Source organism: Caulobacter sp. GW822-FHT07D08, from assembly GCF_058798735.1.
In genome coordinates this window covers 1-55,012 of record NZ_JBXAKU010000015.1, presented here as the reverse complement: position 1 = coordinate 55,012, position 55,012 = coordinate 1, and the positions used below count along the sequence as shown (strand labels likewise).

The window sequence follows — 55,012 nt, the reverse complement described above, 5'->3', positions numbered from 1 at the left end:
CGCCCAAGGGCTTGGCCATGGGCGGCGGCGGTCTGGGCCTGCGTAGCCGCGACCTGCTGAAGCTGGGCCAGCTCTATGCCAATGGCGGCCAGTGGGACGGCAAGCCGGTGCTGCCGGCCGACTTCGTCAAGGCGGCCGTCGCGCCCCACGCCAATGCCCGGGAGAACACCGACTACGGCTATCTGATCTGGCTGCAGACCTTCCCAGGCTCTGATGGCGCCGGCCACAAGGCCTGGGTGATGAGCGGCACGGGCGGCCAGAAAGTCGCCGTCGTGCCCGATCTCGACCTGGTGGCGGTGATCACCACCACCAACTTCGGCGTCCGCCAGCCGCACGTCATCGCCGAGAAGCTGCTGACCGAGCACATCCTGGCGGCGGTCGAGAAGTAGCGACGCGAATCCCGGAAAAGAATCGGGGACGCGGCTATCTTCCCGGGATGAGCCGCGTCCTCGACATCGTCACCGCCGTGATCCGCGACGCGGACGGCCGCATGCTGTTGGTCCGCAAGCGCGGCACGGCCACTTTCATGAAGCCCGGCGGCAAGCGCGACGCCGGCGAGGACGATCTGACCACCCTGGCGCGCGAGTTCGACGAAGAGCTGGGTTGCCGGCTGGTCCATGCCGAACTCCTGGGCCATTTCTCGGCCCCGGCCGCCAACGAGGCCGGCTTCACCGTCCAGTCGGTGACCTATCTGGCAACGGTCGAGGGCGACATCGCTGCTCAAGCCGAGATCGAAGAACTGGCCTGGATCGATCCGGCCGCGCCGGGCGATCTGCGTCTCGCGCCTCTGCTGACCGAGCAAGTCCTGCCGGCGCTGCTTGGCCGCGCCTAGAGCCTGTCCCGTTTAGATGGAACCATCTAAACGGGATAAACAGGCTCTAGAATCAAACATTTAGAGCCCTTTTGAACGCTTTAGATGATTCCATCTAAAGCTAAAGGGCTCTAGGCCTTGCCGCCCATGGCGGTGATCCGCCCCGCGACCATCTCCAGCGCCAGTTCACGCGCGCGGTCCGACGGCCGGCCCAGCAGCTCGCTCAGCGTCGGCCCGAACAGTCCCACCCCGATCGCCAGGATGATGTTGACCAGGATGAAGTCGACGATCTTGTCGCGCTCGACGCCGACGTCGCGCGCCAGCCGCGTCTGAACCACCTCGTCGACGACCTCTCGCACCAGGGTCATGCGCCGCCCTTCTCCGGTCAGCTCCAGCCACGCCGCCAGCCGCGCCACGCCCTTGGCCTCGAAGGCGTCGAACAGGGCCTGGGCCCCGAAGCCCGGCGAAACGCCCTGCGCGTTGAACCCGACGATGATCTTGTCGGCCAGTTGCCGGATCATCCGCTCCATCAGCGCCGTCTCGACCCCGGCGATCGAACCGAAGTGGTGGATGACATTGGCGTGGACCACACCGGCGGCCTTGGCGACATCGGCCAGCTTGATGGCCTGGGGGCCGTGTTCGACCAGCAGGACTTCGGCGGCCGCGAGGATGTTCTCGCGCGCGGCCTCGGGCGTACGGCGCACGCGGGTCTTCGGGACTGAAGCCTCTATTGACATTTTTGTCAGTACAACTCACTCTGCGCCATCGAGCGGCTTAGACAGCCCTAAACCGGCGGAGCGCATAACGCCATGATCGACACCCAGACCCCTCAGACGAAGTCCACTCCGGCCGACCTGGACGTCACCCCGCGCGACATCCGCTTCGACCTCTCCGACGCCCAGAAGGGCCACTGGCTGGGCGGCGATCCCGTCGGCACGGCGGTGTTCAACGCCCTGTCCCTGACCTTCCCGGACGGCGAGCGCCTGTTCATGGACGCGGTGCGCAACTACCGCCACCTGCTGACCGGCAAGCTGCTGGACGACGCCAGGAACTTCATCGCCCAGGAAGCCATCCACTCGCGCGAGCATCATCAGCTGAACAGCCTGATCGACCGCACGCGCTATCCGGTCGCCGAGATCGAGGAGACGGTGAAGGGCCGCGTGAAGATGGCCCGCGAGCGCGGCGATATGGCCATGCTGCTGTCGACCATCGCGCTGGAACACTTCACGGCGATGATGGCCGAGATGCACGTGCGCCATCAGGACCTGTTCGACAAGGCCCATCCCGAGGTCGAGAAGCTGTGGCGCTGGCACGCCATGGAGGAGACCGAGCACAAGGCGGTCGCCTATGATGTCTTCATGGTCGCCACCAAGGACTGGTCGCCGCGTCGCCGCTACATGATGCGCTGCCGGGCGATGTTCTTCGTGACCCTCATGTTCACCCGCAACATCTGCCGCTACGCCGCCCGCCTGCTGGAGGCCGACGGCTATTCGCCCAAGGCGGCGCTGAAGGCGGTCAACGCGTTCGTGTGGGACAAGCCGGGCCTGTTCCGCCGGGGCTGGAAGACCTATTTCGCCTGGTACCGCCCCGGCTTCCACCCCTGGGACCAGGACGACCGCGCCGCCTTCGCCGGCTGGAAGGCCGAGTTCGACGCGGCGGCGGCTTAGGGTCTTTCGAACCAAAACACCCGATCTCCCCGGCGAATGCCGGGGCCCAGATCCATCCTGAACGTCAGCCGTGAATGCGAAAGAGCGCCGAGCGAAGCCGCCCGGCGCTCTTGGTTCGTCTGGGCTCCAGCATTCGCCGGGGAAATCGGAAGATCGGATTTACCCCGCGATCAGGCCGAAGTCCGCCACCTGGCCCATGGCGTCGCGGACGGCGGCCAGGGTTTTGAGGCGGTTGTCGCGGTGCTCGGGCTCGTTGACGAAGACGCCGTCCAGATAGGCGTCGACCGGGCCGCGCAGCTCAGCCAGCTGGGTCATGGCGCCGGTGAAGTCTTCCTTGGCCAGGGCGTCCTTCAGCGGTTTGTCCAGCAGGCGCAGGGCGTTGTAGAGCCCCACCTCGGCGGCGCTGTCGGCGGCCGGCTCCTCGGGCGCCCCGACCGGCAGAGCGCCCTTCTTCTCCTCGGCCTTGAGGATGTTGGAGGCGCGCTTGTAGCCGGCCATCAGGCTCTTGCCGTCGTCCGTCTTCAGGAAACCGTCCAGGGCCTCGACCTTCTTTCTGATGACGACGTAGTCGTCGCCACCATACGAAAGCACTGCGTCGGCGCCCGCGAGCAGACCGTCTTCTTTGAGCGAAACCTTCATCCTGTCAGCCAGGAACAGGGTGACGTCGCTGGCGACGTCCTGCGGATCCGCTGAGATATTCAGCCTCGCCGTCGCGTTCTCCAGCAACGGCATCATCGCGACCCGCGCTTGAGCCGTCAGCACAATCCTAAGCACCCCAAGCGCCGCGCGACGCAGCGCATAGGGATCCTTGCTGCCCGTCGGCTTCTCGTCGATCGCGAAGAAGCCCACCAGCGTATCCAGCTTATCCGCCAGCGCCACCGCTACGCTCACCGGCGCGGACGGGACGGAGTCGCCCGGCCCCTGCGGCTTATAGTGGTCGCGCACGGCGTCGGCGATCTCGCCGTCCAGGCCGAATTGGCGGGCGTAGTATCCGCCCATGATCCCCTGCAGCTCGGGGAACTCGCCGACCATCTGCGAGGCGAGATCCGCCTTGGCCAGACGCGCGGCTTCCTTGGTCTTCTCGACATCCGCGCCGACCAGCGGAGCGATCTCGCCGGCCAAGGCGACGATGCGCTCGACGCGCTGGGCCATGGTCCCGAGCTTGGCGTGGAACGTCACGCCGTTCAGCTTCTCCAGCCATGGCGTAAAGCCGACCTTGACGTCCTCGTCCCAGAAGAAGCGGGCGTCGGACAGGCGCGAGGACAGCACCTTGGCGTTGCCGGCCGCGATCACCGCGCCGCCGTCGGCCGCCTGGATGTTGGCGATGGTGATGAAGTGCGGGGCCAGACCCTCTTCCCCGGCCTTGCGGACGGCGAAGTACTTCTGGTGCGTGCGCATCGAGGTGCGGATCACCTCGGGCGGCAGGCTCAGGAACACCGGATCCATGTCGCCCAGCACCGGCGTCGGCCATTCAGCCAGGCCGGCGACTTCGTCCAGCAGGCCCTGGTCCTCGACCAGTTCCAGGTGACGGGCGAAGCACAGGGTCTTGCAGCCTTCGAGGATGCGCTGCTTGCGCTCCTCGACGTCGAGCACGACGTAGTGAGCTTCCAGGCCGGCGGCGTATTCGTCGAAGTCGCGCGCCACGAACGGCTGGGCGTCGCCCATGAAGCGGTGGCCTTCGGACACGTCGCCGCTCGGGATGCCCTCGATCCAGAACGGCACCACCTCGCGGTCCAGCACGCACAGGATCCGCTTCAGCGGACGCACCCAGCGCAGCTTCTTGGTCCCCCAGATCATCGACTTGGGCCAAGGGAAGCCGCGCACGATGGCCTCGACCATCTCGGCGACGATCTCCGGCGTCGGGCGGCCCTTCTTTTCGATGAAGGCCATGTAGACGCCGTCGCGCTCGACCAGCTGGTCCTGGGTCAGGCCGGCCTTGCGCAGGAAGCCTTCCATGGCCTGCGGCGGGGCGCCGACGCGGGGGCCCTTCAGCTCTTCCTTGCGGTCGGCCTGGGCCAGCGGCAGGCCTTCGGCCACCAGGGTCAGGCGACGCGGGCCGGCGAAGGTCTTCAGGGCCTCGGGCAGGAAGCCGGCGGCGGCCAGATGCTCGCGCGCCATGCGCTCCAGGTCCTTGGCGGCCTGGGCCTGCATGCGGGCGGGGATCTCTTCCGAGAACAGTTCGAGGAGAAGTTGGGGCATCAGACTTTACGCGGCTTCCTGCTGCTCGACCCAGGCGCTGGCGCACATCTTACAAAGGTCGCGGATGCGGCCGATGTAACTGGCGCGCTCGGCGACGGCGATCGCGCCGCGGGCGTTCATCAGGTTGAAGAGGTGGCTGGCCTTGAGGACCATGTCATAGGCGGGCAGCACCAGCGCCTTGTTGTGGTACGAGCGGGCCAGCATCAGCGGCACCTGCTCTTCCATCTGCTCGAACTGCTGCTTGAGCACCGCGACGTCATAGCCGTGGAAGTTGGCTTCCGACTGCTGGCGTTCGTTCTCCAGGAACACATCGCCATAGGTCGTCGCGCCCAGCGGCGAGTCCGGGTCGTTGAACGGCAGGTCGTAGACGTTGTCGACGCCGAACACGTACATCGCCAGGCGTTCCAGGCCATAGGTCAGCTCGCCGGCCACCGGCGAGACGTCCAGCCCGCCGACCTGCTGGAAGTAGGTGTATTGTGACACTTCCATGCCGTCGCACCAGACTTCCCAGCCCAGGCCCCAGGCCCCGACGGTCGGGTTTTCCCAGTCGTCCTCGACGAAGCGGATGTCGTGGGTGCGCAGGTCCAGGCCGATCGCTTCCAGCGAGCCGAGATACAGGTCCTGCATGTTCTCGGGGTTCGGTTTGAGGATCACCTGGTACTGGTAGTAGTGCTGCAGGCGGTTGGGGTTCTCGCCATAGCGACCGTCGCCCGGACGGCGCGAGGGCTGCACATAGGCCGCGTTCCAGGGCTTGGGGCCCAGGGCGCGCAGCACCGTGGCCGGGTGCAGAGTCCCCGCCCCCACTTCCACGTCATGCGGCTGCAGGATGATGCAACCCTGCCGGCTCCAATAGTCATGGAGCGTCAGGATCAGGCTTTGGAAGGACTTGGGTTTTTCGCGCGACATCAATCGAAGCAGGCCTAGAAAAAAGTCGGCGGACCATAGGGCCCGCCGACTGCTGCTTCAAGCGAAGTCCTGCCCCGAAAGGCGGGGTCGCGAATTAGTTGCCCTTCGGTACGGTGCGCTTACCGGCGTTCGAGTCCGGCTTGCCGTACTTGGCTCGGTTGGCGACGGTGTCGGCGACCGGCGGATTGGAGACGACATTGGCGTCGCCGGCCTTCAGCGAGGCCTGGGCCTCCGGCGATTGCGACGACACCGGCACGACCACCGAGGTGTTCACCCCGGCGTCCGGCGCGGCCGTGGCCGTGGCCGTGGCCGCCGGCATGGCGGGGCTGACGGCGGGGTCGGAGGCCATGTCGGTCGTGGCGGCCGGGGCCGGCGTCATGGCCTGGCCGGCCGGCGCTTGCTGCTCGTTGGCGGCGACCTGCATGGTCGCATTGGCGTCGGTCGCCGAGGCGGCGGCCTGCAGACCCGGGACGTCCTTCGGGATCAGAACCTTGTCGACCACGTGCAGCACACCGTTGGTGGCCATCACATCGGTCTGGGTGATGGTGGCGGTGTCGACCATGGGGACCGCGCCCGAGCCATCCAGCAGCAGCGGCGAGCCCTCGACGCTCTTCACTTCACCCTTGGCGCCCTTGATCTTGGTGGAGTCAACCTTGGCGTTGATCAGGTGATAGGTCAGCACCTTCTGCAGCAGCGGCCCGTTCTCGGGCAGCATCAGCTTGTCCAGCTCGCCGGCCGGCAGGGCGGCGAAGGCCGCGTCGGTCGGAGCGAACAGGGTCAGGTTCTGGTTGGTCTTCAGAACGCTGGTCAGGTTCACGGCCCCGACAGCCTTCAGGAAGGTGTTGAACTGACCCGAGGCCTCGGCGGTCTGGATCAGGTCGCCCTTGGCGACGACGGGCGAGGACGCGGCCGGCGCTGGCGCGGCGGGCGCCGTCGCGTCCTGGGCGTGGGCGAAGCCGGTCATCAGGGCGACCGCGGCGGCGGCGGTCAGGAGACGCTGGGTGATCATGATCGAGTTCCTCTCGGTTCGAGCGGAGTACGCCCGGACCGGGGAGTCGGTTCCGTGATCACGGGCACGTGATCACGGAAAGCGTCACCGGAAATAGAATATGACCGCCACGCCGGCGACGATCAGGCCAAATCCAGCGACGGTCGACCACTTTATCGCTTCACCGAGATAGAAATACGAGAACAGCATGAAGACCATCAGGGTGATGAACTCCTGACCGACCTTCAATTCAGCCGTCGAATACACGGCGTGCCCGATCCGGTTGGCAGGCACGGCAAGTAAGTATTCGGGCAGGGCGATCAGCCAGCTGGAGATGATCGCGACGGGCAAGGCCATCGGCTTGCCCTTCAGGTGACCGTACCAGGCGAAGGTCATGAAGACGTTCGACATGACCAGCATCAGCCAGGGAGCGATCTTCATGACCAGCGGCGACATGAGCGGGCTCCGAAGCGAGGCGTTGGGGATTCCGCCAACCTAGGACAAGCCGACCCGTCGGAGCCAGAACTTACCGTCAGGCCGAATCGCCGGTTTCTGACGCAGTCGCAGCGCTGCGTGCCGATATTTTGGGCGCCTTGCCCATTTCCTTTCCAAAACCTTGCCCGCGCCACCCGTCACGGAACCGTCGCCGATAGCGTAGCCAGGCCGGGGAACGATGCAGCGCGTGATGGCGGCGTCGGCGGTGATCGCACCGGGGGCGAGAACGCTTCCGAACAACCAAGCAAAGCAAGCCCGTAGCTCAACGGGTCGGAGCAAGGCGGATGAAACTGATCATAGCGGTCGTCAAACCCTTCAAGCTGGACGAGGTGCGCGAAGCGCTCGTCGCCGCCGGCGTCGAAGGTCTGACGGTGTCGGAAGTGAAGGGCTACGGCCGTCAGAAAGGCCAGACCGAGATCTACCGGGGCGCCGAGTACCAGGTGAATTTCGTGCCGAAAGTGAAGCTGGAAGCGGTTGTCGACGACGCGTCCGCGGCCAAGGCCGTCGAAGCGGTCAAGGCCGCCGCGGCCACCGGCAAGATCGGCGACGGCAAGATCTTCGTCCTGAACGTCGAAGAAGCCGTCCGCATCCGCACCGGCGAAACCGGCTCGGCCGCTCTGTAACGCATCGGGAAAAGGGGATACCGACGATGAAACTCACCTTCAAACCGCTGGCCGGGCTGTTGCTCGCCGCGACCCTGGCGGGGGCCCCGCTGGGCGCCACCGCCTTCGCCCAGGAGGCCGCGCCCGCGCCGGCCGCCGCCATGACCGCCGCCGCGCCCGCCGAGGCCGCGCCGGCCGCCACGCCGGCTCCCGCCCCGGCCGCCGCGCCCACCATCGTCGACAAGAACGACAAGGGTGACAACGCGTGGATGCTGACCTCCTCGCTGCTGGTCCTGCTGATGATCATCCCGGGCCTGGCCCTGTTCTACGGCGGCCTGGTGCGCGCCAAGAACATGCTGTCGGTGATGATGCAGGTCTCGACCGTCGCCATCATCGGCTTCGTCGCCTGGGTGCTGTGGGGCTACAGCTTCGCCTTCACCGACGGCGGCAGCTGGGACAGCTTCGTGGGCGGCCTCGGTCGTCTCTTCCTGAAGGACGTGACCCCGGCCAGCAACGTCGCGACGTTCTCGACCGGCGTGGTGATCCCCGAGTTCACCTTCATCTCGTTCCAGTCGACCTTCGCGGCCATCACCGCCGCTCTCGTGGTCGGTTCGCTGGTCGAGCGCATGAAGTTCGCCGCCATCGTCGCCTTCGCCGTCCTGTGGCCGCTGCTGTCGTACTATCCGATGGCGCACATGGTCTGGTGGTGGCCGGGTCCTGACGCGATCGCCCTGGCCCCGACCGCTCCGGTCAAGTCGGGCCTGATCTGGGGCTTCGGCGCCCTGGACTTCGCCGGCGGCACCGTCGTCCACATCAACGCTGGTATCGCTGCTCTCGTCGGCGCCCTGATCCTCGGCAAGCGCCAAGGCTACGGCAAGGAGCCGATGCCCCCGCACTCGCTGACCCTGACCCTGGTGGGCGCTGGCCTGCTGTGGGTGGGCTGGTTCGGCTTCAACGCCGGCTCGAACCTGGAATCGAACGGCTACGCCTCGCTGGCCATGATCAACACCTTCGTCGCCACCGCCGCCGCCGGTCTGTCGTGGATCGTCGTCGAGTGGGTCACCCGCAAGAAGCCGTCGGCCCTGGGCCTGGCCTCGGGCATCGTCGCCGGCCTCGTGGCCGTCACCCCGGCCGCCGGCTTCGCCGGTCCGATGGGTTCGGTGATCCTGGGTCTGGTCGTCTCGCCGATCTGCATCTTCTTCTGCTCGGTCGTGAAGAACGCCCTGAAGTACGACGACAGCCTGGACGCCTTCGGCATCCACGGCATCGGCGGCATCGTCGGCGCCATCGGCACCGGCCTGCTGGTCAACCCCGCCTGGGGCGGCGCCGGCATCGTCGACTACACGAGCTGCGGCAAGGACGGCGACCTGTCGACCTGCGACAACGCCGTCTATGACCTGGGCGCGCAAGTGATCGCCCAGCTGAAGGCGGTCGGCGTCACGGTCGTCTGGTCGCTGGTGGCCTCGCTGATCGTCTTCTTCGTGATCAAGCTGATCATCGGCCTGAAGGCTTCGCCGGAAGCCGAAGAAGAAGGCCTGGACATCTCGGAACACGGCGAACGCGCCTACCACAGCTAAGGCTGACGTAGGTTCATCCGAAAAAGCGAAGGGCCCGGAGGTTTCCCTCCGGGCCCTTTCTCTTTGGCCTAAGCCTAGAGCCGCCGCGCGGCGACGATCGGCACGACGGGCTCGAGCATCTGCCCCTTCATCACTGGATTGATCGCCACGCCGGGCGTCGGCAGGTTCAGGATCTCGCGGACGATCTCCATGCCCTTGACCACCTGACCGAAGGCGGCGAAGCCCAGATTGTCCCCCTCGGCGGCGGGGTTGGCGTCCAGATACGGAGCGTCACCCGCGCAGATGAAGAAGTCGCTGTCGCCGCTGCCCGGCTCGCGGCGGGCGAGGGACAGCGTGCCGTCGACATGGCGCAGACCCGTCTGGGTGGTCGGCTCGTGGGCGACGGGTTTCAGCACCTTCTTCGGATCGCCGGCCAGGCCGCCTTCGATCAGGCCGTAGGTGGTCGAGCCTGGCGCCTTGGCCGCCCGCCAGAAGCTGGCCCCGTCATAGAGCTTGCCGTCGACATACCGCAGGAAGTTGGCCGTGGTCAGCGGCGCCTGCCTGGCCTTCAGAGCGATGATGATGCCGCCCAGGCTGGTGTCCAGGCTGACCACGACGTCGCCGGGGCCAGGCACGATCGGCGTCGGGGCCAGGTTCAGGATCTGGGCGTTGGCCCGCCCAGGCGCGGCGGCCAGGCCCCAAATGGGACTTAGACCGAGGGCGGCGAGAACGTCACGGCGCTTCATGTCCATTTCCTCAGCTCAGGCGGCAACGCCGCACCCACCAGTCCGGTCGCATCGCCTCAAGACGGTCGACCAGCCCCTCGGCCTCGATATCGCCGGCGCAGAGGGCGAAACAGGTCGCCCCGGAGCCGGACATCCGGACCAGCAGACTTTCGGGCTCGTCGCGCAGGACGTCCAGCACCTCGCCGATGCGCGGCTCCAGCGCCACGGCCGGCGCCTCCAGGTCGTTGCGGGTGGCCACCGACAGCCAGGCGGCGACTTCCTCGACGCTTTCCAGGTCGGACGGCATGAACGGGCGCTCGGCGCCGTCCGGATGCACGGCGGCGTCATAGGCGCGATAGACCGCCCCGGTCGGCGATGGAACGCCTGGATTGACCAGCACCGCAGGCAGCTCCGGCAAGGCCGGGGCCGGCGACAGGATCTCCCCTCGCCCCTCGGCCATCAGGGCCGTAGCCCGCAGGCAGGCCGCGCCGTCCGCGCCCAGGCTGGCGGCCAGCGGCTCCAGGTCGTCGTCGGACAGGCTCGGGGCCAGGGCGTCGCGCAACAACTTCAGGGCCGCGCCCGCGTCGCTGGAGCCGCCGCCCAGGCCGGCGGCGATCGGCAGGTGCTTTTCGAGGATCAGCCGGTACGGCGGGATCGGCCCGCCCAGCTTGGCATGAAAGGCCCGCGCCGCGCGGACCACGAGGTTGTCGCCTCCGGCCGGGATCGCGCCACCGAACGGACCCGAGGTCTCGAAATCCGGCGCGTCGGCGGGCTGGATCATCACCCGGTCGCCGACATCGGCGAAGACCATCAGGCTGGAGATCGGATGATAGCCCTCCGCATCCGGCCCGCTCACGTGCAGGAACAGATTGACCTTGGCCGGCGCGAAGGCGGAAAGCCGCATGATCTCTGGACTCAAGCGAAAACGGACGAAAGCCCGATAGCCTAGTTGTGGGCCACCGTCGACGCGGTCGCCGCCGCGCCGGTCGCGGCCAGGCCGTTCTTCAGCTTGGCTTCGGACTCGGCCTTCTGCTTTTCGTCGGGCTCAAGACTCAGGACCCGCTGCCATTGGAACCGGGCCTCGGTCTTGCGACCGACCCGCCAATAGGCGTCGCCCAGGTGGCCGTTGACGTCCGGATCGCCGGGCTCCAGCTCGACGGCGCCTTCCAGCTTCTCGACGGCGGCCTTGTAGTCGCCCAGGCGATAGTAGGCCCAGCCGAGACTGTCGAGCATGGCGCCTGACTGCGGGCGAGCGGCGACGGCCTTCTGGACCATGCCCATGGCCTCGGCCAAGTGCTCGTTGCGGTCGATCCAGCTGTAGCCGAGGAAGTTCAGCAACTCCGGCTCATTCGGGTTGATCTTCAGAGCGGCCTGCAGGTCACGCTCGGCCTCGGGCCAGCGCTTGGCCTGCTCCAAAGAGACGGCGCGCAGATAGAGCACGCGCCAGTCGGGGCTGGCGCTCTCGCGTTCGACCACCTTGTCCAGCACCGCCACCGACTCGTCCCACTGGCTGCCCGCCCGCAGCAGATCGGCCAGGGCCAGCTGGGCGTCGCGATCACCGGGCGCCGCCGTAGCGGCGGCGCGGGCCACGTCCAGCGCCTTGGCCTTGTCGCCGAGGTCGTTCCAGGCCCAGGCGATCTTGCTCTGAGCCGAGGCGTATTGCGGCGAGCCCGCCGGCACGTGCCCATAGGCCTCGATCGCGCCCTGTGGGTCCCGGCCCTGATTCAGCAGGTCGCCGACCAGCACCCACGCCTCGTCGCGGGCCGGATCCAGGCGCAGGGCCAGACGCAGATAGGCCAGGGCGAACTGGGCCTGGTGCTCGCCGGCGAAGGTGGCGGCGCAGGCCACCAGCCCCTCGGCCGCGCCCTGGCGAAGGGTCGGCATCGGCGGCGGCGCGCCCTTGGCGGCGGCGCGGGCGCGAGCCCGCAGCAGGCCCGTATCGTTGGGCGCGGCGCGCAGCGCCGTGTCGTAAAGGGCCACAGCGTCGTCGTGGCGCTTGCGGCGCTCCAGGAACGCGCCGTAGTCCAAAGTGAAGATGCTGGCCGTGGCGGCGTTGCCGGTCAGGGCCTTGTAGTCGGTCTCGGCCTCGTCATAGCGCTTGGCGCGCTCATAGAGGCGCGCCTGGCCCTGTTGGCCGAAATACTGCACCAGCCTGTCGGTGCGCAGGGTCGGCTGAACGGTCGCGCCCTCTTTGTCGCCGGCCGCGGCGGCGGCCCACGGGGCCAGCAGCGCGGCGGCCTGCTGGTGCGGGAAGCCGAGCGGCTCGGCCTTCAGCAGCGCCTGGGCGTCCTTGCCCTTGTTGGTGGCCAATGCCTCGACCACGCGGGTCAGCACGCCCATGCGCTGGACGGCCTCCGTGGCGTCCGGACCGGTGGGGGCCGCGGCGGCGGCGCGGGTGATCTCACCCGCCAGCAGCAAGGCCGAGAACGAGCGCTCGCCGATCACGCCGGGGTCGTCGCCCAGCACCGCGGCCGTGCCGAAATAGCTGGCCGCTTCCTTGGACTTGCCGTCGCGCAGGGCGGCCTGGCCCGCTAGGAACTGGCCGTACGAGGAGCGGGTGTCGAACAGCGGCGAGCCCGCCACGGGGCCTCGTAGCGTCACCGTACTGGGTCCCTGGGCGCAGGCCGCCAGGGCCGAAACGGAAACGCAGGCGAGGAGGACTTTGAAACGCGTCATCCCGCCACCCTCGGCGGTTTCGAGGTTGCTCGCAAGAAAAAGCCTCCCGGTCCGGGACCGGGAGGCTATTCCATTTACATGTTGGGGTAGTTCGGTCCGCCGCCGCCTTCTGGCGTGGTCCAGACGATGTTCTGCGACGGATCCTTGATGTCGCAGGTTTTGCAGTGGACGCAGTTCTGGGCGTTGATCTGGAAGCGCGGATCCTGACCCTGCTCGTTGTAGAGCACCTCGTAGACGCCGGCCGGGCAGTAGAGGCGCGCCGGCTCGCCGTACTTGGGCAGGTTGACCGAGATCGGGATCGACGGGTCCTTCAGCTTAAGGTGCGCCGGCTGATCTTCCTCGTGGTTGGTGGCCGACAGGAACACCGAGCTCAGCTTGTCGAAGCTGATGACGCCGTCAGGCTTGGGATAGACGATCGGCTGGTAGTCCTTGGCCAGGCCGGTCGAGGCCGCGTCGGTCTTCTCGTGCTTCATGGTGCCGAAGAACGAGAAGCCGCCCAGCAAGTGCGTGCACCACATGTCGAACATGCTGACCGCGCCGCCCAGGGCGGTGCCGAACTTGCCCAGCATCGGCTTGGCGTTGCGGACGACCTTCAGCTCCTTGGCCACCCACGACGTGTCGTAGGCGGTCTGATAGCCGGTCAGTTCGTCACTGGCGCGGCCGGCCTGGACGGCCTCGTAGGCGGCCTCGGCGGCCATCATGCCGGTCTTGACGGCGTTGTGGCTGCCCTTGATGCGCGGCACGTTGACGAAGCCGGCCGAGCAGCCGATCAGCACGCCGCCCGGGAAGGTCAGCTTCGGCACGGACTGGTAGCCGCCCTCGGTGATGGCCCGCGCGCCGTAGGCGATGCGCTTGCCGCCTTCCAAGTGGGGCTTCACGCCCGGATGCTGCTTGAAGCGCTGGAACTCGTCGAACGGCGAGATCCACGGGTTCTTGTAGTTCAGGTGTACGACGTAGCCGATGGCCACGTAGTTATCCCCGAAGTGGTACATGAAGCTGCCGCCGCCGGTCTGGTTGTCCAGCGGCCAGCCGGTGGTGTGCTCGGCCAGGCCCGGCTGGTGCTTCTCGGGCGGAACCTGCCACAGCTCCTTGATGCCGATGCCATACTTCTGCGGCGACTTGCCAGCCGAGAGGTCGAACTTCTCGATCAGTTGCTTGGCCAACGAACCGCGCACGCCCTCGGCGATGAAGACGTACTTGCCGTGCAGCTCCATGCCCGGCTGATAGTCCGGCTTGTGGTGGCCGTCCTTGGCGATGCCGACGACGCCGACGACGACGCCCTTGACCGAGCCGTCCTCGTTCCAGACCAGATCCGAGGCGGCGAAGCCCGGATAGATCTCGACGCCCAGCTCCTCGGCCTTGCCGGCCAGCCAGCGCGTCAGGTTGCCCAGCGAAGCGATGTAGCAACCGTGGTTGTGCATGAACGGCGGCATGGCGAACATCGGCAGGGACAGCTCACCCTGCGGACCCAGCAGCTTGAAGCGGTCCTTGGTGACAGGCGTCTCCAGCGGCGCGCCTTCTTCCTTCCAGTTCGGGAAGAGTTCGGCCAGGCCCTTGGGATCGATCACCGCGCCCGACAGGATGTGGGCGCCGACTTCCGAGCCCTTTTCCAGCAAGGCCACGGAAATCTCGGTCCCGGCCTTGGCGGCCAGCTGTTTCAGACGGATGGCCGCGGAAAGGCCCGCGGGACCACCGCCGACGATGACGACGTCGTATTCCATCGACTCGCGTTCGAGGTCTTCGCTCATGGGGTCTCCCGGTAAAGGGGGCTCGGCCGCCCGTCTTATGACTGTTTGAATCAGAGCTTATCCGAACGTGACGCAGTGGCGGTCAAGCGCCTAGCGCCTCTTTTTTGCTGCGACGCAGCGTGGAGCCCGGCGACATTCCGCGATAAGATCGTCTCATGAGCCTCGCCGTCGATCAACGCGCCGTCGAAAGCCTGCTGGCCTTCTGGGCCGATGCGGGCGTCGATACGTCCTACGCGGACGCGCCGATCGACCGCCTGGCCGAGGGCGCGGCGATGCTGCGGGCCCGCAACCAGCCGCCGCCTCCCCCGCCGCCGGTCTCCCGTCCCGGCCTGGCTCTGGCGCGCGGTCCCGATGTCGGCTCGGCCATCGCCGCCGCCAAGGCCGCCGCGGCCGCCTGCGACGACCTGGAAAGCCTGGCCGCCGCCATCGCCGCGTTCGACGGCTGCCCTCTGAAGATGCAGGGGGCGAAGCAGGCCGTGTTCTCGCGTGGGGTCGGCGACGCACCGCTGATGATCATCGGCGAAGGCCCCGGCGCCGACGAGGACGCCCAAGGCCAGCCGTTCGTCGGTCGCGCGGGCAAGCTGCTGGACCGCATGCTGAAGGCCGCCGGCCTGGAAGGCCGCGCCTTCATCACCAACACTGTCTTTTGGCGCCCGCCCGGCAACCGCACGCCAACGCCCCAGGAGCAGGCGACGTGCGCCCCGTTCGTCGAGCGCGCCATCGCCCTGGTGAAGCCGAAGATGCTGCTGCTGGCCGGCGGAGCCTCGGCGAAAGCCATGCTGAAGCGCGAGGAAGGCATCCTTTCCATGCGCGGCCGCTGGTTCGAATGGCTGTCGGAGGACAAGTCCATCGAGCTGCCGGCCATGCCGACCCTGCACCCGGCCTTCCTGCTGCGCACGCCCGCCCAGAAGAAGAAGGCCTGGCAGGATCTTCTGACGCTGACCGAGCGACTTGATCGCCCGGACCGCCCGCACTAGAACTGCGTTCGACCAATCGGAACGGGGGACGCGCGCCTGCGGGGGAGCGCGGAAACGGTTTTTGCGGATTTTGGCTCGCCCTTTGGCCGTGTTGTCGGCCCTCTTCCTGTGCGCGACGGTGTCTGTCGCGCACGCGGGCGCCCTTGACCCTTTGTCGCCGGAAGACGTCCGCGCCTATCGCGCCGCCTTCGCCGCAACCGATCGCGGTGATTTCGACGCCGCCGCCGCGGCCTTCGCCAACACCCATGACCGCAGCCTGGCCGGCCGCCTGGCCTTCGCCAAGGTCATGCACCCCACCCGGTTTTCGGCCAGCTACGACGACCTGACCCGCTGGCTGCGCACCTATGCCGACGAGGCGGGCGCCGACCGCGTCTACGCCCTGGCCCTGAAGCGAAAGCCGGCCCGCAAGCGCGTCGCCGCCGCGCCGGTGCCCGAGCTGTTCATCGGCGACGAGACGGCGCCGCCGCCCGCCGACAAGGGCCGCGCCGCCCGCGAGGCCTATTATTCCGGCGACGTCCAGAAGGCCCTGAGCCTGGCCGTGGCCGGCGGCGAGACCTGGATCGCGGGGCTGTCGGCCTATCGCCTGGGTGACTATCGCTCCGCCCAGGCCTATTTCGAGCAGGTCGCCCACGACGAACACGAGGACGAGTGGCTGCGGGCCGCCGGCGCCTTCTGGGCGGCCCGCGTGGCCAGCCAGGCCGGCCACGGCCGTGACGCCCGAACCTTGCTGGGCGAGGCCGCCCGCTCGCCGCACACCTTCTACGGCATGATCGCCGCACGGCAGCTGGCCATGGCGGGCGTCCCCATCGCCGAAGACAACTACGACCCGATCGCCAGCCTGCTGACCCGCGCCAGCTATGTCGGTCCCGACACGGCCTCGCTGGAACAGCTCGTGAAGAACGACCCGCGCGCCCGTCGCGCCACCGCCCTGGCCCAGGTCGGCCGCTGGCGCGACGCGGGCATGGAGTTGCGCGCTGGTCTGTCTCTGGCCGACACCCAGGAACTTCGCGACGACTGGACCGCTCTGGCCCTGGCCCTGAACGCCAACGCTCCGCTGAACGCCGGCCGACCGGTGCGCCGGGTGGGCGGCGAGGACTATCCCCTGCCCCCGCTGGACCCGGTCGGCGGCTTCACCATCGACAAGGCCATGGTCTATGCCCTGGTGCGCCAGGAAAGCCGCTTCGACCCGATGGCCCTCTCCGCCGCCGGCGCAATGGGCCTGATGCAGGTGCGCCCGGCCTCGGCCGCCGACGTGGTCGGCGATGACAAGCTGCTGGCCGACAACAGCCCGCTATTCGATCCCGCCTACAACCTGCGGGCCGGCCAGGACTATTTCACCTGGCTGATGGACCGCGGCGTCAAGAGTCCCGACCTGCTGCGCACCGTCGCCGCCTATAACGGCGGGCCGGCGACCCTGAACCGCACGGCGGCTCAATTGGGCGCGGACTGCGACACCCTGCTGCTGATCGAGAGCCTGCCGTTCAAGGAGACCCGCAACTACGTCGAGAAGGTGATGGCCAGCTACTGGACCTATCGCCGGCTGATGGGCGCGGAGAACAAGACCCTGGACGCCGTGGCCAGCGGCGCGCGGACGGTGGACTTCCGCCTCGACCCGCAGGTCGCCGCCCCGACCTCGATAGACCAGCTCATGACGCAGCTGGCGCAGGTTCAGCCCTGACACGCTTGTCCCCGCGAAGACCCATACGGACGGGAACCTACCTAGTAAGTCAGCCGCCTAGCCCGCAACGTCTTCGCCAAAGCTCTCTCGTCACCGCCGCTCGCGGGCCAGTCGAGCCGTCGAACCAAGACGCCATGCAGGCGTGGCGAAAGCTTGCTGAGCATGCCACCCGGAGCGGTCAGAACCGCGGGCGTCCCAGCCCCGCCGGTCAGATGCTTCTCGACGGGCTCGCGCCAGCCTTCGCGCAGGATCGGCGTCGCACGCAGGGTCAGGATCCAGTCGCCCCGAACCACCGCTGCGCCCGCCGCCAGGCGATCGCCCGAGGTCGTCACCAGCCGCGCCCCACTGTCCTCGGCCAGGGCCTCGACACCTGGTTCGCCGCTCGCGACCAGCACCACCTCCTTGACCAGCCCGTCCACGGCGGCGGGCACCAGCATGGCCATCTGGGCGGCCAGGCCGGCCAGGTCTTCGGAAGCGACGAGGACGACGGAGATCATGGCCTTGCTTGGCCAGCGGGGGCGGCGCGGTCAAGGCCCCGCGTGATCCTCGTCCTTCGACAGCTCAGGATGAGGACCAAGGTGGCGGCCTCACACTAGAAACCTCACCCTGAGCTTGTCGAAGGGCGAACCTACCCAAACAAATCCATCTGCGCGCTCGGCTTCCTCGGCGGCGTGAACTGGGTCGCGTCCAGCGGCGCCCACGGCTGGTCCAGCCCGAACTTCTTGACCGCCAGGTGGAACCGCTGTCGCAGCACCTCGGCCACTGGACCCTCGCCGACCATCCGTTCGCCCCAACTGGCGCTGTAGGTCTCGCCCTTGCGGATCTGGCGAACCAGCGACATCACCTTCCTGGCGCGGTCAGGGTGGTCGGTCTCCAGCCACTCCTGAAACAGCTGAGCGATCTCACGGGGCAGGCGCAGGGCGACATAGCCCGCGCCGCGCGCGCCGGCCTTGGCCGCCGCCTCCAGCACGGCCTCGCACTCGTGGTCGTTCAAACCCGGAATAGCCGGCGCGAACATCACCGTCACCGGCACGCCCGCCTCGGTCAGCCGGCGCACCGCCTCGATCCGCTTGCCAGGCGTGGCCGCGCGCGGCTCCATGCTGCGGGCCAACTTGCGGTCCAGGGTCGTGATCGAGATCGCCACCCGCGTCAGCTTGCGCTCGGCCATCCGGCTCAGCACGTCGAGGTCGCGCAGGATCAGAGCCGACTTGGTGATGATCGTGAACGGGTGGCTGACGCGGTCCAGCACCTCGATGATCTGCCGCGTCACCCGAAGTTGCTTCTCATCAGGCTGGTAGGGATCGGTGTCGCCGCCGATGTGAATCGTCGCGGGCTTGTACGAAGCCTTGGCCAGCTCCTTCTCCAGCAGTTCGCCCGCGTGCGGCTTGAAGAAGATCTTGCTCTCGAAATCCAGGCCTGGCGACAAGCCGAGATAGGCGTGATTGGGTCGGGCGTAGCAATAGATGCAGCCGTGGCTGCAGCCGCGATACGGATTGATCGAGCGGTCGAAGCCTACGTCCGGGCTCTGGTTGCGGACGATGATCGTCCGCGACTTCATCGGCTGCAGCTCGGTCTTCAACTGCTTGGGCTCTTCGTCCTCGCCCCAACCATCGTCGAACGCCTCGCGTTCGTTCGCCTCGAACCGCCCCGTTCGATTGGACTTCGCGCCTCGCCCCCTGGGCGCCGGCGCCGACTTCATTGCCTCGGCCATGCAGCCACTATGGGCCGGCCGTCCGAACAAAACAAGAACATCATTCGGTGTTTGGCGACTACGCCTCGACGGAAACACGGTCCAGATACTGGCGGATGTTGGCGGCCTCGGCCGCGGTGTTGGCTAGCGAAATCGCGCGATCGAAAGCCCGACGCGCCTCGGCCTGACGACCGGCCTGCAGCAGGAAGGCGCCGCGCGCGCCGTGATAGTGAAAATAGGCGTCCAGCCGCGCGCCCAGCGGCTCGATCATCGCCAGCGCCGCATCTGGCCCGCGAACCTTGGCCGTCGCCACCGCGCGGTTCAGCGTGACCACCGGCGAAGGCTGCATGATCTCCAGCGTCGCGTAGAGCGCGTCGATACCCGCCCAGTCGGTGTCACCGGCCGTGGCGGCGCGGGCGTGCAGGGCGGCGATGGCGGCCTGGACCTGGTAGGGCCCGGGATCGCGCTTCAGCATCGCCTTGTCGATCAAGGCGAGCCCCTCCCCGATCATCTTGCGATTCCAGAGGCTTCGGTCCTGATCCTCCAGCAAGATCGCCGCGCCGTCGACGGCGAAGCGCGCGCCCGAACGGGCATGTTGCAGCAGGAGCAGAGCGGTCAGGCCCATCATCTCCGGTTCGGCCGGGAACAGGCGCAGCAGCAGGCGCGCCAGGCGGATGGCCTCGTCGCAGAGGCCGCCCTTGGCTTCGATCGCCTGGCCGCTGGCCGAATAGCCCTCGTTGAAGACGAGGTAGAGCATGGCCGCAACAGCCGCGAAACGCTCGGCGCGCTCGATCGGGCCCGGGGTCTCGAACGGCGAGTCTCCTGCCCCGATACGGGCCTTGGCGCGCGTGATACGCTGTTCCATGGCCGCCTCGGTCACGACGAAAGCGCGGGCGATCTCGCGCACCGACAGACCCGAGACGATACGCAGGGCCAGGGCGATCTGCTGGGTGGCCGGCAGATCCGGATGGCAACAGATGAACAGCAACCGCAGGACGTCGTCACGATAGTGCGAGCCGTCCAGCCGCTCGGCGGCCTGCGCCTCCGCATCCTCCAGGTCGGAGAGCAACGCTTCGGGCGGCAGGGCCACGTGGCGACTGGTCTTGCGGACCGCGTCGATGGCGGCGTTGCGGCCGACCATGATCAGCCAGGCTGTCGGATCGCGAGGAGGACCGTTCTTGGGCCAGGCCTTCAGGGCGCGCAGGCAGGCGTCCTGGAACGCCTCCTCGGCCGCGTCCATGTCCCGGAAGTAGCGCAGCAGCGCCGCCATGGCCTGAGGCCGCGCGGCGCTGATCGCCCCTTCGATCCAACCGAGCTCGGTCACGTTCCGCCGGACTCCTGGCCGGCGGACTCCTGGCCGGCGAACGCCGGGTTCGGCGCCGGATTGAACAGCGCGATCGGGCGGATCTCGTAGGAGCCGCCGGGATTGGCCTTGCCCAGGTCCTTGGCGATGTCGAGCGCGCCGTCCAGGCTGTCGCAATCGACGACATAGAAGCCCAGAAGCTGCTCCTTGGTCTCGGCGAACGGACCGTCCAGCACCAGCGGCGGCTCGCGGTCCTTGCGCAGGGTGGTGGCGGCCGTGGTCGGCATCAGGCGGGCGACGGGGCCCAGCCGGCCTTCGCGCGCCAGCTTCTCCTGGACGACGCCCAGCTTCTCCATGACGCCGTCCTCGTGCGCCTTGGACCAGCCGCAGATCACATCCTCGTCGTTGTAGCAGAGTATGGCGTAGAGCATGGACGGTCCTCGCTTCCGATCCCTAGGACGGTGGACTATGCCCGCATCCGACATCGGCTCTAGACAATTTTAGAGACGCTGCAGCCGCCGGCGAACGGGCTCGTCGTAGAGCTTCAGCACCGCCCAGGCGAACGCCAGGATCACCGGGACCGCCACCGCCACGAAGGCTAGCGGGTAGCCGTGTCCGCCCAAGGTTCGGAATAGCCGCAGCATCAGCTCCCAGCCCAGCCAGTGCAGCGCATAGAGCGGATAGGAGATCGCGCCGGAGACGCGGGCCAGCTTTCCCTGGAAGCCGCCCGGATCACGCCGCCCGGCCAGCACGATCAGCGGAAAGACCAGGCTCATGCAGACATAGTCGTAGATCCAGTTCAGCGGCGTCCACGGGAAGCACAGGATGGCGGCCAGGATCAGGGCCAGCAGCCAGGCGGGCGCCGTGAAGCCGGTGAACGGCTGGATCCGGTAGCAGCCCCAGCCCAGCAGGAACGAGAACATTGTCCGCAGAAAGCTGATGAAGAACGTCGCCCGGTCCCAGCCGGTCAGAACCCCGCCCATCCCGTGGGCGATATAGGCCATCACCGGGATCAGCAGCACGATCATCAGCACGTGCCCCATGACGCCCAGCCGCCGGATCGGGAACCACAGCGCCCCGACCACCAGCTCGAAGAACAGCGACCAGGCTGGCGGATTCAAAGGGAAAATCGGCGCGAAGCCCGGCTCCTCGGCCCATAGCCGCGGGACCATGAGCAGGCCGAGGACCAGCCACTCCGGCACGCGCTCGCGATGCTGGATGATCACCGTCGCGCCGGCCAGCATGGTCAGGGCGATCAGCGGCCACAGCCGCACCAGCCGCTGGCGCAGGAAACCCCACCAGCCGATCTCGCGCCGACCATAGGCGTGGGCCAGGACGAAACCCGATAGGCAGAAGAAGAAGTCGACGGCGAGGTAGCCGTGGCTGACCAGCCATGGCCGGCCGGTCCAGCCGCCGATGTGGTAGAGCATGACGCCCACGGCCGCGACGCCGCGCAGGCCGTCCAGCACCTCATACCGTCGTCCTGACTCGTAAGCCTGCAAAACGCCGTCCCCCCGACCTTGCTTAGCTGAGGGGTTTCTCCAGCAGCAAGGCCTTGGTCAGGAAGGCGCGATCCTCGCCGATCAGCTTCAGGCCCGCCTCGGCGAACAAAGCCACCAGATCGGTCTCGGCATAGCTGCCATAGTACGGCTCGTGGAAATAGACCGGGAAGGCCTCCAGCAGGCGCGCCAGGTCCGGCGTGTCGGAGGGCTGTACGGAGTCGACGAAGACCAGCACGCCGCCGGGCTTGAGCACCCGCGCCAGGCTGGCCGCCACAACGGGCCGCACGCGCGGCGGCAGCTCGTGGAAGAGATAGACGCAACTGACCGCGTCCAAAGAGGAATCCCCGACCGGCAAGGCTTCGGCATTGGCCTTGATCCCGCCCGCGCCCGTCCGCTTGCGAGCCTGCGCCAGATAGGCTTCCGAGAGGTCCAGGCCCGCGATCGCCGCGCGCGGAAACGCCGCCTTCAGATCCTTGAGGAAGGCGCCCGAACCGCAGGCCACATCGATGATTTTCGCGTCGCGATGATCGCGGCCGCGCCAGTGTTTCGCCAGCAGCGACAGGCCACGTCGTCGCATGGCTCCGGCCGTGCCGGAGAACAGCGCCTCGACCTGGGCGTCGTAGCGACGCGCGCTTTCCGGCGTGAACCAGCCGCCCGACTGAAAGTGGAAGTTCTGGCGATAATAGCTTGGATAAACTTGACTATTGGTCTCGTCACGCACCTCGACGCCATCGCCGCGCCGACGGCGCTGGTCCACCTCGAAGGCGTCGGCGATGAAATCAGCGGCCTCGCGCACGGCGGCCGAGGGGCGGACCGGACCGTCCTCGATGGCGGGATAGAGGCCCGCGGCGACATCGCGGGCGTCCTTTTCGAACGCCTCCAGATAGGCGCGGCGCAAGCCGCCCTTGGTCGGCGGCGCGGCCGTTGGCTCGAAGCTTCGCGCCTGCTCGCCCTGGGTCGGCCGGGTCATGGAGCGGGCCAGCGAGCCCGTCGCCGTCCACCAGGCCGCCTTGACCGCCGCCCTGGCGCGTTGGCCTACCGCGTCGACCGCGAAGGCGGATCGCCTGCGTCGCTCGTTCATCCTTGGTTCCCCATGGGCCTCAGCGCGTGAAGACCCCGACCAGTTCAATATGGGGCGACCAGACGAACTGGTCCACCGGCAGCACCTTCTCCAGCCGGAAGCCGGCGTCGACCAGGGCGCGGGCGTCCTTGGCGAAGGTGCCAGGATTGCACGAGACGCTGACCACCTTGGCGACCTTGGACTTGGCGATCTCGACCGTCTGCTCGGCGGCGCCTGCCCGAGGCGGGTCGATGACCACGACGTCGGTCTTGGCCATCTCGGTGCTCAGCATCGGGCGCTTGACCAGGTCGCGGGCCTCGGCGGTGATCGGCTTCAGGCCCGACGCCGCGCCAAGGGCGGACTTCAGGGCGGCGATGGCCGGCGGGCTCATCTCGGCGGCATAGACCGCGCCAATCTCGGCCAGACGGAAGGTGAAGGTGCCAACGCCGCAGTAGAGATCGGCGATCCGTGACGCGCCCTGGGCCTGGGCGACGGCGAATTCGACCATAGCGCGCTCGGCGGCCGGCACGGCCTGCAGGAAGCCGCCGGGCGGCAAGGCGACCATGGCGGGGCCCAGCTTCACCATCGGTTGGCGCGCGCCATAGACGGTCTCGCCCGCCAGGGTCACCCGCGCGAAGTCGCCCTCGCTGGCCGCCATGGCCGCGCGCATGCGAGCATCCGCCGACAGCCCGCCGCTCTTGCGCTCGACGCCGGTGACGTCGATGTCGAGGCCGGTGGCGGTCAAGGTGACGTGCAGGGTCGGGGCCGACTTCGGATGTTCCAGGAATGGTTCGGCCAACCGCGCCAGGGCCGGAAAGGCCGCGACCAGGCGCGGATCGGTGACCGGGCATTCCTCGATCGGCACGAGATTCCAGGAGCGACGCTCCTTGAAGCCCAGCAGCGCGCCCTGCCCTTTGGCGCCCTTGCGGGCATGCAACGCCACGCGGCGGCGCGAGGCCGGCGGCGACGCGAAGGTCGGCAGAATCTCGGTCTCAAGGCCTTCCATCGACAGCTGGATGCGGATCTGCTCGGCCTTCCAGCCGAGATAGGGCTCAGCCGCCCAGTGCTGCAGCGCGCACCCGCCGCAATGGCCGAAATACTTGCAGGGCGGCGTCACGCGGTCGGCGCTGGCGGTCAGGATCTCCACGACCTCGCCGCGCGAACCTTCCATCCGCGCCCGCACGGTTTCGCCCGGCAGGGTCAGGGGCACGAAGGCTGGCTTGCCATCGTCGAAACGAGAGAGTCCGTCGCCTTGCGCGCCGATGGCGGTGATCGTCATGTCTTGCATCGCGCGTCCATACCCTAAAACCGGGGCTTGAGCGCGGGCCACGAACGATTTTCAGTGCGATATCGGTGAAGCTGAATAGCCCCGTCAGCGATCGTTCATGTTGGCGATGTCACACCCTACATAACGGATGGGCCCCGGCGGCCCGGCGCGAGCCGGACGCCCACAAAAAGACGAGCTCTCTCATGACCATGACCGCCTCAACGCGCAGGACTCCGATGATCAAGACCGTTCTGGGCGTCACCGCCGCCCTCGTCTGCGGCGCGCTGACGCCGACCCTGGCCTCGGCCCAGTCTTACGGAACGACGCCTTACGGCTCGCAGCCGTATGGCTCGAGCTATGGCGGCGCCTATAGCAACCAGGGCTACTACTACGACCAATGCCAGCGCTCGACGACCAACCGCACCACCGGCGGGGCCCTCGCCGGCGGCGCGATCGGCATGGCGCTGGGCAGCGGCATCGCCGCCCGCGGTCACCGCACCGACGGCTCGGTCGTCGGCGGCCTCCTGGGAGCCGTGGTCGGCGGCATGGCCGGCAAGTCCTCTGCCGCTTGCACACCGGGCAGCAACATCGCCCCGCCGCCGCCTCCCCCGCCGCCGCGCGCCTATAACGACGGCTATGACGACGATTACCGCCCGGTCCCGTACGAGCAGGTCCGTCGTGACGCCCGCCGCGACAGCTATTACGATCGTCAGGACGGCTACCGCGTGAACGACCGGGTGGGGGGTCAGGCCGACGTCAACGGCTGCACCCTGGCCGAGAGCCCGATCTATCTGCCGGACGGCCGCGTCCAGAAGCGCTTCGTGCGCGTCTGCCCGGACGGCAACGGCAAGTACCAGGTCGTCGACTAAGTCCCTGACCTAGCTTGTGTGGAAGACAATCGGCCGCCCCCTAACCGGGGCGGCCGATTTCGTTTCAGGCCTTGGTCGCCCAGACCAGCCGCTCGACCTGGCCGTCGCCGCCCGTAATCGGGCTTTCGGTCAGGCCGTTGACCGTCCAACCGGAGGCTTCCAGGAATTCCGCGACCTCGCGCTCGCAACGGGCGATGATCTCGGGATCCTTCACCAACCCGCCCTTGCCGACGAAGTCGCGGCCGGCCTCGAACTGCGGCTTGATCAGCGCCACCAGGTCCGCGCCCGGCGCGGCCAGAGCCAGCGCCATCGGCAGGGCCTTGGTCAGGGCGATGAAGCTGACGTCGCTGACCACCAGGGTCGGCGCGGTCGAAATCACCGTCTCGTCCAGCGCCCGGGCGTCGACGCCCGACAGGTCGATGACGCGCGGATCGTCCCTCAGCTTGGCGTGCAGCTGATCGCGGCCAACATCGACCGCGAACACCTTCTCAGCGCCGCGCGACAGCAGGACCTCGGTGAAGCCGCCCGTGGACGCGCCGACGTCGAGCGCCAGGCGCCCCTCCACGACGATCGGCCACAGGTCCAGCGCGTGGACGAGCTTCAACGCCCCACGCCCGACCCACGGATGAGCCGCCTCGGCGACGATCTCGGCGTGCTGGTCGACCGTATCGGCCGGCTTGGTGATCAGCTTGCCATTGACCGTGACGAGGCCAGCCTCGACGGCCGCGCGGGCCTTGGCGCGGCTGTCGACGACACCCCGCTCGACGAGCAACAGATCGATACGCTTGCGGGCCACGCGGCCTCCTCGAAAGTTCAGACCGCCGTCTAGAGCCTGTCTGGTTTAGATGGAACCATCTAAACCAGATAAACAGGCTCTATCTTCATACACTTAGAGCGCGTTCGAGCGGTTTAACCGCTCACACTTAAACCTAACGCGCTCTAGCACGGGCTTGCGGCCCAGGTCTCTTCGGGTTCAACTGAACACCGATCACCGGCGCATCAGACGCTGGCCATTTGACTGAGCGTGGCGAGACCACGCTTTGGGGGAGAGAAACCGATGCGATTCACCCGTCGCGGCCTGCTGGCCGCATCCGCCGCCGTGGCGGCCGCATCTTCAGTGGAGGCAAAGCCCAAATCGATGTCCGCACCCGCGCCCTGGACTCCCGACGCCACAGAGCTGGCCGGCCGTATCCGCCGCAAGGAGGTCAGCGCCGCCGAGGTGGTCGAGGACGCCATCCGCAAGGCCGAGGCCCTGCAGCCGCAGGTCGGCGCGATCGTCACCTCGGACTTCGACCGGGCGCTCGCCAAGGCCAAGACCGGCCAGCTGTCGGGTCCGTTCGCGGGCGTGCCGTTCATGGTCAAGGACCTGGATCCCTATAAGGGCCTGCCCACCCGCAACGGCTCGCGCAGCGGCCTGCGCGCCCCGCCCGAGACCACCCAGACCCCATATGTCGACGCCTTCGACGCGGCCGGCTTCGTGGTGATCGGCAAGTCGGCGACGCCGGAATACGGCTTCCTGCCGACCACCGAGCCGATGGGCTTCCAGCCCACGCGCAATCCCTGGAACACGGCCCGCTCGTCGGGCGGCTCCTCGGGCGGTGCGGCGGCGGCCGTGGCCTCGGGCATGATCCCGCTCGCCCATGCCACCGATGGCGGCGGCTCGATCCGTATTCCGGCCAGCAACTGCGGTCTCTTCGGTCTGAAACCCTCGCGGGGCCGCATGTTGCAAGGCCGTCCGGTCGCGCGCGGCCTCGACATCTCGGTCTCGCACTGCGTCTCGCACAGCGTCCGCGACTCGGCCGCCCTGTTCGCCGCCACCGAGCGCACCGGCGCCAACGCGGTGTTCAAGCCGATCGGCGTGGTCTCCGAACCGCTGAAGAGGAAGCTGAAGATCGGCCTCGTCATGGCCACCGGCACGGGCGAGACGCCCGATCCGGAGGTGCGGACCGCCGTCGACAACGCTGCCAAGCTGCTGGAAAGCCTGGGCCACGAGGTCGAGCCGACCACCTTGCCGATGGACGGCGGCCAGTTCGGCCAGGACTTCACGGTGCTGTGGGCCAGCGGCGCGGCCGAACTGGTCGCCGGCATCGGCAAGGCCATCGGCCACAAGCCCGACTCCAGCGTGCTGGAGCCGTTCAGCCTGGGCATGGCCGAGCTGGTCGGCCAGCTTCCCGCCGGCGCCCTGCCCGCCGCCATCGCGCGCCTGAATGACAACACGAGGGCCTACGACGCCTGGCTGACGAAGTACGACGTCATCCTGTCGCCGGTGCTGGGCAAGCCGCCGGTCGAGCTGGGCTATGTCGCTGGCTGGGTGCCGTTCCAGGAGTTGCAGGCCCGGCTGACCAGCTATGTCGGCTACACCCCGGTCCAGAACGTGGCCGGCGCGCCGGCGATGAGCGTGCCGCTGCACTGGACGCCGGACGGCCTGCCGGTTGGCGTCCAGTTGGCCGGCCGCGCGGGCGGCGAGGCGCTGCTGTTCCAGCTGGCCTATCAGCTGGAGGAAGCCCAGCCGTGGGCGCACCGCAAACCGCCGGTTAGCCTGTAAACCAAGAGGGCCCGCATCAAACCGATGCGGGCCCTTCCTTCTCGCGGCGGACGCCGAGAGATCACCCCTCGACGAACACCTTCTTGAGGTCGTTCTTCATGATCTTGCCATTGGCGTTGCGCGGCAAGGTCTCGTGCCAGAAGACGATCTTCACCGGCACCTTGAAGGCCGCCAGGCGGTCGGCGACGAAGGCGCGCAGCTCGGCCTCGGTGGCTTCAGCGCCCGGCTTCAGGGTGACGACAGCCGCCGGCTCCTCGCCCAGGGTCTTGTGCGGGATGCCGACCAGGGCCGCGTCCATCACCGCCGGGTGGTCGTAGAGGCAGTTCTCGACCTCGATGCAGTAGATGTTCTCGCCGCCGCGGATCAGCATGTCCTTGGCGCGATCGATGATGAAGCAGAAGCCCTCGGCGTCGAGGCGCGCCAGGTCGCCCGTACGCACCCAGCCGTCGACGAAGGTCTGGCTGGTGGCTTCCGGCTTGTTCCAGTAGCCGCGCACGACCTGCGGGCCCTTGCACCACAGCTCGCCGACCTCGCCGATCGGCAGCTGGCGGTATGGGGCCTCCACGGTCATGATCTTCAGGTCGGTGACCGGCACGGCGGGGCCGCACGAGTCGGGACGGTTCTCATAGTCCTCCGCCGAATTGCTGGTGGCGGTGGCCGAGGTCTCGGTCATGCCCCAGCCGTTGCCGGGCGCCGCCTTGGGCCAGACTTCCTTGATCTTGCGCACCAGCTCCGGGGCCGAGGGCGCGCCGCCATAGGCCACGGCCTCGATGGACGAAAGGTCGTACTTCTCGCGGTTGGGATGCTCTATGATCTGCCAGGCGATCGTGGGCACGCCGCCCATCGAGGTCAGGCGCTCGTCCTGAATCAACTGCATGGCCTTGTCGGGATCCCACTTGCGGATCATGGCCAACTTGGCGCCGCCGAACAGCGAAGGGTTCAGCACCGCGAAACAGCCCGTGGCGTGGAAGAACGGCACGGAAATCAGCGAGCCCTTCTGCGGCAGGCTGGGATCGGGCTCGGGCGGGGCCTCGCCGCGGCGCAGGAAGCTGCGCGCCCCGGCGGCGGCCGCCGCGAAGATGTTGCTGTTGATGTTGCGATGGGTGCCGATGGCGCCCTTGGGCTTTCCCGTGGTGCCGGAGGTGTAGAAGATCGTCGCGTCGTCGTCCGCCGCCAGGGGCGTGGTCGACAGCGGCTTTTCCTCCAGCCCGGCCCAGTCGTTGGGACCGCCGATCACCGCCTCGAGGTGGATCACGGCCGGGTGGCTGATCTCCTCGGGAGAGCGGCTGACATAGACAGTCCGCAGCTCGGGGCAGTTGTGCAGGTGCTCGGTCAGGCGCTCATAGCGTTCGACATCGACCACGAGGACCGAGGCGCCGGAATCGAGCAGGCCATATTCCAGCTCCGCGCCGGTCCACCATGCGTTCAGCGGCGTGACGATCGCGCCCAGGGACAGGCCGGCATAGAAGGCCACGGGCCATTCGGGCAGGTTGCGCATGACGATGGCGACCCGGTCGCCCTTCTGAACGCCCTTGGCCGCCAGCTCCGCCGCGAAGACGGTGACGGCCCGATAGAAGGCCTCGAAACTGACGCGCTCATCCTCGTGGACCATGAAGATCTTGTCGCCGTGGGTGCGGCCCATCAGCAGGGTCTCCCGCAGGGTCGGCGGCGCGTGCTTCCAGACCCGGGTCTTCACGCCCCGGATCTCGATCTCCTCCATCTCGCCGGGGGTCCCGGGCTGAGTGATCAGGGCATAGGCCTGCTGGACGGACATCGCTGGCCACGGAACGGACGCGGGGGCGGCCTGGCTCATTCTACTCTCCCGGTTAGGTGTCGCGCCCTGTTTGATCGAGCGCGTTCGCCGACCAGAGAGCACAGCCGCAAGCCGGATGCAAACGTCCGTTTGACCCTAGGAGAACATTGATAACCTAGACGCGCGATACGGTCCTGGACACCATGCTTTCGAGGGGCGATGACCTAGAGCCTGTCCCGTTTAGATGGAACCATCTAAACGGGAAAAACAGGCTCTAAAATCAAACATTTAGAGCCCTTTTGAACGCTTTAGATGATTCCATCTAAAGCTAAAGGGCTCTAGCGTCATTTCCCGACTCCGGAGCGCCGCCTTGGCCGAATCCCTGCTGTTTCCCGATCGCGATTTCGCCGCTTTCCTGTTCGACATGGACGGCACGGTCCTGACCTCGATCGTCGCCGCCGAGCGGGTCTGGGGCGCCTGGGCGCGGAAACATGGCCTGGATGTCGAGGCGGTGCTGCAACGCATCCACGGCCGGCGGGCGATCGAGACAGTGCGTAGCTTCAACATTCCCGATGTCGATGAGGCGGCCGAGGTCCTGGCGCTGATGGAGGGCGAGATCGCCGACGTTGAGGGCATCGACGCCATCGAGGGCGCGGCCGCCTTCCTGAGCGCCCTGCCCGCCGATCGCTGGGCCGTCGTCACTTCAGCCCCACGCGAACTGGCCAAGGTGCGGCTGGCGGCGGCGGGCCTGCCCCTCCCCGCCGTGCTGGTCACGGCCGAGGACGTCGAGCGCGGCAAGCCGGCGCCCGATTGCTTCCTGCTGGCGGCCCAGCGGCTGGGCCATCCTACCGAGGACTGCCTGGTGTTCGAGGACGCCCCGGCGGGCATCGCCGCGGCCGAGGCGGCCGGCGCCCGCATCGTGGTGATCACCGCCACCCACAGCCATCCGCTGGAGACGCCGCATCCAGGCGTCTCCAGCTATGGTCTTCTCAAGTCGACGCCCGAGGGCGCGCTGAACTTTTAGCCCACCGACTCCAACCGGCTCAGCGCCGCCTGGAGCTTGGCTTTGGCGGCCTCGGCCTCGGCCAGGCGCTCGCGATTTTCCTCGACGACCTCTTCCTTGGCGCGGGCCAGGAAGTCGGGATTGCCGAGCTTCTTGTTGACCTTCTCGATCTCGCCGGCGTGACCGGCGATCTCCTTGGTCAGGCGCGCCTTCTCGGCCGTCAGGTCGATGAAGTCGGCGATGGCCAGGGCGCCGGTCGCCTCGCCCATGACGATCGGAACCGAACCGGCCGGCGAGGCCTCGGCCTCGCGGAGGCTGTCCAGGCGGGCCAGGGTCAGCAGCAGGTCGCGGTGACGGGCCAGGCGAGCCTTGGTCTCCGCGCCAGCGCCGATGATGCTGAGCGCCGGCTTGGCCGACGGCGGCACGTTCATCTCGGCGCGGATCGAGCGGATCTCGCCGACCGTCTCGACCAGCCAGCCGATCTCGGCCTCGGCGTCGGCGTCTATCCACTCGGCGGGCAGTTCCGGCCACTGGGCCGAGATCAGCATGGTGTCGCGGGCCGGGCCGAACACGGCGGTCTTCTGCCACAGCTCCTCGGTGATGAACGGCATCACCGGGTGCAGCAGCTTGAGGATCACGTCCAGCGCCCAGGCGGCCATGGCGCGGGTCTCGGCCTTGGCGGCGGCGTCGTCGCCGTTCAGGATCGGCTTGGCCAGTTCCAGGTACCAGTCGCAGAACACGTTCCAGACGAAGCGGTACAGGGCGCCGGCGGCCTCGTCGAACGCCGGCGCTTCCAGGGCCTTGGTCACCTCGGCGACGGTCTTGACCGTCTCGCCGCGGATCCACTTGTTGATCGGCTGCTGCACGGTCGAAGGATCGAAGCCCTCGATACGGACGCACTCGTTCATCTGGGCGAAGCGCGAGGCGTTCCACAGCTTGGTGCCGAAGTTGCGATAGCCCTCGATGCGTTGCTTCGACAGCTTGATGTCGCGGGCCTGGCCCGACATCGCCGTCATGGTGAAGCGCACCGCGTCGCAGCCCAGCTCGTCGATCAGGATCAGCGGATCCATCACGTTGCCCTTGGACTTGCTCATCTTGGCGCCCTTCTCGTCACGGACGAGGGCGTTGATGAACACCTGCTTGAACGGAACTTCGCCCATGAAATGGATGCCCATCATCATCATCCGGGCGACCCAGAAGAAGATGATGTCGAAGCCCGTGACCAAGGTGCTGGTCGGGTAGAATCTGGCGAGGTCGGCGGTCTTTTCCGGCCAGCCCAGGGTCGAGAACGGCCACAGGGCCGAGCTGAACCAGGTGTCGAGGACGTCCTCGTCCTGGCTCAGGACGACGGTCTCGCCGAACTGGGCCTTGGCGGCGGCGTAGGCGGCCTCCTCGGTTTCCTCGACGAAGATCGAGCCTTCCGGACCAAACCAGGCCGGGATGCGATGGCCCCACCAGAGCTGGCGCGAGACGCACCACGGCTCGATGTTGCGCAGCCATTCGAAGTAGGTCTTTTCCCAGTGCTTGGGTTCGAAGACCGTCTCGCCCTCTTCCACGGCCTTCAGGGCCGGCTGGGCCAGGGTCTTGGCGTCGACGTACCACTGGTCGGTCAGGAAGGGCTCGATGACCACGCCCGACCGGTCGCCGTGCGGGACCATGTGCCGGGTCTTCTCGATCTCCTTCAGCCAGCCTTCTTCCTCGGCGCGGGCGACGATGGCCTTGCGCGCGACGAAGCGGTCCATGCCCTGGTACTCGGCCGGAACAGCCTCATTGAGCTTGGCTTCGACCGTCAGGATATTGATGACCGCCAGACCCGCGCGCTTGCCGACCTGGAAGTCGTTGAAGTCGTGGGCCGGTGTGATCTTGACCGCGCCCGAGCCTTTGGTCGGGTCGGCATAGTCGTCGGCGACGATCGGAATGCGGCGGCCGACGATCGGCAGGGTCACGAACTTGCCGACCAGGCCCTTGTAGCGCTCGTCGTCGGGATGAACCGCGACGCCGGTGTCGCCCAGCATGGTCTCCGGACGGGTCGTGGCCACGACGATGTAGTCGCGGGTCTCGAACTCGGTCGGCTTCCCATCGTCATCGAATGAGATCGGGTGCTGGTAGGTCACGCCGTCGGCCAGCGGATAGGCGAAGTGCCAATAGGCGCCGTCGACCTCCTTCTGCTCGACCTCGAGATCGGAAATGGCGGTCTGGAACTGCGGGTCCCAGTTGACCAGGCGCTTGTCGCGATACAGCAGGTTCTGCTTGTAGAGCTGGACGAACACCTTGCGGACAGCCGCTGACAAGCCTTCATCCAGAGTGAAGCGCTCGCGCGACCAGTCGCAGCTGGCGCCCAGGCGGCGCAGCTGGTTGGTGATGGTCCCGCCGCTCTCGGCCTTCCATTCCCAGACCTTGGCGACGAAGGCCTCACGGCCCATGTCGCGGCGGCCGATATTGCCGGCGGCGGCCAGCTGGCGCTCCACCACCATCTGGGTGGCGATGCCCGCGTGGTCGGTGCCCGGCAGCCACAGGGCGGCCTTGCCGCGCATGCGGTGGAAACGGGTCAGCACGTCCTGCAGCGTGTTGTTCAGCGCGTGGCCGATGTGCAGGCTGCCCGTGACGTTCGGCGGCGGGATCACGATGACGAACGGCTCGGCGTTCGGATCCTCGCTGGGCTTGAAGGCCCCGGAGGCCTCCCAGGCGGCGTACAGGCGGGGTTCGACGGACTTGGGATCGAAGGTCTTTTCAAGCATGGCGGAGCGGATATGCCATCTGCGGCCCGCGCGGGGAACCGGCGGGCCTGGATTTGTGGGGTAATTCACAACGAAAAAAAGGCGGCCGCCGCGGCGACCGCCTCGATTTTTCGAAAATCGAGCGCGTTTAGCCGCGACCGCGGGCGATGCGCTGTACTTCTTCCTCGACCTTGGTCTCGACGATGCGCGGCAGGTTCTGGTCCAGCCACTCCTTGAGCAGCGGGCGCAGCAGCTCGCGTACGACGTCTTCCAGCGTGCGGCCGTCCTTGGGCATCAGCAGGGCCGAACTCAGGCTGCCGAAGGCGCTGGCGGCGGCCGAGGCGGCGTGGTCGCCGACCAGGTTGTCGGCCATTTCGTCACGGTTGAACGCCGGCGCCGAGGCCGGCGGAGTGTAGACCGGCTCGGGCGCGGGCTCGGGCGGCGAATACACGTCGATGTCGCCGACGGTTTCCAGCGGCGGCAGCTCGGGCTCCGGCTCCGCAGCGATCGGATCGGTCAGCTCGAGGATGTCGTCGTCGAACGATTCGGGCTCGGGCTCCGGCGGCGGAGGCGGCGCCGCCTCGGCCGCAGGCTCCGCCGGCGCGTCATCCTCCGAGATGATGCGCCGGATGGAGGCGAGGATCTCCTCCATCGTCGGTTCTTGAGAGCTCTGATCGGACATGTGCGGGGCCGTCGTAAAGGGTACGAATCCTTGCGCGCCCTAGGACGCGCTTGGCCGCGATGGTGCAGACTTACGCGTGTTAAGCAAGCGCAAGTCCACGCCTGAGCGGAATCGACGCGGGGTTAAGGCTGCTTTGAGGCCGCCACGCTGGTTGAAGAGGGCGACTTCGTCGAGGGCGCGCCGACCTTGTCGATCGCCTGAACCACCGGCTCCCACGGCACCCAGCCCACGCTGTGCGTCACGCGGCTGTAGGAAACCTTGGGGTCGTAGGCGGTCGTGCCCGTCGACAGCTTGCTGACGTCCAGCTGGCCCATGGCCTGCAGGACGACGGCGCTGGCCACGTATTCGTCGCGGCGGGCGCTGACCAGGGCCAGTTCGGCGTTCGACAGCTCCAGCTGGGCGTTCAGCACGTCCAGCGTGGTGCGCAGGCCGACCTGCTGCTCCTGGCGCACGCCTTCGAAGGCGATGCGGGTGGCGCGGACCTGTTCCTCGTTCGAACCCAGCTGGGCGCGCGAGGCCAGGAGGTTGCTCCAGGCGTTCGAGACTTGCTGGATCGCGGTGCGCTTGGCGCTTTCCGTGGCGCTGCGGGCGGCGTTCTCGCGTTCGGTGGCGGCGCGGACCTGCGAAGTCGTCAGGCCGCCGGTGAAGATCGGCACCGAGGCGGTGACCGCGCCCGAGATGGTGCGCGAATAGTCGTCGAACTGGCTGCCGACGCCCGACGTGCGGCCGGCGTCGAAGCCGATGCCGGCGCGGGCCGAGATCGTCGGGCGATAGCCGGCCTTGGCCACCGCGACACGGGCGGCGGCGGCCTCTTCGTTGTACTGGGCAGAGGTCACGCCCGGATTGGTCGTCTGGGCGGCCTCGAAGGCCTGATCGACCGAGGCGGGCAGCAGGCCGGCCAGGGTCGGCTCCGGCGCCAGATCGCCCGCCGTCTGACCGACGACGGCGGCGTAGCCGGCGCGGCTGACCTCGAGTTGGGCCTGGGCGCCCGACAGGCCTGCCTTGGCGGCCGCCAGGCGCGCCTGCGACTGGGCCACGTCGGTGCGAGTGATCTCACCCACCTCGAAGCGGGCGTTGGATTCGTCGAGCTGGCGCTGCAGGACCGCGACGTTCTCCTTGGCGATGCGCAGGCGTTCCTGGTCGCGGCGGACGTCGACATAGGCCTGGACGACGTTGACGAGTACGTTTTGTTCAACCGAACGCAGGCTTTCGCGGGCCGACAGCACGTCGGCCTCGGCGGCGCTGAGCGTCGCGCTGGCGCGGCCGCCGGTGTAGAGCGGCTGGGTCACCGAGACCGTGGCGCTGCTGCCCGAGGACTTGACCGTGGCGCCGGAGCCGGCCGGGTTGACGTTCGCCCCGGTCACGTCCAGCACGGCGCCGACCGTCGGGCGGAAGCCCGTCTTGGCCTGCACGACGCCCTCGTCGGTGATGCGGGCGCTGGCGCGCTGCTGCTGCAGAGTCGGATTGGTCTGATAGGCCAGGGAGATCGCGTCGGCCAGGGTGTCAGCCCGAGCCTCGGAAAACGAGACGGCGGAAAACGCGCCGGCCAGCAGGCTGGCGCAGCAAGCAGCGGCCAGGAGCCCGGCCCGTCGACGGTTCGACATCAAAGTTCTATCCCCAATCCCCGCGAAGCGCGCGCTCGCCACAATATGACCGCGTGTAAGTCCAGCCGCCAGACGCCGCTAGTTAAGCTTTTTTCACGCAGACGTTGCGGCAGGCTATCGCCCAAGGGTGTCTAGAAGCTAAAACCGGTCTCGACCTCGAAGCCGGCCAGCATCGGCGGCGAAGCGTCGAAGGCTTGGCGACGGCCCACGCCGTCCTCGGCGCGCAGATAGACGGCGGCCCGGCCGACCGGGCCGGTGCGCTCGACGACGCCCAGACGGCCGCCAACGGCCAGGGCCTCCTGCCAGGCCTTGGGAGCCACCGCGACCGCGCCTTCACAGATGATCACGTCGTAAGAACCGGCCGGCACGGCCTTCAGATCGTCGCCTTCCAGGCGGGTGACGACCAGGCCCATGGTCTCCAGCACGGTCGCGGCGTACGGCGCGGCGATGGCCAGGGCCTTCTCGCCCTCCCGGGGCTTGAGGGCCTGCAGCAGCTTGCCCACTTCACGCGGGCGCAGCAGCCAGCGGCCGGGCGCGTATTCAATGTCGGCGTCGGCATAGGCCAGATAGGCCTTCGAGGCCGGTACGACGCGCTCGCGCGCCACCACCCGCAGGGCGTCCTGCAGCGGCAGGTCAGTGACGTCGGCGGTGCGAATCTGGCTCTCGACCATGTTCAGCCGCGCGGCGGCGAAGTCGGTGCTCATGGAATCCCTCGAAGGACTGGACTTTCGAGCAGGCTTATAGGTCCGCGCCCGGCCGAAACGCAATGCGATCGGAAGCCGCGCTCGCTCGCCTGTCGCCCGGTGAGCGCCCTAAAAGCGTCATCGCCTTCTGAAGGCATGCTCCCAAAGATCAAAAGGCGGTCATCAGACCCCATGACGGCGACTGTCACGTAACCTTGATTGATCAGCTTCGCCGTATGGTAAATAAGCGGCTGTCGGCGGTTCGCCCGCCGAGTGGGGAGGAAGCCGGAAATCTAGGCTTCAAAGGAAACCGCCATGTTGAGTGCGCCCGTTGTGATCGTGACGACGATCTGCGCTCTGATCGCGATCTATTTCCTGCCTCGCCTGACCGCGGCCGGCCGCAAGCTCTACGGACGCTATCGGCGGCGCCAGCGCGCCTTGCGGCAGGAACGGGAACGTCGGGAGCAATTGCAACGACGCGCTTAGCCGCATTGAGGCCGCAAAAGGGCGAGCTGCGGAACCAATAGCGGCGATCGGAACTGATCTGTGGCGGACCCGCGCCGCGTTCCAGTTCCTCCCCGTCAAGGTCCGCGCCATGAAGATCGCCCAAGTCACCCCGCTATACGAAGCTGTTCCGCCGCGGCTTTACGGCGGCACGGAACGCGTGGTCGCCCACCTGACCGACGCCCTGGTCGACCTGGGCCACGAGGTCACCCTGTTCGCCAGCGCCGAAGCCAGGACCAAGGCCCGACTGATCGCCGTCCGCGACCAGGCCATCCGTCTGGACCCCGCGCCGCTAAAGTCGGATCTGGCGGCCCACCTCGCCCAGTTGGCCGAGGTGCGCGCCATGGCCGACCAGTTCGACATTGTCCACTTCCACACCGACATGGTGCAATTCCCGTTCTTCGCCGACCGAGCGAAGAATACCCTGACCACCCTTCACGGTCGCTTGGACCTGAAGGACCTGCCCGCCGTCTACAAACGCTGGCCGCAATTCCCTCTGGTCTCGATCAGCGATGACCAGCGGCGCCCCCTGCCCTTCGCCAACTGGGCCGGCACGGTGCACCACGGCATGAACGCCGACATCTACGCCTTCTCCGAGAAGAGCCAGGGCTACCTGGCGTTCCTGGGCCGCATCTCGCCGGAGAAACGCCCCGACCGCGCCATCAACCTGGCCAAGCGCCTGGGCAAGCGCCTGAAGATCGCCGCCAAGGTCGATCCCGCCGACCGCGTCTATTTCGAGGACGTCATCGAGCCGATGATGCGCGGCGAGCCTCTGATCGAGTTCGTCGGCGAGATCGGCGACAGCGACAAATCGGCCTTCCTGGGCGGGGCCGACGCCCTGCTCTTCCCGATCGACTGGCCCGAGCCCTTCGGCCTGGTGATGATCGAGGCCATGGCCTGCGGCACGCCTGTCGTGGCCTATGCTTGCGGCTCGGTGCCCGAGGTCATCGATGACGGTCTGACCGGCTTCATCGTCGAGAATGACGACCAGGCCGCCGACGCCATTCTCAAGGTCGAAAGCCTGGATCGAAAGCTTGTCCGCGCGCGTTTCGAGGAACGGTTCTCGTCCGAGGCGATGGCCCGCCGCTATGTCGCCCTCTACGAGCGGCTGTGCAATGGCGCGGCCGTCTATCCGTCCTTGGTCGATATGGCGGCTAGCGCATGAATTGAAGGAGGGGCCATGGAGAGTCTTGCACCGGCCATGGAGGCGCCGGTCGACTACGGCGTGACGGCGGAAGTCCGCGCACCGCAGAATCTCTATGCGCTCAAGGACAAGGACACCTTTATCGTCGCCGATGAGTTCGGGGATATCGCCGGCCAAGGCGATGGGCTGTTCCACAACGACACTCGCATACTGTCGCTCTACCGACTGACCCTGGGCGGTCGCATGCCGTCGCTTCTGTCGGCCGCGGTCGCTCACGACAACGTCTTCTTCACCTGCAACAGCACCAACCAGGCCCTGCCCTATCCTGGCGAACGGATGGGGCCTCCCGGCGTGCTGCACATCGAGCGCAAGCGCTTCCTGTGGGGCGAGCGCCTGTTCGAGCGCATTCGCTGCGTCAACTACAGTCGCGACACCGTGCTGCTGCCGATGACCATCGAGTTCGACGCCGACTTCCGCGACATGTTCGAGGTGCGCGGCAGCCATCGCGCCAAGCGGGGAACCAAGGGGCCGCCGCATATCGACGGCCGGAGAGTCGCCTTCAGCTATCTCGGCCTCGACGACGTAGAGCGAACCTCGGTCATCGCCTTCTCGGACGCGCCGTTCCGCCTCTCGGCCCACAAGGCCGAGTTCATGTTCTCGCTGCAAGCCGAGGGCCAGACCGAGCTCTATATCGAGATCGGCGTGGTCGACGGCCATATTCCCAGCCGCGAGCGATTCCGCGACGCCGCGGCCCACGCCCGCTGGGACATGCGCGCCCGCCGCCGGCATGGCGCGCGGCTGAACAGCTCCGGCCGCCTGTTCAACGAGTGGCTGGGCAAGTCGCGAGCGGATCTGGCCCTGCTGACCACCCGGATGGAGACCGGCCCCTACCCCTATGCCGGCATCCCCTGGTTCTCGACCGCCTTCGGGCGCGACGCGATCATCACCGCCTGGCAGATCCTGTGGTTCGAGCCGTCCCTGGCCAAGGGCGTGCTGCGCTATCTGGCCGCCCATCAGGCGCAGGAGCGCTCGACCTTCCGCGACAGCGCGCCCGGCAAGATCATGCACGAAACCCGCAAGGGCGAGATGCCCGCCTTGGGCGAGGTGCCGTTTGGCCAGTACTACGGCGGAGTCGACACCACGCCGCTGTTCGTGGCCCTGGCCGGCGCCTACCATGAGCGGACCGGCGACGACAGCCTGATCGACGAGCTATGGCCGGCGCTGGAAAAAGCCATGCACTGGATCGAGAACGACGGCGACAGCGACGGCGACGGCCTGATCGACTACGCCCGCGGTCAGGACAGCGGCCTGTCCAACCAGGGCTGGAAGGACAGCGAGGATTCCGTCTTCCACACCGACGGCCGCTATCCCACGGGGCCCATCGCCCTTGTCGAGGTGCAGGGCTACGCCTTCGCCGCCTATCGCGGCATGGCCCGCCTGGCCGAACGACGGGGCGAGATCGGTCAGGCCGCGATCTGGAAACAGAAGGCCGAGACGCTGCGCGAGAAGGTCGAGGCGCTGTTCTGGATCGAGGAGCGCGGCTTCTACGGCATCGCCATCGACGGCCAGGGTCAGCTCTGCCGGACGCTGTCGTCCAATCCGGGCCATCTGTTGTTCTGCGGCCTGCCCTCGCCCGAGCGGGCCCGCAAGGTCAGCGACCAGTTATTGTCGGCCAGCTTCAACTCCGGCTGGGGCGTGCGGACCCTGGCCACGGGCGAGGCCCGGTTCAATCCGATCAGCTACCACAACGGCTCGGTCTGGCCGCACGACACGGCCCTGTGCGTCATGGGCCTGTCCCGCTACGGCGAGCGCGACGGGGTGGTGAACCTGACGGCGGATCTCTTCGAGACCGCCAGCCGCATGGGCATGCGCCTGCCTGAGCTCTTCTGTGGCTTCCCGCGCTCGCCGGGCGAACCGCCCGTGGCCTATCCGGTCGCCTGCCTGCCCCAGGCCTGGGCGGCGGGGTCGGTATTCATGATGTTGCAGGCGTGCCTGGGGATCACCATCGACGCCAATCGCGGCGAGATCGTCCTGGTGGACCCGCGCCTGCCGATCGGCATCGATCGTCTGGCCCTCGAGCGCCTGCGCGTCGGCGCCCTGACCGTCGACCTGATCTTCGAACGGCAGGGCGAGCGCGTCGCCGTGCGCACCGAGGGCGACGTGCCGCTGATCATCCGGTCCAAGCCCTCGTGGGACTGAGGCCTGGTTTGAGCTCTTCGAAAGTCTTCGCAGGCGGCCTCGACTTGCCACGACCAAACATCGTCGATCGCAAGTCTGGAAAGAGTGGCTCCGCGGGTAGGATTCGAACCTACGACCAGCCGGTTAACAGCCGGCTGCTCTACCACTGAGCTACCGCGGAACAGGTCGCTCTTCAGAAGAGGCCGGGTGATAGCCGTCGCTTCGAGTCGATGCAAGCGATCACTGCGGCGCGTTTTTGGGTCCAAAGCGCGCGGACGCGGCGTCGCGAAACGCCAAGCTCAGTTTGTTGGAATCTTCTGAGCGAACAGAAGGAAGAGTGGCTCCGCGGGTAGGACTCGAACCTACGACCAGCCGGTTAACAGCCGGCTGCTCTACCACTGAGCTACCGCGGAACAGGTCGCTCTCAAGAAGAGGCCGCGTGATAGCCGCCTCCCCGCACCGATGCAAGCACCGAATTTCAAAAAAAGCAGCCCGGCTTGCGGCCGGGCTGTTGAAAGTCAGTGATGGTGGGCGCCTTCAAAGAAGACACCCTGAAACTCGGGCTTTATGGTGAACGAGATCTTAATTCTCAACACCCCGGCCATTTGGTCGCAGGAGTCGCACCCTGCTCCCAAGAGCGCGCCTAGGGACGCTTGGGGATCTCCAGGCCGCGCTGCACGGCCGGACGGGCCAGCCCCGCCTCCAGCCAGCGCGGCACGTGCTTCAGCGACGCCCAATCGACCAACTCGCCCGCCCCGTAGAAGCCCACGAGATTGCGCACCCAGCCCAGGGTGGCGATGTCGGCGATGGTATAGTCGTCGCCCATGATCCAGGCGCGGGTCGCCAGGCGATCCTCCAGCACGCCCAGCAGGCGCTTGCTCTCGGCCACGTAGCGATCGCGCGGGCGCTTGTCCTCGTAGTCCTTGCCGGCGAAACGGTGGAAGAAGCCAAGTTGGCCGAACATCGGGCCGATCGCGGCCATCTGGAACATCACCCACTGCAGGGTTTCATAGCGCGCCGCCGGATCGGCGGGCAGGAACTTGCCGGTCTTCTCGGCCAGGTAGACCAGGATCGCGCCGCTCTCGAACAGGGCTAGCGGCTTGCCGCCCGGACCGTCGGGATCGATGATCGCCGGGATCTTGCCGTTCGGGTTCAGCGACAGATACTCGGGCCCCCAGGTCTCGTTGGCGCCGATGTCGATCAGGTGCGGCTCGTAGGCCAGCCCCGTTTCCTCCAGCATGATCGAGACCTTCACTCCGTTGGGCGTCGGCAGCGAATAGAGCTGGATCCGGTCGGGATACTGGGCCGGCCAGCGCTTGGTGATCGGAAAGGCGGACAGATCCGGCATCGGAGACCTCGTTCAAATCGCTCGTAACGGCGTCGGTTGCATTTGGGAGTCCCCGCCCCGGTTTTCCAGAGCCGCCCCAAAACGAGGAACCGACGATTCGGGCCATTTGATCCGACCGCGAACATCGCTATCCGAGAGAGCGAGATACGCTCGGGGGGGCGAAGACTTCACCATGACGACCGCCAATGATCACTGGCCGACCACATTGGAGCGCGTGGCGAGCGCGCTGGACTTCGACCTCGCAGCGGGCGGCGGCGTGCGCGCCAAGCCCCGCGGCGACATCAGCCAGCTTCCGGCCCTGGTGAACCTGGCCGTCCACGCGGCGATCGAACTCGACAAGCGGGTCGCGGTCTCCGACACGAACGCCCCCGTCGACCGCAAGGCCGTCCTGGCCCGCAAGGACCTCAGCCGCGCCCTGGCGGATGGCGTGGCCCCGATGTTCGTCACCGGCTACGCCACCGCCTATCGCCTGGAGCTGGCCCGCATCCTGTGGGCCGGCATCGCCGACGCACCGCGCCGGCGGCTGGAAGAAATGGCTCGCCCCCGGCCCTAGGACCTACCAGGCGCCCGTGTTGGGCATCGAGGCCCACGGTTCGGCGGCGGGCAGATTGCCGTCCTGCAGCAGCTCGATCGAAATGCCGTCCGGCGAACGCACGAAGGCCATATGGCCGTCGCGCGGCGGGCGGTTGATGGTCACGCCCATGTCCATCAGGCGCTGACAGGTCTCGTAGATGTCGTCGACGCGATAGGCCAGGTGACCGAAGTTGCGGCCGCCCAGATACTCCTCGTCGTCCCAGTTGTAGGTCAGCTCGACCAGCGGAGCCTTGCGCTCCTTGGCCAGCTCGACGTCCTCGGGCGCGGCCAGGAAGACCAGGGTGAAGCGGCCCTTCTCGTTCTCCATGCGGTAGGCCTCCTGGAGCCCCAGGCCCTCGCAATAGAACCGCAGAGAGGCGTCCAGATCGCGGACGCGGACCATGGTGTGCAGATAGCGCAAGGCGAAGCTCCCTCAGAGAAACCGATGTCGGTATAGACCCCGGCCGGGACCAGAGAAATCCACTAAACGGGCTCTCGCTCACGGGTCTGGCGACGCCATAGGGCGGCGTACTCGCCGCCGGCCTCCAGCAGGATCGCGTGGCGACCGCGCTCGACGATCTTGCCCCGGCGCAGCACCACGATCTCATCGGCGTCGGCGATGGTCGACAGACGGTGGGCCACGACCAGGGTGGTGCGCCCCGCCCGGGCCTTGCGCAGGGTCGCCTGGATCGCCGCCTCGGTGCGGCTGTCCAAGGCGCTGGTAGCCTCGTCCAGGATCAGCACGCGCGGCTCGGCCAGCAGGGCCCGGGCGATACCCACGCGCTGGCGCTCGCCGCCTGACAGCTTGAGGCCGCGCTCGCCGACCTTGGTGTCCATGCCCTCGGGCAGGTTGCGGATGAATTCGCCCAGCTCCGCGGCCTCGGCCGCCGCCCACACCTCGGCCTCGCTGGCGCCGGGCCGCGCGAAGGCGATGTTGGACGCCAGGGTGTCGTTGAATAGGGCAACGTCCTGCGGGACCAGGGCCACGGCGCGGCGCAGCGAGGCCTGTTTCAGGTCACGCAGGTCGTGGCCGTCCAGGGTGACGCGCCCCTCCTGTGGATCGATCATCCGCAGCGCCAGGCGCACCAGGGTGGTCTTGCCCGCGCCCGAGGGTCCGACGATGGCCACGGTGGTCCCCGGCGCGACGGTCAGGGAGACGCCGGACAAGCCCTCGGACCGCGCCCCGTGGCGGAAGGAGACGTTCTCGAAGGCCACCGCCCCACCGCGTTGGTCGGCGCAGGGCGGCAGGTCCTGGGCGTCGGGCGAGTCGGCGACGTCGGCGGTCTGACGGCGCAGCTCCAGCATCGCCTCCATGTCGATCAGCGACTGGCGGATCTCGCGATAGGCGAAGCCCAGGATGTTCAGCGGGGCGTAGAGGTTGATCAGGATCAGAATGGCGGCGGTGACGTCGCCCGGGCCGATCTTGCCAGCGGCCGCCTGCGCGCCCGCCAGCACGGCCATGGCGCCGAGGCCCAGGCTCATCACCGCGGACTGGACGATGTTCAGCAGGTTCAGTGAGTTGGTGGCTTTAATCTGGGCGTCGCCATAGACGTCCAGCGCCTTGCCATAGCCGGCCACGGCCCGCGTCTCGCCGCCGAACGACTTGACGGTCTCGTAGTTCAGCAGGGCGTCGACGGCTCGGCCGGCGGCTTCGGCGTCGGCCTCGTTCAGCACCCGGCGATGGCCGATCCGCCAGTCCGAAATGGCGAAGGTCGCATAGCCGTAGACGGCCACCGTCAGCAGGGCCACGGCCGCGAACCGCCAGTCATAGGCCTTGGCCAGGACGATGGCGGCCATGATCAGCTCGACGCCGGTCGGAGCGACGTTGAACACCAGCCCCCGCAGCAGAAAGTCCATCGATCGCGCGCCGCGATCGATCGTCCGCGACAGCGCGCCGGTCCGCTTGGACTGGTGGAAGTCGATCGACAGCGACAGGGCGTGGGCGAAGGTCTCGACCGCCGCGCGGTTCTGGGCGGCCTGGGCCACCGGCGTGAACACCGCGTCGCGCGCCTGGGGCGCGGCGGCGGAGATGAAGCGCACCAGGGCCCAGCCGCACGCCAGGCCCGCGAAGGCCCAGGTGACGGACACGACCGCGGTCTGCCCGGCGGACAGCTGATTGACCGCCTTTCCCAGCATCAGCGGGGCCAGCACGCCCAGCGCCTTGCCGGCCAGGGTCAGCAGCAGGGCCACGGTCACGCGCCAGCGCAGGCCTGGAGCCTCCGAGCGCAGCACCAGTTGCACGAGATCGCCCATGGCCCGCCAGAAGCGGACCGGCTGGTCGGCCTTGGCGATCCCACCCGCGACGGCCGCGCGCCCGGCCGACGGCGGCCCGCCCATGCCCCTCATCGAGAACCACCGATCAGGTAGGTGGTCTGGATGCCGCCGCCCGGCGTCATCCAGTCGACCCGCCAGCCGGCCGCCGTGCGATCCGCGCGGACGGGTCCGTAGGTCAGGGGCGCGGCCGGCGAGACGGCCACGGCGATGGCGGTCTCGCCCCCCTCCCCGGCCACCTGGATGTCGTGGACGCCCGGCGCCAGCGTGTCGGTCAGGGAAATATCGAAGCGACCGTCGTCGCCGGTGCGGGCGCCGCCGCGGGTGACGCGGTCGACACGGACGTTCAGGCCCGCGCCGGGGCCGGCGACGCCGGAGACCACCGCCCCCCCCTCGCGGTCGACGTCGACGGTCAGGATGCGCGGCGAACTGGATTCGGCGGCCAGGCGGCGCGCGCCCGCTCCGGCCCGCAGCAGCGCGACCTCACCACCGTCGGCGACCATCACATAGCCCTCGGCCTGGACGGTGCGGCCGTCCTGGATGGACGAGAGGCCAAACAGGCGAACCCCGGCCCCGTTGGGCACGGTCACGCTCCATTGCCCCAGGGCGTCGATCTTGCCCATCACCACCTCGCCCGTCGGCGCCCCCAGGCGCAGGTCGGCGTCCGGCGCGCCATGGCCCGAAATAGCGATGCCGTTGGCGACTCGACGCGCGGACTCCAGGGTCGGCGGGGCCAGATAGCCGGCCTCGGCGCTGTCCGGCTTGTCGGCGGCGGTCTTCGGCGCCACCGGCGCGCCAGGCTCGCAGGCCGCCAGCAACAGCGCGGAAAGGCTCACGGCGAGGATCGACGACTTGAAAGCCCGGGGACGAATCCTGATCATGCGGCCTCAAATAGGAACGGGCGCGCGAAACCGCGCGCCTTTTTTGTGGAGTGGACGACGATGCCCAACGAGTCTAGCCGCCTGGGGTCCGTCTGCGTCTACTGCGGATCCTCCAACGACGCCGATCCGCGCTACATCACCGACGCCTTCACGATCGGCGAGAGCTTCGCCCGGGCGGGGCTGAAGCTGATCTATGGCGGCGGCGGCGTGGGCCTGATGGGCGCCTCCGCGCGCGGCGCGCATTCGGCCGGGGGCAAGGTGCTGGGCGTCATCCCGGACTTCCTGCGAGGCCGCGAACAGCCCTTCGATGATGTCGAGACCGTGATCGTCGACAACATGCACGAGCGCAAGATGATGATGTTCGAGCGAGCGGACGCGTTCGTCGTGCTGCCGGGCGGCATCGGCACGCTGGAAGAAATCGTCGAATTGCTATCTTGGCGTCGTTTAGATCTTCACCAGAAGCCGATCGTGTTCCATAACCCCGGCGGCTTCTGGGATCCGTTCTTCGCGCTGATCCAACACACGATCGAAGCGCGCCTGACCCCGCCCACCCTGGCCGACGCCTGGCGTTCGGTCGAGAAGGCCGAGGACGTCACGCCAGCTCTGCTGGCCTGGGACCAAGAAACCTACCAGACCGGCGCTCCGGCGACGCTTCGCCCATTGACTTAGTTTTCAAAAGAAACGCACTATGGGCTTGAGCTGCCGTTCATCGAACGGCGCGCGCTCATGCGTCGGAACTCCCATCCGGCGCGGGGATAGGAGACCAAGATATGCGTACCGCTGTTTTCGCGGGCCTGACGGCCTGCGCCCTGATGTTCGCGGGTTCGGCCCACGCCGCCGACACCCAGAGCGCCTCGCTGAAGCTGAAGACCGCAGCCACCACCGAACAGTTCATTCACGAAGGTTCGGTCTGGCGCTGCAAGGATGACGCCTGCTCCTCGCTGACCGTGCCGTCGCTGCCGATCGCCCGCGCCTGCCGCCGGCTGGCCGGCCAGGTGGGCGAGCTGACCGCGTTCAGCTATCGCGGTAAGTCGCTGGACGAAGCCGGCCTCGCCGAATGCAACACGGCCGCCAAGAAGGGCTGAGGCTCTCAGGGGCGTCGAAAAGCAAAGGCCTCCGTCGGGCGAACCGGCGGAGGCCTTTTTCGTGGGGTGTGGGACCCTTTACGCGCGTGACAGCCGAAAGTGGGCGCCGGTTTCGGCGGCCGTCACGCGCCAACGCCTAGACGCTTACTTCCGTCCGGACTTCGTGGACGACGACTTGGGCGGGTTCGAACTCGGCCGACCTCCCACCAGCATGCCGCCCATCAGGGCGAACGAAAACATGGCGTGGTTCATCTTCGATACATTCATGGCGGCGTCTCCCAGACATTAGCCGTTAGGACCAGGAGACGCGCGCGGCTTACAGGGGTTCTCACCCTCCTAGTCGTCAGCGCGTCGGCCTCCAAGATGGCCCCAATAGCAGCGTTCGCAAGCGCATTTTGTCCGTATAAGGATCATATCAGCGTGCGGACAAAGCGGTTTCCGATGCACCATATTTAGTCGCTATACGGATGATAATCCTCCACTTCCTTACGCACAAAGCCTTTGCGTACAAGGGTTAGCACCGCAATCCGGCTTTCCGGTATCCGGCGGGGGCGAACAGATCGGCGCATAAAAAAATCGCCCGCGTCGGCGTGACGCAGGCGATTTCCGTGGGTTCGGTCGATCGTCCGTGGGCGTCGCCGCCCGAGGCTTACGCCGCCGCGTCGAACGACAGGGATTCGTAGCGCTTCAGGTGATGATCGACCGAGCCGAACAGGCCCTCGATCAGGCTCGCGCGCTTGAAATAGTGGCCGATGGCCAGTTCGTCGGTCATGCCCATGCCGCCGTGGATCTGGATGGCGTTCTGGCCCACGAACTTGCAGGCGCGGCCGATGCGGACCTTCATGGCCGACACGGCCTTGGCGCGCTCGGCGGCGCTCTCGTCGACCTTGATGGTGGCCATGTAGATCATCGACACCGACTGCTCGACCTCGATGAACATGTCGACCATCCGGTGCTGCAGCACCTGGAAGTTGGCGATGGCCGTGCCGAACTGCTTGCGCTGCTTGGCGTAGTCCAGCGTGCCCTCGTGCAGCTTGCGCAGCACGCCCACGGCCTCGGCGCCGACGGCGGCCGTGGCCTCGTCGATCACCCGGTTGACCAGGTCCAGGCCGTCCTCGGAGATCAGAGCGTCGGCCGGGACCGAGACGTTCTCGAAATAGACTTCCGAGGCGCGGTTGCCGTCGACGGTCGGGTAGTCGCGGGTGACGACGCCCGGCAGACTCTTGTCGATCAGGAACACGCCGACGCCGCCGGCGTCGCGCTGGGCGCCGCCGGTGCGGGCCGTGACGATCAGGTGCGAGGCGAACGGCGCGCCAACCACCACGGCCTTGTGGCCGTTCAGGACCCAGCCCGAACCGTCCTTCTTGGCGGTCGTCTTCAGGTCCTGCCAAGTGTAGCGGCCCTGCGGCTCGGCATAGGCGAAGGCGATGGTGGTGGTCCCGCCGACGATGCCCTCGATCACCGAGGCCGCGCCCGCGTAGCCCGAGTGCTTCATGAAGCCGCCGCCGATCACCACGGAGCCGAGATAGGGCTCGATGACCAGCGCCCTACCGAACTCCTCCATGATGATCATGTTGTCGATCGCGCCGCCGCCCAGGCCGCCCAGCTCTTCGCTGAACGAGGCGCCCAGTATGCCCAGCTCCTCGGCGAAGGCCTTCCAGTAGTCGGCGCGCCAGCCGGCGTCGGAGCTGACGATCTTGCGGCGGGTCTCGAAGTCGTACTTGTCCTGCAGGAAGCTCGCGACCGTGTCGCGGACCATCGACTGCTCTTCGGTGAAGTTGAAATCCATCCCTGGGTTTCCGTTCTTCTGTCGCCCGGCATCAGGGCCGGGTCGTTGAAATCATGAGAAAGCGAAAGTCCAGGCCGCTCGGCGGCCTGGAACGTTATCGCGAGCGCTAGAGCCCCAGCACCATCTTGGCGATGATGTTGCGCTGGATCTCGTTGGAGCCGCCATAGATCGACGTCTTGCGGACGTTGAAATAGGTCGGCGCCGCGCGGTGGGCGAAGTCGGGGCCGATCGGATGGGCGTTGTCGCCGTCCTTCGGGAAGCCGCGGAAATACGGCGCGCCATAGTGGCCGGCCGCTTCCAGCACCAGTTCGGTGATCCGCTGCTGGATCTCGGTGCCCTTGATCTTCAGGACGCTCGACTCCGGACCGGGGCCCTTGCCGGCCGCTTCACCGGCCAGGGTGCGCAGCTCCGTATATTCCAGCGCCGTCAGGTCGATCTCCAGCTCGGCGACCTTGCGCTTGAACATCGGATCCTTGATCAGGGCGTCGCCGTCGTCCGACAGCTCGGCCGAGGCGATCTGGCGAATGCGCTCGATGCCGCGCTTGGAGCGGGCCACGCCGGCGATGCCGCTACGCTCGTGAGCGAGCAGGAACTTGGCGCAGGTCCAGCCCTTGTTCTCGTCGAAGATGCGGTTCTCGACCGGCACCTTGACGTTCTCGAGCCAGACCTCGTTGACCTCGTGCTCGCCGCCCAGGGTGATGATCGGGCGCACGGTCACGCCCGGCGACTTCATGTCGATCAGCAGGAACGAGATGCCTTCCTGGATCTTGGCGGTCGGGTCCGTGCGGACCAGGCAGAAGATCCAGTCGCCGTGCTGGGCCAGGGTGGTCCAGGTCTTCTGGCCATTGACCAGATAGTATTCCTTGCCGTCGTCGCCGGTGAAGCGCTCGGCCTTGGTCTTCAGGCTGGCCAGGTCCGAACCAGCGCCCGGCTCCGAATAGCCTTGCGACCACCAGATGTCGCCCGACAGGGTCGGCGGCAGGAAGCGTTCCTTCTGCTCGGGCGTGCCGAACGTGTAGATCACCGGGCCGACCATGTTGATGCCGAACGGCAGGATCGGCACGCAGTCGGCGCGGGCGGTCTCTTCAGACCAGATGTAGCGCTGCACCGAGGTCCAGCCCGGACCGCCATACTTCTCCGGCCAGGCCGGGGCGACCCAGCCCTTCTTGGCGAGGGTGCGATGCCAGGAGAGGAAGTCCTCCTTGGCCATCTCCTCGCCCTCTTCCTGCTTTTCGCGCAAGCCCGCCGGGTAGTTCTCGGCGATGAAGGCGCGAACCTCGTCGCGGAAGGCGAGGTCCTCGGGCGAGAAGTCCAGATTCATGGCGGGCTCCCGTTCAATCGGCCCCTCTGCGGGAGGCCGTTATTGCGTTTCAGGCGCCACGATAGATGTCGAACGAACGTTTGGAAAGATGACGTTAGCGTCAACGGAAGCGAATGTTATCCGCGTTCACCTACGTCGCCCGAAACGCGACTAGCGGACCTCGCAGGCCAGCTTGACGAGAGCCAGGGCCGAGGCGCCGCCAACCCCCTCCTCGTCAAGCGTATCGAGCGCCAGAAGCGGCCGCTTGTCGAGGACTTCGAGCAGGCGCGCATGCCCCTTGGCCGGGCTGACATGGGCGGCCAGGCAGTGATCGATGGCGCCCGGCTCGACGGCGCGGACGATGGCGGCGGCGGCGCAGGCGGCGTAGCCGTCCAGCAGCACCGGCACCTTCTGGACACGCGCGGCCAGGATGGCGCCGACGACGGCGGCGGTCTCGCGGCCGCCCAGCTGACGCAGGATCTCCAGCGGGTCGTCGCCCATACCCTCGGCCTTGGCCCGCGCGACGGCGGCCCCTACGGGCTCGGGATCGTCGGACCAGTCCGAGGCCTCGCCGCCGAACAGGGCCAGGCACACGGCGGCGGCGGTGCGGGCGGCCTCGGCGACGATGACGCCGGGGATCAGCAAGTCGGGCTGCTTGGCCAGGGCCTCCATGCCAAAGGCCATGGTGGCGGCGGCCTCTTTCTCGCTCATCGAGGGGTTGTCGATGAAGTCCGGCGACGGGCGGTCGATGGCGAGGTCGAAGGCTTCCAGGCCCGCGCCCTGCGCGCCGGCCAGGCGCGAGACGGTGGCGCCGCCCGAGGCGATGGCTTCCAGGCGGTCGCGGGCGTAGCCGCGCGGTCCGACGCCCTGGCGCGCTCCAGCATAGAGCGCCACGACCGGGCGATTCACGGCCGGCGGGCTCTTGCCGCTCCAGGCGGTCAGCCAGCCAGCGATCTCGGCCAGACGCCCGCCTTGCTCCAGCGTCGGAGACGGCCCCGGCGCGGGCGGCGAGATGGCGAGTTGGCGGATGTCGGCGAAGGGAGAAGCGGTCATGGTCGCGGACTTAAACCCGTCCACGGCCAAAGCAACCCCCGAGGGCCGCGCTTGCGCGCCGCCGCCAGAGCGGGGATGCTGAAAACGATGAGCACCGACGCCCCTCGAACCGCGCTAGTTGGGCCGCCCCGTCCGATCGCCACGCCCTGCGTGAAGGTCTGCGCGGTCGACGGCGCCAGCGGCTATTGCCTGGGATGCCGCCGGACCCTGCCGGAGATCGCCGGCTGGGCGCGGCTCTCCGACGAGGAAAGGGCGGCCATCATGACCGCCCTCCCCGACCGTCCGGATCCGATAATCGCCCTGATGGCGGCGGCCAGCCGGGGCTGAAGCCCCTCACTTACTTCGCGCCGCCCAGATAGGCGGCGCAGGTCTTATCCCGCTCAGCCAGGAGCCTGGCTTTCTTCTCGCCATCGGCGGCGTCGGCTTCCTTCCGAGCGGCCTTCAGCTTGTTCTGGGCCGAGCTCAGCGCGGCCGGATCGCGCGTGCCGGACTCCGTGCGCAGGAGAACGTCCAACGAGGCTGTATCCAGCTTGCCCAGGTTCTCGGACCCGGCAAGGCCGCGGCAGCGCGCCGCCTCAAGAAACTGCAGATTGGTGACGGAGCCAGCGTGAGCCGCGCCGGCGAGCGACGCGTAGGCGACGGTAGCGATGATCAGAGCCTTCATTGCGATATTCCCTCGATAAGCCATTCTATTGTTAGCGGGAGAAATAACGCCCCGCCGAAGCTTTCCGAAGTTAATTCCAAGTTATGGAATACATTACACAGCCGTAATATACCACACTAGATCGATGTAATATGAGCCCCGATCAGTACGGCCAGGTACTTATTATGACACCAGTAACCATGGCGCGAAAATCGCCTTACCGATTCACGCCTTGAAAACGCCTGCCCGCTAATGATTAGGCATCGGCCGCAGAAGCGGTCTCAAAGCCGATACGGCAGGGTGTCTTTATGTTGAGGTTCGCGGCGATCGCGCTCGTGGGGGCCCTTTCGGCGGTGGGCGCGGCCAAGGCCGTCGTCTCGCTCGACGATCTGCGCCATCCGGAGCTGCGCGCCCCCTCGGCCGCGGCGGCCACGCTCGGCGGAGCCGAAGGCGGCGCGGCCCAACTGACCAAGGACCGCGACGGGCACTTCTGGGCTCAAGGCAATGTCGACGGCAAGGCCGTGCGCTTCCTGGTCGACACCGGCGCCACCGCCGTCTCGCTCAGCATGGCCGACGCCCAGCGGCTGGGCATCGACACCAGCAAGCTGAACTACGACTACAACGTCATCACCGCCGACGGCCGCACCCGCGCCGCCTCGGTCAAGCTGGCCACCGTCGCCATCGCCGGCGCCAAGGTCCGCGACGTCGACGCCCTCGTCATCGAGAAGGGTCTCGAAAACTCGCTGCTGGGCATGAGCTATCTGGGCCGCCTGTCGCGGTTCGAGGCGACCCCCACCTCACTGATCCTGCACCCGTAGGAACCAGACCCGGCTTAAACGGCCGGAACTTCCGCCCGCTCCTCGCGCGCCGCCAGGGCCGCGCGCACCGCGTCCAGCGCCCGATCCACGACATCCAGGCCCGCGTCGGCCTTGACGCCCTCGACCGTCAGGATGCGCCGCCACGCCCGCGCGCCCGGCAGACCGTGGAACAGGCCCAGCATGTGCCGGCTCATCGCCGCCAGATGCGTCCCCGCCGCTACTTCACGGGCCAGGTACGGCTTGTAGCGCTCGACCGCCTCGAAGCTGTCAACATCGGCGACATCCATGCCGAACACCCGCCGGTCGACCTGCCCAAGCAGGCCGGCCTCATGATAGGCCGCGCGGCCCAGCATCACCCCGTCGACGCCATTGGCCAGATGCTCCAGCGCCGCGTCGACGCCGGGCACGCCGCCATTGATGGCGATGGTCAGGTTCGGCCGCTCGCGCTTCAGGCGGTAGACCAGCTCGTAGTCCAGCGGTGGAATGTCCCTGTTTTCCTTCGGCGACAGGCCTTTCAGCCAGGCCTTGCGGGCATGCACCACAAAGCCTTCGACACCCGCCGCCGCGCTACGGTCGACCAGGGTGAACAGCGCCTCTTCCGGATCCTGGTCGTCGACCCCGATCCGGCACTTGACCGTCGCCGGGACTTTCACCGCGTTCTTGATGGCGGCCATGCACTCGGCCACGAGGTCGGGCTCGCGCATCAGGCAGGCCCCGAACCGACCGCTTTGCACGCGGTCGGACGGACAACCGACATTCAGATTGATCTCGTCATAGCCGTAGTCCTCGGCGATCCGCGCCGCCTGGGCCAGCTCGGCCGGATCCGATCCGCCCAGCTGCAGCGCCACCGGATGCTGCTCCGGGTCATAGCCCAGCAGCTTCGCGCGATCGCCATGCACGACAGCCCCGCTGGTCACCATCTCGGTATAGAGCAGCGTCCGACGCGACAGGACCCGATGCAGCGACCGGCAGTGCCGGTCGGTCCAGTCCATCATGGGCGCAACAGAAAATCTATGGGGTTCAAATCGCGTCATTTTTATCGTATATTCAATGCGTTAGGAGATACCGAAAACCGAAGAACGTACGCGAGTGTACGCAGGTTTTCTCTATGTTCCGACATTCCACTGTACACATGGCGTACACGAAAATGGCGACCTTTGTGAATTTGCCCTCCGGCGCCTGGCGAGCCATCGTCCGTCGGAAGGGGCGCTATATAAGCGAGACGTTCAAGCTACGCGAGGACGCGCGGCGATGGGCCACGGCACAGGAGAGCGCGATCGACAACGGTGCGGCGCCGAAGAAGACGTATGTGACCACGAAGACGTCCCTCGCCCATCTTATCGACCTACACATCGACGATCTCGCCGCAGCCAAAAAGCCCATCGGCCGTACAAAGCTTGAGGCGCTGCTCCATCTGCGCCGGACGATTGGCGAAACGCGTTTTGCCAAGATCGACCGGCAGTTCATCATCGATTTTGGACGCGAGCGCGCCAAGGGCGGGACCGGCCCGGTCACGATCGGCATGTATGTCGGCTGGATCAAGCTGGTCTTCGCCCACGCCTCGGCCGTCCACGAGATCGAGACCAAGATCGAGCCGATCGAAAAGGGCCGATTGGCGCTGAAGCATCTGGGCCTGATTGGCAAAAGCCAGGAACGCGATCGCCGCCCAACCCAGGAAGAGCTCGATCGGCTGTTCAAGTCGTTCGATGAGAACCTCTGGCAGCGCAACCCGATGACGCGGATCATCCAGTTCGCGATCGCCACGGCCATGCGTCAGGACGAGATCTGCCGGATCACCTGGAGCGATCTCGACCTGCGGGCCAAGACCATCATCATCCGCGACCGCAAGGACCCGCGCGACAAGTACGGCAACGATCAGCGTGTGCCGCTCGTCAACATCAATGGCTATGATGCTCTAGGTTTGATCGAGGAGCAGCGGGCGATCCGTAGCAATTTCGACGATCGGATCTTCCCCTACACGGCGACAGCGATCAGCGCGGCGTTCACGCGCACGGCCGCCAAGCTGCAGATCGATGACCTGCATTTCCACGACACGCGCCATGAAGCCACGAGCCGCTTCTTCGAGGCAGGCCTGAAGATCGAGCAGGTCGCCCTGATCACCGGTCACAAGGATTGGAAAATGCTGCGCCGCTACACGCACATCAAAGCCAAGTCCGTCCATGCGGCAGTCGCCCAGCTTCAGACGTGGACGGATCCGGACGACTAACCGACAGGGGTCGGACGCGGTCGCAGTTCGTCGGCTGCATCGGCCGCCTCGAGGAGCACGCGCGCCAGGTCTCGTAGAGCATCGGGCGTTGCCGATAGGTTGGCGATCTTCCTATGCGGTTTCTTGTCGGGCGCCTGGGTAATCAGCTCGGCGAGCAACTCGACCTGACCCAGAAGGACCGGGCGTGCGGTCAGAAACAGCGTTCGCAAGCCCTGCCTGTTATCCTCGCTGGCGATCGATACCCCGCCGGCGCCCGGGATGCCGACATCGGTATCGACGCCAAGATCGAAGACCACATGGTCGACTTGGGCCTGCGTTTCCTGAAGTTGGCCAATGGCCCAGGCGTTGAGATGAGGATCGCTGCCGGTCATCCGCGAACTCTACTCCATTGCCGCCAGTGATACATCCAACCCGTTGGACGTCGCGGAAATGCGGCAATTTGGCATGGCCCCGAACCCGCCCGCGCCACTGGAGAACGCCGGAAGAAACACCATCTAAGCTTCTGGATTAAAGGAGCTTTCGAACGGATGGCAGGCGGCTGGACCCATGACGGGGGCGTTCTCGATCAGATCGAAGATACGGTAACCGACGGCGTCCTCAACGCGCGTGCTCGGCTACCCGCTGGAGAAAGCTTCTTTTTCTGTGTCGAGTGCGGCGAGGACATTCCCGAAGCTCGCCGACGCGCCCTACCCGGCTGCCGGACCTGCATCGAGTGCCAGGCTGGGCGCGACAAGCAAGTGGTGTTCAGCAGCATCAATCGCCGCGGCAGCAAAGACAGCCAGCTGCGCTGATCCCCATCAGACTGGGGACTCGTGCGCCCCGCTTCGCGGCGGCGCGGTCCCCATGGGCTCGGGACTGACTCGCCGCCATTCCTTTGAGCAGCGACGATACCTGGAGCCCGGCCCGAAGCCTCGTGCTTCGGGCCACCCTCTGCGACCTCACGTCGACTCGCCTTTCACATCAGGATGTTCTATATTCGTTCCCATGAACCACGCTCATCCCGTCACCGCTGAACCGCTGACTGCCGTGGAAATCGACGGCTTAGTCGGCGCACCCGGATACCTGGAAACCCTCCCCGCTGTCCGGCATGTGGAAGCCGGCCGCGATGGCGGCTTGGTCATCTGGCTTGACCGCACGATCGACGCCGCGCCGGCGCTCGATGAGGCCCGTCCTGATCGCCCGCACGAGGTCGAGCTGCATGGCCAGGGCGCACCCTGCCAAGCGCTTGTCGACCATCCGCGCGCCCAGCACGTGGAGATGTTCTTCGATGGTCTGGGCGATCCAGAGCACGCCCCGCGCGGATGGTGGCACGCGCGCGTGTGGTTGAAGGCAGCCTAGAGACGTTCGGTACGTCGGCTTGCAGTTTGATGGCTGACCGCTAGCGTCGGCTGAACGGCCGCCTGGAGACCTCTTGAATGTGTTGGTGTGGACGGCCTCTCATCCCAACGGTTTGATGGCGCTTAGCGTCAACAAGCCAGTCGAGAGGAGAGCC

Annotated in this window: 54 protein-coding genes and 2 tRNA genes (1 of these 56 cut by a window edge); 21 read left to right on the top strand and 35 right to left on the bottom strand. The window is 67.4% G+C overall.

Annotated elements, in window-relative coordinates; genetic code table 11:
* Positions 1-389 carry the final stretch of a serine hydrolase domain-containing protein gene (locus AC1RJ9_RS22075; RefSeq protein WP_492840091.1) on the top strand. The gene continues 712 nt to the left of window position 1, outside the view, so the window shows 389 of its 1,101 coding nt (coding positions 713-1,101); the start codon falls outside the window, past its left edge; it ends in the stop codon at positions 387-389.
* Between the two features lie 47 nt (positions 390-436).
* The gene (locus tag AC1RJ9_RS22070; protein ID WP_492840092.1) at positions 437-832 is read left to right on the top strand and encodes an NUDIX hydrolase; all 396 of its coding nucleotides are present in this window, start codon (positions 437-439) and stop codon (positions 830-832) included.
* Between the two features lie 110 nt (positions 833-942).
* Here AC1RJ9_RS22070 and AC1RJ9_RS22065 read toward each other — a convergent pair whose 3' ends face one another.
* Positions 943-1,548 carry a TetR/AcrR family transcriptional regulator gene (locus AC1RJ9_RS22065; RefSeq protein WP_492840093.1) on the bottom strand — a complete coding sequence of 202 codons (606 nt, stop codon included), beginning with the start codon at positions 1,546-1,548 and terminating at the stop codon, positions 943-945.
* A 72-nt stretch (positions 1,549-1,620) separates the two neighbouring features.
* Here AC1RJ9_RS22065 and AC1RJ9_RS22060 point away from each other — a divergent pair, with 72 nt between their 5' ends.
* Positions 1,621-2,478, top strand: coding sequence for a metal-dependent hydrolase (locus AC1RJ9_RS22060; protein ID WP_492840094.1), 858 nt, complete (start codon positions 1,621-1,623; stop codon positions 2,476-2,478).
* 159 nt (positions 2,479-2,637) lie between these two features.
* On the opposite strand, the gene glyS is transcribed toward AC1RJ9_RS22060, so the two are convergent.
* From glyS to AC1RJ9_RS22040, 4 genes are all read right to left on the bottom strand, one after another.
* Complete coding sequence (glyS, locus tag AC1RJ9_RS22055) at positions 2,638-4,677, bottom strand: glycine--tRNA ligase subunit beta (RefSeq protein ID WP_492840095.1); 2,040 nt, start codon at positions 4,675-4,677, stop codon at positions 2,638-2,640.
* Between the two features lie 6 nt (positions 4,678-4,683).
* Positions 4,684-5,583, bottom strand: a complete 900-nt coding sequence (locus AC1RJ9_RS22050) for a glycine--tRNA ligase subunit alpha (RefSeq protein ID WP_492840096.1) — start codon at positions 5,581-5,583, stop codon at positions 4,684-4,686.
* Between the two features lie 94 nt (positions 5,584-5,677).
* Entirely contained in the window at positions 5,678-6,592 is a 915-nt protein-coding gene (locus AC1RJ9_RS22045) for a fasciclin domain-containing protein (RefSeq protein WP_492840097.1), read from the bottom strand.
* Between the two features lie 84 nt (positions 6,593-6,676).
* Positions 6,677-7,027, bottom strand: coding sequence for a DMT family protein (locus AC1RJ9_RS22040; protein ID WP_492840098.1), 351 nt, complete (start codon positions 7,025-7,027; stop codon positions 6,677-6,679).
* Positions 7,028-7,350: 323 nt separating this feature from the next.
* Between AC1RJ9_RS22040 and AC1RJ9_RS22035 the strand changes: the two genes are divergently transcribed.
* Positions 7,351-7,689 (top strand): P-II family nitrogen regulator, encoded by a 339-nt coding sequence (locus AC1RJ9_RS22035; RefSeq protein WP_004623580.1) that lies wholly within the window; start codon positions 7,351-7,353, stop codon positions 7,687-7,689.
* Between the two features lie 26 nt (positions 7,690-7,715).
* Positions 7,716-9,245, top strand: a complete 1,530-nt coding sequence (locus AC1RJ9_RS22030; RefSeq protein WP_492840099.1) for an ammonium transporter — start codon at positions 7,716-7,718, stop codon at positions 9,243-9,245.
* Positions 9,246-9,319: 74 nt separating this feature from the next.
* On the opposite strand, the gene AC1RJ9_RS22025 is transcribed toward AC1RJ9_RS22030, so the two are convergent.
* The 4 genes from AC1RJ9_RS22025 to AC1RJ9_RS22010 form a co-directional block, all read right to left on the bottom strand.
* Entirely contained in the window at positions 9,320-9,970 is a 651-nt protein-coding gene (locus tag AC1RJ9_RS22025) for a peptidylprolyl isomerase (RefSeq protein ID WP_492840100.1), read from the bottom strand.
* A gap of 10 nt (positions 9,971-9,980) precedes the next feature.
* On the bottom strand, positions 9,981-10,853 hold the full coding sequence (locus AC1RJ9_RS22020; protein ID WP_492840101.1) for a 4-(cytidine 5'-diphospho)-2-C-methyl-D-erythritol kinase: 873 nt from the start codon (positions 10,851-10,853) through the stop codon (positions 9,981-9,983).
* A 41-nt stretch (positions 10,854-10,894) separates the two neighbouring features.
* Positions 10,895-12,625 (bottom strand): tetratricopeptide repeat protein, encoded by a 1,731-nt coding sequence (locus AC1RJ9_RS22015; RefSeq protein WP_492840102.1) that lies wholly within the window; start codon positions 12,623-12,625, stop codon positions 10,895-10,897.
* Between the two features lie 74 nt (positions 12,626-12,699).
* A complete protein-coding gene (locus AC1RJ9_RS22010) occupies positions 12,700-14,373 on the bottom strand; it encodes an electron transfer flavoprotein-ubiquinone oxidoreductase (RefSeq protein ID WP_492840103.1) in 1,674 nt (557 codons plus the stop codon).
* A gap of 155 nt (positions 14,374-14,528) precedes the next feature.
* Between AC1RJ9_RS22010 and AC1RJ9_RS22005 the strand changes: the two genes are divergently transcribed.
* Positions 14,529-15,350 (top strand): uracil-DNA glycosylase, encoded by an 822-nt coding sequence (locus AC1RJ9_RS22005; protein ID WP_492840104.1) that lies wholly within the window; start codon positions 14,529-14,531, stop codon positions 15,348-15,350.
* Positions 15,351-15,411: 61 nt separating this feature from the next.
* Complete coding sequence (locus AC1RJ9_RS22000) at positions 15,412-17,028, top strand: lytic transglycosylase domain-containing protein (protein ID WP_492840105.1); 1,617 nt, start codon at positions 15,412-15,414, stop codon at positions 17,026-17,028.
* A 41-nt stretch (positions 17,029-17,069) separates the two neighbouring features.
* Here the strand turns inward: AC1RJ9_RS22000 and AC1RJ9_RS21995 are convergent, their stop codons facing one another.
* The 7 genes from AC1RJ9_RS21995 to AC1RJ9_RS21965 all read right to left on the bottom strand — a co-directional run bounded on the left by AC1RJ9_RS21995 (position 17,070) and on the right by AC1RJ9_RS21965 (position 23,871).
* Positions 17,070-17,525, bottom strand: a complete 456-nt coding sequence (locus tag AC1RJ9_RS21995) for a glycosyltransferase family protein (protein ID WP_492840106.1) — start codon at positions 17,523-17,525, stop codon at positions 17,070-17,072.
* Between the two features lie 131 nt (positions 17,526-17,656).
* Positions 17,657-18,739, bottom strand: coding sequence for a PA0069 family radical SAM protein (locus AC1RJ9_RS21990; protein WP_492840107.1), 1,083 nt, complete (start codon positions 18,737-18,739; stop codon positions 17,657-17,659).
* A 58-nt stretch (positions 18,740-18,797) separates the two neighbouring features.
* Complete coding sequence (locus AC1RJ9_RS21985) at positions 18,798-20,042, bottom strand: RNA polymerase sigma factor (protein WP_492840108.1); 1,245 nt, start codon at positions 20,040-20,042, stop codon at positions 18,798-18,800.
* Complete coding sequence (locus AC1RJ9_RS21980) at positions 20,039-20,452, bottom strand: YciI family protein (RefSeq protein WP_492840109.1); 414 nt, start codon at positions 20,450-20,452, stop codon at positions 20,039-20,041. The genes AC1RJ9_RS21985 and AC1RJ9_RS21980 overlap by 4 nt, the downstream gene beginning before the upstream one ends.
* 69 nt (positions 20,453-20,521) lie before the next feature.
* Positions 20,522-21,523, bottom strand: a complete 1,002-nt coding sequence (locus tag AC1RJ9_RS21975) for an acyltransferase family protein (protein WP_492840110.1) — start codon at positions 21,521-21,523, stop codon at positions 20,522-20,524.
* Between the two features lie 22 nt (positions 21,524-21,545).
* Positions 21,546-22,604 (bottom strand): class I SAM-dependent methyltransferase, encoded by a 1,059-nt coding sequence (locus AC1RJ9_RS21970; RefSeq protein WP_492840111.1) that lies wholly within the window; start codon positions 22,602-22,604, stop codon positions 21,546-21,548.
* Positions 22,605-22,623: 19 nt separating this feature from the next.
* Positions 22,624-23,871, bottom strand: a complete 1,248-nt coding sequence (locus AC1RJ9_RS21965) for a class I SAM-dependent RNA methyltransferase (protein WP_492840112.1) — start codon at positions 23,869-23,871, stop codon at positions 22,624-22,626.
* A 182-nt stretch (positions 23,872-24,053) separates the two neighbouring features.
* Between AC1RJ9_RS21965 and AC1RJ9_RS21960 the strand changes: the two genes are divergently transcribed.
* Positions 24,054-24,719, top strand: a complete 666-nt coding sequence (locus tag AC1RJ9_RS21960) for a hypothetical protein (protein ID WP_492840113.1) — start codon at positions 24,054-24,056, stop codon at positions 24,717-24,719.
* Positions 24,720-24,783: 64 nt separating this feature from the next.
* Here AC1RJ9_RS21960 and AC1RJ9_RS21955 read toward each other — a convergent pair whose 3' ends face one another.
* A complete protein-coding gene (locus AC1RJ9_RS21955) occupies positions 24,784-25,515 on the bottom strand; it encodes a TlyA family RNA methyltransferase (protein ID WP_492840114.1) in 732 nt (243 codons plus the stop codon).
* Between the two features lie 261 nt (positions 25,516-25,776).
* On the opposite strand from AC1RJ9_RS21955, the gene AC1RJ9_RS21950 reads away from it, so the two are divergent.
* A complete protein-coding gene (locus AC1RJ9_RS21950; protein WP_492840115.1) occupies positions 25,777-27,264 on the top strand; it encodes an amidase in 1,488 nt (495 codons plus the stop codon).
* 61 nt (positions 27,265-27,325) lie between these two features.
* Here the strand turns inward: AC1RJ9_RS21950 and AC1RJ9_RS21945 are convergent, their stop codons facing one another.
* Positions 27,326-29,077 carry a class I adenylate-forming enzyme family protein gene (locus AC1RJ9_RS21945; RefSeq protein WP_492840116.1) on the bottom strand — a complete coding sequence of 584 codons (1,752 nt, stop codon included), beginning with the start codon at positions 29,075-29,077 and terminating at the stop codon, positions 27,326-27,328.
* Between the two features lie 310 nt (positions 29,078-29,387).
* Between AC1RJ9_RS21945 and AC1RJ9_RS21940 the strand changes: the two genes are divergently transcribed.
* Complete coding sequence (locus AC1RJ9_RS21940; RefSeq protein ID WP_492840117.1) at positions 29,388-30,041, top strand: HAD-IA family hydrolase; 654 nt, start codon at positions 29,388-29,390, stop codon at positions 30,039-30,041.
* On the opposite strand, the gene AC1RJ9_RS21935 is transcribed toward AC1RJ9_RS21940, so the two are convergent.
* The 4 genes from AC1RJ9_RS21935 to AC1RJ9_RS21920 form a co-directional block, all read right to left on the bottom strand.
* The gene (locus tag AC1RJ9_RS21935; RefSeq protein WP_492840118.1) at positions 30,038-32,758 is read right to left on the bottom strand and encodes a valine--tRNA ligase; all 2,721 of its coding nucleotides are present in this window, start codon (positions 32,756-32,758) and stop codon (positions 30,038-30,040) included. The genes AC1RJ9_RS21940 and AC1RJ9_RS21935 overlap by 4 nt on opposite strands.
* A 127-nt stretch (positions 32,759-32,885) precedes the next feature.
* Complete coding sequence (gene popZ, locus AC1RJ9_RS21930) at positions 32,886-33,419, bottom strand: pole-organizing protein PopZ (protein ID WP_492840119.1); 534 nt, start codon at positions 33,417-33,419, stop codon at positions 32,886-32,888.
* 122 nt (positions 33,420-33,541) lie between these two features.
* Positions 33,542-35,023: a TolC family outer membrane protein gene (locus AC1RJ9_RS21925; protein WP_492840120.1), complete on the bottom strand. Its 1,482-nt coding sequence runs from the start codon at positions 35,021-35,023 to the stop codon at positions 33,542-33,544.
* A gap of 131 nt (positions 35,024-35,154) precedes the next feature.
* Positions 35,155-35,727 carry a protein-L-isoaspartate O-methyltransferase family protein gene (locus AC1RJ9_RS21920; RefSeq protein ID WP_492840121.1) on the bottom strand — a complete coding sequence of 191 codons (573 nt, stop codon included), beginning with the start codon at positions 35,725-35,727 and terminating at the stop codon, positions 35,155-35,157.
* Between the two features lie 294 nt (positions 35,728-36,021).
* Here AC1RJ9_RS21920 and AC1RJ9_RS21915 point away from each other — a divergent pair, with 294 nt between their 5' ends.
* The 3 genes from AC1RJ9_RS21915 (at position 36,022) to AC1RJ9_RS21905 (ending at position 39,553) form a co-directional block, all read left to right on the top strand.
* Positions 36,022-36,192, top strand: coding sequence for a hypothetical protein (locus AC1RJ9_RS21915; protein ID WP_492840122.1), 171 nt, complete (start codon positions 36,022-36,024; stop codon positions 36,190-36,192).
* Positions 36,193-36,301: 109 nt separating this feature from the next.
* Positions 36,302-37,375, top strand: a complete 1,074-nt coding sequence (locus tag AC1RJ9_RS21910; protein ID WP_492840123.1) for a glycosyltransferase family 4 protein — start codon at positions 36,302-36,304, stop codon at positions 37,373-37,375.
* 15 nt (positions 37,376-37,390) lie between these two features.
* Positions 37,391-39,553, top strand: coding sequence for an amylo-alpha-1,6-glucosidase (locus tag AC1RJ9_RS21905; protein WP_492840124.1), 2,163 nt, complete (start codon positions 37,391-37,393; stop codon positions 39,551-39,553).
* An 85-nt stretch (positions 39,554-39,638) separates the two neighbouring features.
* Here AC1RJ9_RS21905 and AC1RJ9_RS21900 read toward each other — a convergent pair.
* The 3 genes from AC1RJ9_RS21900 to AC1RJ9_RS21890 form a co-directional block, all read right to left on the bottom strand.
* Positions 39,639-39,713 (bottom strand) — tRNA-Asn (locus AC1RJ9_RS21900).
* A gap of 157 nt (positions 39,714-39,870) precedes the next feature.
* Positions 39,871-39,945, bottom strand: a tRNA-Asn gene (locus AC1RJ9_RS21895).
* Positions 39,946-40,175: 230 nt separating this feature from the next.
* Positions 40,176-40,880, bottom strand: coding sequence for a glutathione S-transferase N-terminal domain-containing protein (locus tag AC1RJ9_RS21890; protein WP_492840125.1), 705 nt, complete (start codon positions 40,878-40,880; stop codon positions 40,176-40,178).
* Between the two features lie 172 nt (positions 40,881-41,052).
* Here AC1RJ9_RS21890 and AC1RJ9_RS21885 point away from each other — a divergent pair, with 172 nt between their 5' ends.
* Positions 41,053-41,433 carry a hypothetical protein gene (locus AC1RJ9_RS21885; protein WP_492840126.1) on the top strand — a complete coding sequence of 127 codons (381 nt, stop codon included), beginning with the start codon at positions 41,053-41,055 and terminating at the stop codon, positions 41,431-41,433.
* 3 nt (positions 41,434-41,436) lie between these two features.
* On the opposite strand, the gene AC1RJ9_RS21880 is transcribed toward AC1RJ9_RS21885, so the two are convergent.
* The 3 genes from AC1RJ9_RS21880 to AC1RJ9_RS21870 all read right to left on the bottom strand — a co-directional run bounded on the left by AC1RJ9_RS21880 (position 41,437) and on the right by AC1RJ9_RS21870 (position 44,605).
* Positions 41,437-41,874 carry a VOC family protein gene (locus tag AC1RJ9_RS21880; RefSeq protein ID WP_125158048.1) on the bottom strand — a complete coding sequence of 146 codons (438 nt, stop codon included), beginning with the start codon at positions 41,872-41,874 and terminating at the stop codon, positions 41,437-41,439.
* Positions 41,875-41,936: 62 nt separating this feature from the next.
* Positions 41,937-43,865, bottom strand: a complete 1,929-nt coding sequence (locus AC1RJ9_RS21875) for an ABCB family ABC transporter ATP-binding protein/permease (RefSeq protein ID WP_492840157.1) — start codon at positions 43,863-43,865, stop codon at positions 41,937-41,939.
* A complete protein-coding gene (locus AC1RJ9_RS21870; protein WP_492840128.1) occupies positions 43,796-44,605 on the bottom strand; it encodes a hypothetical protein in 810 nt (269 codons plus the stop codon). The genes AC1RJ9_RS21875 and AC1RJ9_RS21870 overlap by 70 nt, the downstream gene beginning before the upstream one ends.
* A gap of 60 nt (positions 44,606-44,665) precedes the next feature.
* On the opposite strand from AC1RJ9_RS21870, the gene AC1RJ9_RS21865 reads away from it, so the two are divergent.
* Positions 44,666-45,274, top strand: a complete 609-nt coding sequence (locus tag AC1RJ9_RS21865; RefSeq protein WP_492840130.1) for an LOG family protein — start codon at positions 44,666-44,668, stop codon at positions 45,272-45,274.
* A gap of 101 nt (positions 45,275-45,375) precedes the next feature.
* Entirely contained in the window at positions 45,376-45,690 is a 315-nt protein-coding gene (locus AC1RJ9_RS21860; protein ID WP_492840132.1) for a CC_3452 family protein, read from the top strand.
* Between the two features lie 144 nt (positions 45,691-45,834).
* Here the strand turns inward: AC1RJ9_RS21860 and AC1RJ9_RS21855 are convergent, their stop codons facing one another.
* The 4 genes from AC1RJ9_RS21855 to AC1RJ9_RS21840 form a co-directional block, all read right to left on the bottom strand.
* Positions 45,835-45,972 (bottom strand): hypothetical protein, encoded by a 138-nt coding sequence (locus tag AC1RJ9_RS21855; protein WP_492840159.1) that lies wholly within the window; start codon positions 45,970-45,972, stop codon positions 45,835-45,837.
* 367 nt (positions 45,973-46,339) lie between these two features.
* Positions 46,340-47,479 carry an acyl-CoA dehydrogenase family protein gene (locus AC1RJ9_RS21850; protein WP_492840134.1) on the bottom strand — a complete coding sequence of 380 codons (1,140 nt, stop codon included), beginning with the start codon at positions 47,477-47,479 and terminating at the stop codon, positions 46,340-46,342.
* Positions 47,480-47,585: 106 nt separating this feature from the next.
* The gene (locus tag AC1RJ9_RS21845) at positions 47,586-48,800 is read right to left on the bottom strand and encodes an acyl-CoA dehydrogenase family protein (protein ID WP_492840136.1); all 1,215 of its coding nucleotides are present in this window, start codon (positions 48,798-48,800) and stop codon (positions 47,586-47,588) included.
* Between the two features lie 150 nt (positions 48,801-48,950).
* Positions 48,951-49,832, bottom strand: coding sequence for a nicotinate-nucleotide--dimethylbenzimidazole phosphoribosyltransferase (locus tag AC1RJ9_RS21840; protein ID WP_492840138.1), 882 nt, complete (start codon positions 49,830-49,832; stop codon positions 48,951-48,953).
* Positions 49,833-49,919: 87 nt separating this feature from the next.
* On the opposite strand from AC1RJ9_RS21840, the gene AC1RJ9_RS21835 reads away from it, so the two are divergent.
* Positions 49,920-50,159, top strand: a complete 240-nt coding sequence (locus AC1RJ9_RS21835) for a DUF1289 domain-containing protein (protein ID WP_492840140.1) — start codon at positions 49,920-49,922, stop codon at positions 50,157-50,159.
* Between the two features lie 10 nt (positions 50,160-50,169).
* On the opposite strand, the gene AC1RJ9_RS21830 is transcribed toward AC1RJ9_RS21835, so the two are convergent.
* Positions 50,170-50,496 (bottom strand): hypothetical protein, encoded by a 327-nt coding sequence (locus tag AC1RJ9_RS21830; protein WP_492840142.1) that lies wholly within the window; start codon positions 50,494-50,496, stop codon positions 50,170-50,172.
* A 287-nt stretch (positions 50,497-50,783) separates the two neighbouring features.
* Between AC1RJ9_RS21830 and AC1RJ9_RS21825 the strand changes: the two genes are divergently transcribed.
* Entirely contained in the window at positions 50,784-51,293 is a 510-nt protein-coding gene (locus tag AC1RJ9_RS21825; protein WP_099579014.1) for a TIGR02281 family clan AA aspartic protease, read from the top strand.
* A gap of 14 nt (positions 51,294-51,307) precedes the next feature.
* Here the strand turns inward: AC1RJ9_RS21825 and dusA are convergent, their stop codons facing one another.
* Positions 51,308-52,327 (bottom strand): tRNA dihydrouridine(20/20a) synthase DusA, encoded by a 1,020-nt coding sequence (dusA, locus tag AC1RJ9_RS21820; RefSeq protein ID WP_492840144.1) that lies wholly within the window; start codon positions 52,325-52,327, stop codon positions 51,308-51,310.
* 98 nt (positions 52,328-52,425) lie between these two features.
* On the opposite strand from dusA, the gene AC1RJ9_RS21815 reads away from it, so the two are divergent.
* Positions 52,426-53,520 carry an integrase gene (locus tag AC1RJ9_RS21815; protein ID WP_492840146.1) on the top strand — a complete coding sequence of 365 codons (1,095 nt, stop codon included), beginning with the start codon at positions 52,426-52,428 and terminating at the stop codon, positions 53,518-53,520.
* On the opposite strand, the gene AC1RJ9_RS21810 is transcribed toward AC1RJ9_RS21815, so the two are convergent.
* Entirely contained in the window at positions 53,517-53,891 is a 375-nt protein-coding gene (locus AC1RJ9_RS21810) for a hypothetical protein (protein ID WP_062093638.1), read from the bottom strand. The genes AC1RJ9_RS21815 and AC1RJ9_RS21810 overlap by 4 nt on opposite strands.
* 156 nt (positions 53,892-54,047) lie before the next feature.
* Here AC1RJ9_RS21810 and AC1RJ9_RS21805 point away from each other — a divergent pair, with 156 nt between their 5' ends.
* The gene (locus AC1RJ9_RS21805) at positions 54,048-54,311 is read left to right on the top strand and encodes a DksA/TraR family C4-type zinc finger protein (RefSeq protein ID WP_062093637.1); all 264 of its coding nucleotides are present in this window, start codon (positions 54,048-54,050) and stop codon (positions 54,309-54,311) included.
* Between the two features lie 193 nt (positions 54,312-54,504).
* Positions 54,505-54,858, top strand: a complete 354-nt coding sequence (locus AC1RJ9_RS21800) for a hypothetical protein (RefSeq protein WP_062093636.1) — start codon at positions 54,505-54,507, stop codon at positions 54,856-54,858.
* Positions 54,859-55,012: the final 154 nt, after the last annotated feature.

Coding starts and splice junctions, on each gene's coding strand:
- AC1RJ9_RS21860 (WP_492840132.1), top strand. CDS start 45,376: ATGCGTACCGCTGTTTTCGCGGGCCTGACGGCCTGCGCCCTGATGTTC.
- AC1RJ9_RS21825 (WP_099579014.1), top strand. CDS start 50,784: ATGTTGAGGTTCGCGGCGATCGCGCTCGTGGGGGCCCTTTCGGCGGTG.
- AC1RJ9_RS21845 (WP_492840136.1), bottom strand. CDS start 48,800: ATGAATCTGGACTTCTCGCCCGAGGACCTCGCCTTCCGCGACGAGGTT.
- AC1RJ9_RS21865 (WP_492840130.1), top strand. CDS start 44,666: ATGCCCAACGAGTCTAGCCGCCTGGGGTCCGTCTGCGTCTACTGCGGA.
- AC1RJ9_RS22050 (WP_492840096.1), bottom strand. CDS start 5,583: ATGTCGCGCGAAAAACCCAAGTCCTTCCAAAGCCTGATCCTGACGCTC.
- AC1RJ9_RS22065 (WP_492840093.1), bottom strand. CDS start 1,548: ATGTCAATAGAGGCTTCAGTCCCGAAGACCCGCGTGCGCCGTACGCCC.
- AC1RJ9_RS21905 (WP_492840124.1), top strand. CDS start 37,391: ATGGAGAGTCTTGCACCGGCCATGGAGGCGCCGGTCGACTACGGCGTG.
- AC1RJ9_RS21995 (WP_492840106.1), bottom strand. CDS start 17,525: ATGATCTCCGTCGTCCTCGTCGCTTCCGAAGACCTGGCCGGCCTGGCC.
- AC1RJ9_RS21810 (WP_062093638.1), bottom strand. CDS start 53,891: ATGACCGGCAGCGATCCTCATCTCAACGCCTGGGCCATTGGCCAACTT.
- AC1RJ9_RS22060 (WP_492840094.1), top strand. CDS start 1,621: ATGATCGACACCCAGACCCCTCAGACGAAGTCCACTCCGGCCGACCTG.
- AC1RJ9_RS21800 (WP_062093636.1), top strand. CDS start 54,505: ATGAACCACGCTCATCCCGTCACCGCTGAACCGCTGACTGCCGTGGAA.
- AC1RJ9_RS22045 (WP_492840097.1), bottom strand. CDS start 6,592: ATGATCACCCAGCGTCTCCTGACCGCCGCCGCCGCGGTCGCCCTGATG.
- AC1RJ9_RS21835 (WP_492840140.1), top strand. CDS start 49,920: ATGAGCACCGACGCCCCTCGAACCGCGCTAGTTGGGCCGCCCCGTCCG.
- AC1RJ9_RS21805 (WP_062093637.1), top strand. CDS start 54,048: ATGGCAGGCGGCTGGACCCATGACGGGGGCGTTCTCGATCAGATCGAA.
- AC1RJ9_RS21910 (WP_492840123.1), top strand. CDS start 36,302: ATGAAGATCGCCCAAGTCACCCCGCTATACGAAGCTGTTCCGCCGCGG.
- AC1RJ9_RS21915 (WP_492840122.1), top strand. CDS start 36,022: ATGTTGAGTGCGCCCGTTGTGATCGTGACGACGATCTGCGCTCTGATC.
- popZ (WP_492840119.1), bottom strand. CDS start 33,419: ATGTCCGATCAGAGCTCTCAAGAACCGACGATGGAGGAGATCCTCGCC.
- AC1RJ9_RS21920 (WP_492840121.1), bottom strand. CDS start 35,727: ATGAGCACCGACTTCGCCGCCGCGCGGCTGAACATGGTCGAGAGCCAG.
- AC1RJ9_RS22040 (WP_492840098.1), bottom strand. CDS start 7,027: ATGTCGCCGCTGGTCATGAAGATCGCTCCCTGGCTGATGCTGGTCATG.
- AC1RJ9_RS21870 (WP_492840128.1), bottom strand. CDS start 44,605: ATGATCAGGATTCGTCCCCGGGCTTTCAAGTCGTCGATCCTCGCCGTG.
- AC1RJ9_RS21830 (WP_492840142.1), bottom strand. CDS start 50,496: ATGAAGGCTCTGATCATCGCTACCGTCGCCTACGCGTCGCTCGCCGGC.
- AC1RJ9_RS21965 (WP_492840112.1), bottom strand. CDS start 23,871: ATGCAAGACATGACGATCACCGCCATCGGCGCGCAAGGCGACGGACTC.
- AC1RJ9_RS21885 (WP_492840126.1), top strand. CDS start 41,053: ATGACGACCGCCAATGATCACTGGCCGACCACATTGGAGCGCGTGGCG.
- AC1RJ9_RS21980 (WP_492840109.1), bottom strand. CDS start 20,452: ATGCTCTACGCCATACTCTGCTACAACGACGAGGATGTGATCTGCGGC.
- glyS (WP_492840095.1), bottom strand. CDS start 4,677: ATGCCCCAACTTCTCCTCGAACTGTTCTCGGAAGAGATCCCCGCCCGC.
- dusA (WP_492840144.1), bottom strand. CDS start 52,327: ATGACGCGATTTGAACCCCATAGATTTTCTGTTGCGCCCATGATGGAC.
- AC1RJ9_RS21850 (WP_492840134.1), bottom strand. CDS start 47,479: ATGGATTTCAACTTCACCGAAGAGCAGTCGATGGTCCGCGACACGGTC.
- AC1RJ9_RS21945 (WP_492840116.1), bottom strand. CDS start 29,077: ATGAGCCAGGCCGCCCCCGCGTCCGTTCCGTGGCCAGCGATGTCCGTC.
- AC1RJ9_RS22035 (WP_004623580.1), top strand. CDS start 7,351: ATGAAACTGATCATAGCGGTCGTCAAACCCTTCAAGCTGGACGAGGTG.
- AC1RJ9_RS21990 (WP_492840107.1), bottom strand. CDS start 18,739: ATGGCCGAGGCAATGAAGTCGGCGCCGGCGCCCAGGGGGCGAGGCGCG.
- AC1RJ9_RS21960 (WP_492840113.1), top strand. CDS start 24,054: ATGACCATGACCGCCTCAACGCGCAGGACTCCGATGATCAAGACCGTT.
- AC1RJ9_RS21935 (WP_492840118.1), bottom strand. CDS start 32,758: ATGCTTGAAAAGACCTTCGATCCCAAGTCCGTCGAACCCCGCCTGTAC.
- AC1RJ9_RS22020 (WP_492840101.1), bottom strand. CDS start 10,853: ATGCGGCTTTCCGCCTTCGCGCCGGCCAAGGTCAATCTGTTCCTGCAC.
- AC1RJ9_RS22070 (WP_492840092.1), top strand. CDS start 437: ATGAGCCGCGTCCTCGACATCGTCACCGCCGTGATCCGCGACGCGGAC.
- AC1RJ9_RS22015 (WP_492840102.1), bottom strand. CDS start 12,625: ATGACGCGTTTCAAAGTCCTCCTCGCCTGCGTTTCCGTTTCGGCCCTG.
- AC1RJ9_RS21840 (WP_492840138.1), bottom strand. CDS start 49,832: ATGACCGCTTCTCCCTTCGCCGACATCCGCCAACTCGCCATCTCGCCG.
- AC1RJ9_RS21890 (WP_492840125.1), bottom strand. CDS start 40,880: ATGCCGGATCTGTCCGCCTTTCCGATCACCAAGCGCTGGCCGGCCCAG.
- AC1RJ9_RS21815 (WP_492840146.1), top strand. CDS start 52,426: ATGGCGTACACGAAAATGGCGACCTTTGTGAATTTGCCCTCCGGCGCC.
- AC1RJ9_RS22005 (WP_492840104.1), top strand. CDS start 14,529: ATGAGCCTCGCCGTCGATCAACGCGCCGTCGAAAGCCTGCTGGCCTTC.
- AC1RJ9_RS21970 (WP_492840111.1), bottom strand. CDS start 22,604: ATGAACGAGCGACGCAGGCGATCCGCCTTCGCGGTCGACGCGGTAGGC.
- AC1RJ9_RS21950 (WP_492840115.1), top strand. CDS start 25,777: ATGCGATTCACCCGTCGCGGCCTGCTGGCCGCATCCGCCGCCGTGGCG.
- AC1RJ9_RS22025 (WP_492840100.1), bottom strand. CDS start 9,970: ATGAAGCGCCGTGACGTTCTCGCCGCCCTCGGTCTAAGTCCCATTTGG.
- AC1RJ9_RS22030 (WP_492840099.1), top strand. CDS start 7,716: ATGAAACTCACCTTCAAACCGCTGGCCGGGCTGTTGCTCGCCGCGACC.
- AC1RJ9_RS22010 (WP_492840103.1), bottom strand. CDS start 14,373: ATGAGCGAAGACCTCGAACGCGAGTCGATGGAATACGACGTCGTCATC.
- AC1RJ9_RS21925 (WP_492840120.1), bottom strand. CDS start 35,023: ATGTCGAACCGTCGACGGGCCGGGCTCCTGGCCGCTGCTTGCTGCGCC.